At 71.1% G+C, this 52,183-nt stretch carries 42 protein-coding genes and 1 pseudogene; 17 read left to right on the forward strand and 26 right to left on the reverse strand.

The annotated features are described in order from the left end of the window. Positions 1–249: 249 nt before the first annotated feature. Entirely contained in the window at positions 250–2,703 is a 2,454-nt protein-coding gene (locus tag AADR41_RS18365; protein ID WP_342282493.1) for a hypothetical protein, read from the forward strand. An 80-nt stretch (positions 2,704–2,783) separates the two neighbouring features. Here the strand turns inward: AADR41_RS18365 and AADR41_RS18370 are convergent, their stop codons facing one another. The 3 genes from AADR41_RS18370 to AADR41_RS18380 all read right to left on the reverse strand — a co-directional run bounded on the left by AADR41_RS18370 (position 2,784) and on the right by AADR41_RS18380 (position 7,310). Next, a complete protein-coding gene (locus AADR41_RS18370; protein WP_342282494.1) occupies positions 2,784–3,989 on the reverse strand; it encodes a serine hydrolase domain-containing protein in 1,206 nt (401 codons plus the stop codon). Between the two features lie 104 nt (positions 3,990–4,093). Beyond that, on the reverse strand, positions 4,094–6,652 hold the full coding sequence (locus AADR41_RS18375; protein ID WP_342282495.1) for an MDR family MFS transporter: 2,559 nt from the start codon (positions 6,650–6,652) through the stop codon (positions 4,094–4,096). 112 nt (positions 6,653–6,764) lie between these two features. Then, positions 6,765–7,310, reverse strand: a complete 546-nt coding sequence (locus tag AADR41_RS18380) for a MarR family winged helix-turn-helix transcriptional regulator (protein ID WP_342282496.1) — start codon at positions 7,308–7,310, stop codon at positions 6,765–6,767. 218 nt (positions 7,311–7,528) lie between these two features. Here AADR41_RS18380 and AADR41_RS18385 point away from each other — a divergent pair, with 218 nt between their 5' ends. Beyond that, positions 7,529–8,398: an LLM class F420-dependent oxidoreductase gene (locus AADR41_RS18385; RefSeq protein ID WP_342282497.1), complete on the forward strand. Its 870-nt coding sequence runs from the start codon at positions 7,529–7,531 to the stop codon at positions 8,396–8,398. A 46-nt stretch (positions 8,399–8,444) separates the two neighbouring features. On the opposite strand, the gene AADR41_RS18390 is transcribed toward AADR41_RS18385, so the two are convergent. Further along, positions 8,445–8,948 carry a DinB family protein gene (locus AADR41_RS18390; protein ID WP_342282498.1) on the reverse strand — a complete coding sequence of 168 codons (504 nt, stop codon included), beginning with the start codon at positions 8,946–8,948 and terminating at the stop codon, positions 8,445–8,447. Between the two features lie 222 nt (positions 8,949–9,170). On the opposite strand from AADR41_RS18390, the gene AADR41_RS18395 reads away from it, so the two are divergent. The 3 genes from AADR41_RS18395 to AADR41_RS18405 all read left to right on the forward strand — a co-directional run bounded on the left by AADR41_RS18395 (position 9,171) and on the right by AADR41_RS18405 (position 13,104). Then, the gene (locus AADR41_RS18395; protein ID WP_342282499.1) at positions 9,171–9,764 is read left to right on the forward strand and encodes a hypothetical protein; all 594 of its coding nucleotides are present in this window, start codon (positions 9,171–9,173) and stop codon (positions 9,762–9,764) included. A 156-nt stretch (positions 9,765–9,920) separates the two neighbouring features. Next, positions 9,921–12,326, forward strand: a complete 2,406-nt coding sequence (locus AADR41_RS18400) for a Tox-REase-5 domain-containing protein (RefSeq protein WP_342282500.1) — start codon at positions 9,921–9,923, stop codon at positions 12,324–12,326. 49 nt (positions 12,327–12,375) lie between these two features. After that, complete coding sequence (locus AADR41_RS18405) at positions 12,376–13,104, forward strand: Imm52 family immunity protein (protein ID WP_342282501.1); 729 nt, start codon at positions 12,376–12,378, stop codon at positions 13,102–13,104. Between the two features lie 104 nt (positions 13,105–13,208). On the opposite strand, the gene AADR41_RS18410 is transcribed toward AADR41_RS18405, so the two are convergent. From AADR41_RS18410 to AADR41_RS18430, 5 genes are all read right to left on the reverse strand, one after another. Then, positions 13,209–13,658: a DUF3592 domain-containing protein gene (locus tag AADR41_RS18410; RefSeq protein WP_342282502.1), complete on the reverse strand. Its 450-nt coding sequence runs from the start codon at positions 13,656–13,658 to the stop codon at positions 13,209–13,211. 20 nt (positions 13,659–13,678) lie between these two features. Continuing rightward, entirely contained in the window at positions 13,679–14,260 is a 582-nt protein-coding gene (locus tag AADR41_RS18415) for a hypothetical protein (RefSeq protein WP_342282503.1), read from the reverse strand. A gap of 45 nt (positions 14,261–14,305) precedes the next feature. Then, positions 14,306–16,303, reverse strand: coding sequence for a hypothetical protein (locus AADR41_RS18420; RefSeq protein ID WP_342282504.1), 1,998 nt, complete (start codon positions 16,301–16,303; stop codon positions 14,306–14,308). Between the two features lie 191 nt (positions 16,304–16,494). Beyond that, positions 16,495–17,925, reverse strand: a complete 1,431-nt coding sequence (locus tag AADR41_RS18425; RefSeq protein ID WP_342282505.1) for an APC family permease — start codon at positions 17,923–17,925, stop codon at positions 16,495–16,497. Next, positions 17,922–19,070 (reverse strand): Zn-dependent alcohol dehydrogenase, encoded by a 1,149-nt coding sequence (locus AADR41_RS18430; RefSeq protein ID WP_342282506.1) that lies wholly within the window; start codon positions 19,068–19,070, stop codon positions 17,922–17,924. Before AADR41_RS18430 ends, AADR41_RS18425 begins: the two co-directional genes overlap by 4 nt. 217 nt (positions 19,071–19,287) lie before the next feature. On the opposite strand from AADR41_RS18430, the gene AADR41_RS18435 reads away from it, so the two are divergent. Then, positions 19,288–19,872 (forward strand): helix-turn-helix domain-containing protein, encoded by a 585-nt coding sequence (locus tag AADR41_RS18435; protein WP_342282507.1) that lies wholly within the window; start codon positions 19,288–19,290, stop codon positions 19,870–19,872. 38 nt (positions 19,873–19,910) lie between these two features. Here AADR41_RS18435 and AADR41_RS18440 read toward each other — a convergent pair whose 3' ends face one another. Both AADR41_RS18440 and AADR41_RS18445 read right to left on the reverse strand, forming a co-directional pair. After that, positions 19,911–21,002 carry a DnaJ C-terminal domain-containing protein gene (locus AADR41_RS18440; RefSeq protein WP_342282508.1) on the reverse strand — a complete coding sequence of 364 codons (1,092 nt, stop codon included), beginning with the start codon at positions 21,000–21,002 and terminating at the stop codon, positions 19,911–19,913. Further along, positions 21,002–21,382: a DUF192 domain-containing protein gene (locus AADR41_RS18445; protein WP_342282509.1), complete on the reverse strand. Its 381-nt coding sequence runs from the start codon at positions 21,380–21,382 to the stop codon at positions 21,002–21,004. The genes AADR41_RS18440 and AADR41_RS18445 overlap by 1 nt, the downstream gene beginning before the upstream one ends. A gap of 102 nt (positions 21,383–21,484) precedes the next feature. On the opposite strand from AADR41_RS18445, the gene AADR41_RS18450 reads away from it, so the two are divergent. The 3 genes from AADR41_RS18450 (at position 21,485) to AADR41_RS18460 (ending at position 23,697) form a co-directional block, all read left to right on the forward strand. After that, on the forward strand, positions 21,485–22,291 hold the full coding sequence (locus tag AADR41_RS18450; protein WP_342282510.1) for a prepilin peptidase: 807 nt from the start codon (positions 21,485–21,487) through the stop codon (positions 22,289–22,291). A gap of 69 nt (positions 22,292–22,360) precedes the next feature. Further along, on the forward strand, positions 22,361–23,167 hold the full coding sequence (locus AADR41_RS18455; RefSeq protein WP_342282511.1) for a class I SAM-dependent methyltransferase: 807 nt from the start codon (positions 22,361–22,363) through the stop codon (positions 23,165–23,167). A gap of 68 nt (positions 23,168–23,235) precedes the next feature. After that, positions 23,236–23,697 (forward strand): hypothetical protein, encoded by a 462-nt coding sequence (locus AADR41_RS18460; RefSeq protein WP_342282512.1) that lies wholly within the window; start codon positions 23,236–23,238, stop codon positions 23,695–23,697. Between the two features lie 52 nt (positions 23,698–23,749). Here the strand turns inward: AADR41_RS18460 and AADR41_RS18465 are convergent, their stop codons facing one another. Then, a complete protein-coding gene (locus tag AADR41_RS18465; protein ID WP_342282513.1) occupies positions 23,750–24,901 on the reverse strand; it encodes a winged helix DNA-binding domain-containing protein in 1,152 nt (383 codons plus the stop codon). 51 nt (positions 24,902–24,952) lie between these two features. Here AADR41_RS18465 and AADR41_RS18470 point away from each other — a divergent pair, with 51 nt between their 5' ends. Further along, entirely contained in the window at positions 24,953–25,480 is a 528-nt protein-coding gene (locus tag AADR41_RS18470) for a hypothetical protein (RefSeq protein ID WP_342282514.1), read from the forward strand. A 215-nt stretch (positions 25,481–25,695) separates the two neighbouring features. Here the strand turns inward: AADR41_RS18470 and mgrA are convergent, their stop codons facing one another. Then, entirely contained in the window at positions 25,696–26,736 is a 1,041-nt protein-coding gene (mgrA, locus tag AADR41_RS18475) for an L-glyceraldehyde 3-phosphate reductase (protein WP_342282515.1), read from the reverse strand. A gap of 200 nt (positions 26,737–26,936) precedes the next feature. Here mgrA and AADR41_RS18480 point away from each other — a divergent pair, with 200 nt between their 5' ends. The 4 genes from AADR41_RS18480 (at position 26,937) to AADR41_RS18495 (ending at position 32,186) form a co-directional block, all read left to right on the forward strand. Beyond that, complete coding sequence (locus tag AADR41_RS18480) at positions 26,937–27,698, forward strand: isoprenyl transferase (RefSeq protein ID WP_342282529.1); 762 nt, start codon at positions 26,937–26,939, stop codon at positions 27,696–27,698. 453 nt (positions 27,699–28,151) lie between these two features. Further along, positions 28,152–29,474 carry a PhoH family protein gene (locus AADR41_RS18485; protein WP_342282516.1) on the forward strand — a complete coding sequence of 441 codons (1,323 nt, stop codon included), beginning with the start codon at positions 28,152–28,154 and terminating at the stop codon, positions 29,472–29,474. 390 nt (positions 29,475–29,864) lie between these two features. Beyond that, a complete protein-coding gene (locus tag AADR41_RS18490; RefSeq protein ID WP_342282517.1) occupies positions 29,865–30,578 on the forward strand; it encodes an aggregation-promoting factor C-terminal-like domain-containing protein in 714 nt (237 codons plus the stop codon). Between the two features lie 144 nt (positions 30,579–30,722). Further along, the gene (locus AADR41_RS18495; RefSeq protein WP_342282518.1) at positions 30,723–32,186 is read left to right on the forward strand and encodes an AI-2E family transporter; all 1,464 of its coding nucleotides are present in this window, start codon (positions 30,723–30,725) and stop codon (positions 32,184–32,186) included. Between the two features lie 82 nt (positions 32,187–32,268). Here AADR41_RS18495 and AADR41_RS18500 read toward each other — a convergent pair whose 3' ends face one another. Next, positions 32,269–32,802 (reverse strand): alkyl hydroperoxide reductase, encoded by a 534-nt coding sequence (locus AADR41_RS18500; protein ID WP_072483998.1) that lies wholly within the window; start codon positions 32,800–32,802, stop codon positions 32,269–32,271. Positions 32,803–32,814: 12 nt separating this feature from the next. Then, positions 32,815–33,369: a peroxiredoxin gene (locus AADR41_RS18505; protein ID WP_259934020.1), complete on the reverse strand. Its 555-nt coding sequence runs from the start codon at positions 33,367–33,369 to the stop codon at positions 32,815–32,817. A 131-nt stretch (positions 33,370–33,500) separates the two neighbouring features. Here AADR41_RS18505 and AADR41_RS18510 point away from each other — a divergent pair, with 131 nt between their 5' ends. Beyond that, positions 33,501–34,469, forward strand: a complete 969-nt coding sequence (locus AADR41_RS18510; protein ID WP_342282519.1) for a hydrogen peroxide-inducible genes activator — start codon at positions 33,501–33,503, stop codon at positions 34,467–34,469. A gap of 46 nt (positions 34,470–34,515) precedes the next feature. Here AADR41_RS18510 and AADR41_RS18515 read toward each other — a convergent pair whose 3' ends face one another. The 5 genes from AADR41_RS18515 to AADR41_RS18535 all read right to left on the reverse strand — a co-directional run bounded on the left by AADR41_RS18515 (position 34,516) and on the right by AADR41_RS18535 (position 39,419). Beyond that, a complete protein-coding gene (locus AADR41_RS18515; RefSeq protein ID WP_342282520.1) occupies positions 34,516–36,915 on the reverse strand; it encodes an FtsX-like permease family protein in 2,400 nt (799 codons plus the stop codon). Beyond that, positions 36,912–37,598, reverse strand: coding sequence for an ABC transporter ATP-binding protein (locus AADR41_RS18520; protein WP_342282521.1), 687 nt, complete (start codon positions 37,596–37,598; stop codon positions 36,912–36,914). Before AADR41_RS18520 ends, AADR41_RS18515 begins: the two co-directional genes overlap by 4 nt. After that, positions 37,595–38,119: a PadR family transcriptional regulator gene (locus tag AADR41_RS18525; RefSeq protein WP_124716644.1), complete on the reverse strand. Its 525-nt coding sequence runs from the start codon at positions 38,117–38,119 to the stop codon at positions 37,595–37,597. The genes AADR41_RS18520 and AADR41_RS18525 overlap by 4 nt, the downstream gene beginning before the upstream one ends. 83 nt (positions 38,120–38,202) lie before the next feature. Next, positions 38,203–38,451 (reverse strand): hypothetical protein, encoded by a 249-nt coding sequence (locus AADR41_RS18530; RefSeq protein WP_384755176.1) that lies wholly within the window; start codon positions 38,449–38,451, stop codon positions 38,203–38,205. Then, positions 38,448–39,419 (reverse strand): SPFH domain-containing protein, encoded by a 972-nt coding sequence (locus tag AADR41_RS18535; RefSeq protein ID WP_124716642.1) that lies wholly within the window; start codon positions 39,417–39,419, stop codon positions 38,448–38,450. The genes AADR41_RS18530 and AADR41_RS18535 overlap by 4 nt, the downstream gene beginning before the upstream one ends. Positions 39,420–39,640: 221 nt before the next feature. On the opposite strand from AADR41_RS18535, the gene AADR41_RS18540 reads away from it, so the two are divergent. Further along, positions 39,641–41,890 carry a transglycosylase domain-containing protein gene (locus AADR41_RS18540; RefSeq protein ID WP_342282522.1) on the forward strand — a complete coding sequence of 750 codons (2,250 nt, stop codon included), beginning with the start codon at positions 39,641–39,643 and terminating at the stop codon, positions 41,888–41,890. A gap of 87 nt (positions 41,891–41,977) precedes the next feature. Here AADR41_RS18540 and AADR41_RS18545 read toward each other — a convergent pair whose 3' ends face one another. From AADR41_RS18545 to AADR41_RS18560, 4 genes are all read right to left on the reverse strand, one after another. Further along, complete coding sequence (locus AADR41_RS18545; RefSeq protein WP_342282523.1) at positions 41,978–43,447, reverse strand: catalase; 1,470 nt, start codon at positions 43,445–43,447, stop codon at positions 41,978–41,980. Positions 43,448–43,606: 159 nt separating this feature from the next. Continuing rightward, positions 43,607–45,511: an ATP-binding SpoIIE family protein phosphatase gene (locus AADR41_RS18550; protein WP_342282524.1), complete on the reverse strand. Its 1,905-nt coding sequence runs from the start codon at positions 45,509–45,511 to the stop codon at positions 43,607–43,609. Positions 45,512–45,882: 371 nt separating this feature from the next. Next, complete coding sequence (gene fomD / locus AADR41_RS18555; protein ID WP_342282525.1) at positions 45,883–46,581, reverse strand: cytidylyl-2-hydroxypropylphosphonate hydrolase; 699 nt, start codon at positions 46,579–46,581, stop codon at positions 45,883–45,885. 58 nt (positions 46,582–46,639) lie between these two features. Next, a complete protein-coding gene (locus AADR41_RS18560) occupies positions 46,640–48,064 on the reverse strand; it encodes a class II fumarate hydratase (RefSeq protein WP_342282526.1) in 1,425 nt (474 codons plus the stop codon). A 106-nt stretch (positions 48,065–48,170) separates the two neighbouring features. Between AADR41_RS18560 and AADR41_RS18565 the strand changes: the two genes are divergently transcribed. After that, entirely contained in the window at positions 48,171–49,700 is a 1,530-nt protein-coding gene (locus AADR41_RS18565; protein ID WP_342282527.1) for a ricin-type beta-trefoil lectin domain protein, read from the forward strand. 66 nt (positions 49,701–49,766) lie between these two features. On the opposite strand, the gene AADR41_RS18570 is transcribed toward AADR41_RS18565, so the two are convergent. Together AADR41_RS18570 and AADR41_RS18575 are read right to left on the reverse strand one after the other, a co-directional pair. Further along, a complete protein-coding gene (locus tag AADR41_RS18570; RefSeq protein ID WP_342282528.1) occupies positions 49,767–51,068 on the reverse strand; it encodes a M18 family aminopeptidase in 1,302 nt (433 codons plus the stop codon). Between the two features lie 423 nt (positions 51,069–51,491). Continuing rightward, positions 51,492–52,183, reverse strand: a pseudogene (locus tag AADR41_RS18575) (MFS transporter); the annotation flags it as partial.

Consider the following 52,183-nt stretch of genomic DNA (forward strand, 5'->3'; position numbering starts at 1 on the left):
CCCCCGGCCCCGCACGGACCCCGCCGCCCATCAACGCGCGAACGCACGTCTGTCCGCGCAACCTCCAAGGCGCGGGGAGCCGGCGACCGAGGTGTGAAGGGGGCGGGGAGCTGCGGTGCCGACACGCCATTAACTCCTCTTTGCCAAGGCGCAGTTGTGGCTATGGTGTCCGGGCGGCGCGTACACGTCACGGGGGCCCAACGTGCCGCCCACAACCCCTCAGGCCCCATCCGAGGGAAAGACGAGCTCTTGAACAAACTGCTCCGCATACCGTCCCGGTGGCGGTTCGCGGCCCGTTTCACGGCCGCCTTCGGCCTGACCGCGGCCGTCACCATGACCGGACTGCCGGCCGTCCAGGCCGCGCCACCGAAGCTGCCGCCGGTCTCGGCGAAGCTGAAAAAGAACTCCGGTGAGCGCTGCGACACCCGCAACAATCTCCCGCCTGCCGCGAAGACCCCGGCGAACTCCGGGTTCCCCAACGACCTCACCGGCAACCTCCACAAGGACACCGCCCTCCCGCGGAAGTTCGAGTACGACCTTCCGGGCCAGGCGTACGACGGCCTGAAGACACCGACGGCCGCCGAGAAGACGCAGGCACTGTCCAAGGTCCCCGGCGACCTGGAGAAGAACGTGGCGGCCTGGAAGAAGGCCGCCGACCTCTCCAAGAAGCCCGAGGACCGGGCCATGGAGATCTACGCCCGGTACTTCGCGAACAAGGAGGGCCTGGGGTTCAAGCACTGGTTCGACAAGCGGTACATCCGCAACCAGGTCAACAACCACAAGGGCTCCGGCTTCGAGCGTCAGCTCGTCAAGGACTACCGCCTGATCGGCCCGGACTGGCTGTGCGAGGTCACCGTCGAGCTGTTCGACAAGAACGGCGACAAGGTCGGTGAGCGCCGCTACGACGCCTACAACAAGAAGACCAAAGAGTTCAACGAGTTCAAGTCCAACAGCAAGCTGACCGCCAAGCAGCTCGCGAAGGACCGGGTCGTCGCCAAGTCGCTGCCCAAGCACACCTTCCGCTTCACCGGCGCGAAGAAGTTCACCCAGGGCCAGGTCAAGCACATCAACGACCTGGAACGCGACGTCCGCGCCATGCGGGGCGGCAAGTCCGGCCAGGTCCGCGGCAACCAGCGGTTCTACAACCCGGTGCCCAAGACCACCCCGATCCGCGGATTCTCCGACCATCAGCGGTGGTTCGCCCCCGCCTGCCAGACCGGCGGCACACAGACGCAGCTCATGGCGGCCGGTGCCAACAACTGCGGCACCCGCGGTCCCGCCAACCAGCGCGCCATCTCCTCCGGGAAGACCCTGGAGGAGGCCAAGCGCTTCCAGCGGGACGCCAACCGCCTCGACCCGAGGGGCACCCTCCCCAGGGGCGGCCCCGGCGGCGTCGACTTCACCACCATGGAGCTCCGCTACGTCGGTGGCCTCGGCAAGGGCAAGGGCATGCAGTACTCCATGCGTGCCGACCAGATGCCCGACCCGGACAACAACCCCGGCTTCGGCGGTGAGAGGAGGATGCAGCTCTCCTCCGACGCCCTGTTCACCTGGCTCGCGCTGACCCCCGACAAGTTCTGGGTCAACCTGAACCCGGACCAGCCGGGCAAGGTCATGGACACGAAGTTCGGCAAGACCGACGCCGGCCGGGTTCTTCTCGACGCGGACCTGCTCATGAAGTACGACTTCTCCGAGGCGCTGAACCCGGACAAGCACGCCGAGGGCAAGCGCTACTGGGACACCGCGCCGCGCCGCAACGGCATACCGTGCTTCCCCGGCACCCGGTTCTGGATCGAGCCCGACGAGGCGAAGGTCCGCGAGCAGGACGGCGGGATCTACATCCTCGACTCGCCGATGGACGTGTCCGCCCAGTGGCTGGACGTCGACTACACCGTCCCCGGCTCCACCGAGTGCACCGACCTCTCGGACGCCGAGAAGAAGCAGATCGAGGTGTCGGTCAACGCCAACATCGTCCCGGTCATCCAGGAGCGGGTGAACAAGGACCCCAAGTACGCAGATCTGCGCGCCGTCTACAACGCCCGCGTCGCCGCCGAGTACATCCGCCAGACCGACGCCAAGTCCCCGACGGACTTCCACCGGATCATCAACTCCAACGACGTCTCCGCGTGGCCGATCCGGGCCCCGCACCAGGACTGGACCCGCGAAATGGTCTGGGACAAGTACATGAAGACGATCAAGGAGGGCATCGAGTGGTTCGAGCTGAAGTACGGCGGCAAGATCTACAAGCAGGGGGTCGGCGGCGTCGACTTCTCCAAGCAGCCCAAGCGCAACATCAGTAAGGCGCGCTTCGACCTGGAGAACCGGGACCTGGACAACACCACCCGCAACTCCCGCGAATCCGACGACACCTCCTACCGGGACACCGACACTCTCTACCTCGGTGCCGGGCCCAGCGGTGACGAGAGCGGCGAGGACCCGGGCGGCGACCCCACTCCCACCCCGTCGCACATCGGCAAGCCGACCCCGACCGGCAAGCCCTCCACGCCGGGCACGCCGGACCCGACCCGCAGCAACGGCGGACAGCCCCCGGCCACGTCCGGGCCGGGCGGCCCCGGCGGCGATCTCGCCCGCACCGGCAGCGACACCCCCGTCGGCCTGATCGCGGGCGTCGCCGCGGTGCTCGCGGCGGCCGGCGGCGGCCTCATGTGGTGGATGCGCCGACGGCGCACCGCCCAGCACTAGTCCGGGCGGCAGCACACCCGGCAGGAAGGGCTCCACCCGCGACCCGGGTGGAGCCCTTCCGTCTCTCCGGTCCCGGGCTCTCAGGACACCGGCGCCAGTCCGGCGCGGGACCTGCGCGCCGGGGCCTTGCCGCAGAACTCGGCCTCGATCACATCGACGTAGACCGCCCCGCTCAGCAGCCAGTCACCGTTGATGTTGAACGTCAGCCGGTGCTTCCCGTCCTGTGTGCCGACCATCGCCGAGAGGGAACCGTTCGTACGGCCGCTCTTGCCCACCACCTTCACACCGCAGGACAACCGCGCGAACTCCACACCGAGTCCGTACCCGGTCCCGTCGCCCAGCGGCACCTCGTCGAGCATTTCGGCCATCTGCGCGGGCGGCAGCAACCGGCCTGCCATCAGGGCGCGTTGGAAGCGGTTGAGGTCGCCTGCGGTGGAGATGATGTCGCCGGACGCGCCCAGCCAGGTCATGTTCTGCTCGGTGGCGTCATGGATCTCGGCGCCGGGGGCCTCCTGGTGGAGGCGGGAGTAGCCGACGGGGTGCGGGTCGGGCAGCTGCGGCGCCGTGCCGGGGAACGACGTCCCGCGCAGCTTCAGCGGCCGGATGATGCGGCGGGTGGTCTCCTGGGCGTACGAACGGCCCGTCGCCCGCTCGATGACCATCCCGGCCACGACGTAGTTGGTGTTCGAGTACAGCGGTGTCTTCTCCGGGTCGGGGACCGGCGGGTGCTTCAGCGCCACCGCCACCAGCTCCTCGGGCGTATGGGTGTCGTACCGGTGCTCGGGGAAACCGGGGCCGGCGGCGTCGTGCACGAACGCGGGGTCCGAGGTGTGGTCGGCGATGCCGCTGGTGTGGTTGAGGAGTGCGCGCAGGGTGATCCGGTTCCCGTCGTACCCGTTGCCCCGCACCAGGCCGGGCAGCCAGTGCTCGACCGAGTCGTCGAGGCTCAGCCTCCCCTCCGCCTCCAGCTGGAGCAGGACGGTCGCGATGAACGTCTTGGTGATGCTGGCCCCGCGGAAGTGGTCGTCGGGGGAGCGCTCGCGACCGGTGGCGGTGTCGGCGTGACCGGCCGCCCCGTACCAGCTGCCCCTGCCGTCCCGTGCCATGGCGGCCACGCCGGGCAGCCCGCCCTTCTCCACCACGGCCCGCAACGCCGCCCGGGTCGCCTCGTGCCCGGGTGCGGTGAACGCGGGGGCCGCTTGTGCGGAAGGAGCGGATGCGGACGCCCCCACGGTCGCGGCCACCGCCAGGGCGAGCGAGGAGATACGTGCGGTCCGTTGCCTCATACGTCTTGCCTCCGGGTCACCGAGGGGGCGCGGTGTCGCCCCCCTCGGTGCCTGTGACGCCCAACTCGGCCCTCAGGGTTGATCGTTGGGGCAGCTCCCCGTGGTCACCGCTGCGGAGCCCTGGCCGTGACCAGCAGTCCGGCGAGCACGCTCGCGAGCAGGGTGAGACCGACCGTCCACCAGAGGACCGCGGTGTATCCGCTCTCCACCGCGTTGCCGATCCCGTCGTTCGGGCTGAGCGAGAAGCCGGCCTTGGCCGCTTCGATCACCGAGGGGGAGGCGTCCGGCAGGCCGCTGAGCCGATCGGAGGTCGTCGAGGCGAGGACGCCGGCGAACAGGGGCCAGGCGGCCCACACGCCCATGTTCTGGGCCGCGAGAACCATCGCCGAGGTCCCGCCGGAACCCTGCGCGGCGACTGGGCCGGTCACGGTGGTGAGCAGCGGCGTGAGGGCCAGTCCGGCACCGAAGCCGATGAGCAGTGTGCCCGGCAGCACCTGGGCGGTGTACGAGCTGCCCGCATCGATCTCGATGGAGGTCAAAAGCGCCAGGCCGACCGCCGTCAGGAGCAGGCCCGGCACGATCAGGTTGCGGGGTGCCAGCCGGTGGCACAGACGGGCGGAGACCTGGGTGGCGGCGAGGACGGTCGCACCGGCCATGGGCAGCAGGGCCTTGCCGCTGTGGGCCGGGGAGTATTCGAGGATGGCCTGGAGGTACCTGTCCGCGACCAGGAACGTGACGAACAGGCTCAGGCCGAGGAAGAGCAGGGCGAGGAGAGAACCCGCGCGGTTACGGTCCCCGAGCACGTGCGCCGGGACGAGCGGGCCGGGCGAAACGGCCTGCTGCCACACGAAGGCCGGCAGCAGGAGGGCGCCACTCGTGAGGAGGATCAGGGTCAGGGGGGCGGTCCAGCCCGTCGCCTGGGCCCGGTCGAAGCCGAAGGCGAGGGCGATGAGCGCTACGGAGCCGATGGCCAGGCCCGGTACGTCCGGACGGGCGGGGCTGCGGACCGGCTGGGGGTCGTGCACCAGGGGGGCCGCGCAGACCGCGAGGACCAGGGCGAGCGCGGCAATGACGTACATGCACATGCGCCATGCCAGGCCGTCGACCAGCGTGGCGCTCGCGAACACGCCGAACACCAGGCCACCGCCGGCGACCGCGGCGTAGACGCCGAAAGCCCTGCCGCGTTCCCTCGGGTCGCTGAATCCGGCGGAGACCAGGGCCAGCGCGGACGACGAGAGCAGCGCGGCGGACGCGCCCTGGAGCACGCCGGCGAGGATGAGCAGGCCGGCGGAGGAGGCCAGGCCGCCGACCGCGAACGCCACGGCGAAACCGGTCGCGCCGATGACGAACACCCGTTTGCGGCCCAGGAGATCGCAGAGGTGCCCGCCGAGCAGCAACAGCAGGCCGAAGGTCAGCGTGTAAGCGGTGTAGATCAGGCCCATGTCGTCGATGGAGGCGCCCAGATCGGCCTGGACGGCCGGTAGCGCGGTGCTCGTGATCGATGTGCCGATCAGCACCAGCAGCTGAGCCGACGCGGCCATCCCCAGACCCCACCACCGCATCGGGTGCGGAGCCGGCGCGTCGGCCGGGACGGGGGCCGTCGGCAGGCCGCCGGGTGCCTTGCTCAGGGACGGCCCGGACCCCGGTGGCGGCCGGCGGTCCGCCGGTGCCGTCGGGGTGTACGCGGGCTGTGCCGGAACGGGCTGTGCCGGAACGGGCCGGGCCTGGGCCGGCACGCGCGGATCCGGACGCGCGGCCCGCGTCTGCGGAGCGAAGTCCAGCAACTGCGCTGCATGCCTTCCGAGTTGGGCCAGCACCGCACCGGGCAGCCACTCGCCGTCCTGCTCACCGGCCGTACGGGCGGCCACGTCGGCGGGCGTGGGCCGCTGGGCCGGGTCCTTGTGCAGACAGGCGCGTACGAGGTCGACGAGCGACTCCGGTACCCCGGTCAGGTCCGCCTCCTCCTCCGCGATCCGGAAGAGGTGCGCGTTCAGACCGGTCTGCGTGGCGCCGAAGAGAAGGCGGCCGGTGGCGGCGTACACGAGGACCGCACCCAGGCAGAACACATCGCTGGCGGGGGTGAGTTCGAGGCCGCGCACCTGTTCGGGGGACATGAAGCCGGGGGAGCCGATCAGCATTCCGGTGCGGGTGTGCAGGCTGTCCCCGGCGATGCCGTCCACGGCCCGCGCGATCCCGAAGTCGATCACCCGTGGTCCGTCCACCGTCACCAGCACGTTCGAGGGCTTCAGATCGCGGTGGATCAGACCCGCGCCGTGCACCGACTCCAGGGCCGTGGCCAGGCGGTTGGCGAGGGTGCGGACCGAGTGCTCGGGCAGCGGCCCGAAGTCCTTGGCGACCACGGTGGTCAGGTCGGGCCCGGGGATGTACTGGGTCGCGACCCACGGCACCTGTGCCTCGGTGTCGGCGTCGAGCACGTCCGCCGTCCAGGTCCCGCCCACCCGGCGGGCGGCCGCCACCTCACGCGTGAACCGCTTGCGGAATTCGGGGTGCTGGGCGTGCTCGGCCTGCACCACTTTCACGGCCACGGTCCGTCCGGCTTCGGAACGGCCGAGATACACCAGACCCATGCCGCCCGCGCCCAGCCGGGCCATCAGACGGTAGGGGCCGATGTGCGTCGGATCTTCGGCGGTCAACTGGTCCACGGCAGCAAGATAGTTGAGGTGTCCAACCCGTGGTGCCGAGTCGCGGTGAACCGTGGCCGCACGCGGGCGATTCCTCTCGGCATCGGCCCTTTCGCCGTCGCGGCGTGCCCGCTCAGCCGGGGGACGGCATGAGCGGCGGGCCGTCGGACTCCGCCGCCGAGGCGATCTTGCGCAGCAGGACGACGAGTTGTTCCCGCTCCGCCTCGTCCAGCGGGGCCAGGAGCGCGCGTTCGGTCGCCATCTGATCGCCGATCGTGGACGCCCAGGCGTCGCGCCCCTTCTCGGTCAGTACGACGAGCAGGCTCCGGCGGTCCCCCGGCGCGGGCTCCCTGGTCACGTAGCCGGACTTCGCCAGGCGGTCCAGCCGGTTCGTCAGCGTCGCCGGATGGGTGCCCAGGCCCTCGGCCAGCTGGGTCGGTGTCATCCGGTACGGCTCACCGGCGGAGCGCAGCCGCCAGAGGATCTCGTACTCCCACATCTTCAGCCTGCGCTGCGCGAGCCCGGCTTCCTTGCGGCCCTGGAGGTACTGGACCAGCATCTGCATCCGGGTGACGGCGCCCTCGACCACCGGGTCCAGGTCGGGGACCTCCCGCCGCCATCGGGAGATGTGCCGGTCGATCGAGTCGCCGCCGGGGGCCGGCTCGCGCGTGGTCTCCATGGCTCCAGCATAGGAGCATTACTTCCGATTCGGATATTTTGAAACCGTAGCGAGTTCGACGGTGTCCGCCCGGTTCGCCGGACGGTGCCCGCCCGGCCTGCCGTACGCCCGCGCCCGCCCGACATGCCGATGGATGCCGCCGCGCGTAGCGTGAGACCACCGGCCGCGACGGCGCCGAAGTCCCGCGCCCGAGCCCCCTCGGCCTTCGGAGGGCGGACATGAAGCTCGGCCTGCACTACTGGAACTACTCCACACCCGCCGACCCGGCGCTCATCGCGCCCACCCTCGCGGAATCGGTGCGGGTCGCCGAACAGGCCGGGATCGCGTCCTTCAGCGTGATGGACCACTACTTCCAGATGGAGACCGGGCAGAGCGTCGCCGACGAACCGATGCTGGAGGGGTACACCACCCTCGGCTACGTGGCGGCGGTGAGCGAGCGGATGACGCTCGGGCTGATGGTCACCGGTGTGACGTACCGGCACCCCGGACTGCTGGCGAAGATCGTCACCAGCCTCGATGTGCTGTCCGGCGGCAGGGCCAGGCTGGGCATCGGAGCCTCCTGGTACGAGCGCGAGCAGTACGGGCTCGGCGTACCGGTGGTCCCGGTCGCCGAGCGGTTCGAGCGGCTGGAGGAGGCCATCCGCATCTGTCTCCAGATGTGGAGCGACGACAACGGCCCGTTCCGGGGCCGGCACTACCGGCTCGCGGAGACGCTGTGTGTCCCCGAGCCGATCGGCGGGCACCCGCCGATCATGATCGGCGGCGGGGGCGAGAGGAAGACACTGCTCCTGGTCGCCCGCTACGCGGACGCGTGCAATCTCTTCGCCACCGGCCAGGAGGAAGTGGCCCACAAGCTCGACGTGCTGCGGGCGCACTGCGAGGCGGAGGGCCGTGACTACGACGCCATCACGAAGACCGTGATGTACGGCGGCCCGGTCCTGGACAGGCCGGCCGCGTTCCTCGCCGACGCGGAGGCGTACGCGGGCCTGGGCATCGGCGAGATCCAGGTGCTGCCCGACCGGCACCCGGTCAGTTTCACCCACCAGATCGCCGAGCACATCGCCCCCGCCGTCGCCGGGATCGGATAGCCGACGGTGGTGGGTGCGCCGCGCACCCACCAGCGAACGGACGGGTCTACACGCCGGTGGTGCCGTCCACGATCTCCCGGATCATGTCGAGGTGCCCGTTGTGCCGGGCGGTCTCCTCGATCAGATGCAGGACGATCCAGCGCAGATCGGGGTGGGTGCCGTCGCGGCGCGGCTGTGCGGCCCGGGTGTCCAGGTCGGTGGCGGCGACCAACTCGCTGTAGCGAGCGGTCCGTTCCTCGTAGAGCGAAAGCACATCGGCGAGCGGCATGTCCACCGCGATACGCATCTCGCGGTCGGGGTCCTCGTCGGTCCACGGGCCCTCGTCCGGGCCACCGAGGAAGGCCACCTCGAACCAGTGGTACTCCACCCAGCTCAGGTGGTTGATCAGCCCGGCGATCGTCATCAGGGGCGAGCCGGGAAGCGGAGCCCTGCGGGCGTCCTCCGGCGAGACGCCCTCGCACTTGGCGCGTGCGGTGTCGCGTACGTAGTCGAGGAAGGTGGCCAGCTGAGTGCGCTCGTCCCAGGCGGGAGGCGAATCGGTGCGTGTCATCGCCGTACACGATGTGCGACGGACCGTCCGCTGTCCACCGCATTGTCCAATGGGGCCCGCTCCTGGGTCCGTGGGCCCACGCCCCGGCGATCCGGCCTCATTACGCTCGTGTACGACCGACTGTGAGCCACCCGACCGGCGCTTGCCACGAGCGCCTGTCCGGCGTGCCCGCAGATATCTGGAACTGCACGCTCCACCTGTCTCGCATGGGGTGATGTGTCGATGAGTGACGGTTTCTTCTACTCGTACCACCTCGGCTGGAGCCGACCGGACTCCGAGTCGCTCTTCAATGATCTCGACGCCGCGGGGCTGCGGCTCAGCCACCCGGTGACCAGGCGGGTCACGCTGCTCGGCCCGGGGCCGGGACCGCACGGCACCCCGTCGTGGGTGACCAGGGAGCAGCTCGTGCTCCTCGCCGGACTCCAGCGGCTCGACAGCGTCGACTTCGTGCTGTGGATGACCAGCGGAACCGAAGTACCCGCCCGCATCCGCCGGATGCGGGACGGAGTCGTCGCGCTCGAATTCGGCTTCGGCCGGCTGACCCGGGACGAGCAGGAGGTCGCCGCGCGGGCGATCAGGGAGGCGATAGGGCGGGCATCGGTGCTCTGCATCGGATTCGTCGTCGACCGCGAGGGCGCCTCGGTGGCGACGGACTGGAGCGGCGTCGTCATCAACGGCACCACGTTCTTCGACAGCTGGCCGGACACCCTGGCCGTGCGGCACGAGATAGCCGCGATGCAGCCGCAGTTGGCCGGGGTGGCCTCGTACGACCAGTCGCCCTGGATGCTCTTCGGGAGCGAGGTCCCCGTCCGGTAGCCGGATCTCCGCTCCGGCAGTCGGATTCCCGTCCGGTAGCGCCGACTTTGAGCCTTGCATTGGGTCCTGAGGCCCATGCCCCGATGGGTGCCGGTGTGGTCCGATGCGTGGAGTGGCTGAACTGTGGCCGTACACCGGCAAGGTGGGGGACTCGTCGTGTCTGGCATAGGCGGATTTGCGGTTTCGGGTGGCGCGGGCGGGGGCGTCGCCGTGGGTGGACAGGGCAGACGGTCCCTGCCGCGCCCGTTGCAGGCGGTGCTGATCCTCGTACGGCTCCTCTTCGCCGCCGCGGTCGTGGGCGGCATCGGTGTGATGACCGTGGCCTCGGCGGTCGACGAGGTCGACGGCCAGTTGTTCGGGCTGCTGCTGTACGCGGCGCTGCCGAGCGTGATCGGGTTCGTGCTCTCGCTGTATCTGCGCACCGGCGGTGTCTGGGTCTGGCGCGGACTGCTGGCCGTACACGTCTGGCTCACCCTGGGCGCGCTGGCGACCCTCGGCCAGGACGGCGGCGGGCGCGGCGTCACCCAGCTGGTGATGCCGGTCGCCGTCGTCGTACTGCTGTTCCGGGCGAGCTCCCGCGAATGGTTCGACCTGCCGCTCGCACAGCGCCTGCCGCACCGGCGGTTCAGCATCGCGCGCATGATCAGGTGGCGCCGGGACGACGCGGGTCAGACCGCGATGGAATACCTGGGCATGGTCCTGGTCGTCGTGGCCCTCATCGGCGGACTCGTCGTCACGGGGATCGGCGCCCAGCTGACCGGCGGGCTCCAGGACGCGATCTGCCGGCTCACCGGGAGCGCCTGCCCCGCGCCCGGCAGCAATGTGGAGGCCGGTCCCGGCAAGGGCTCCGGCGGATCGACCACGAGCGGTGGATCGACCACGGCCGGCGGCAAGGACGCCGGTGGTACGGACACGGGCGGATCGGTGGCCACGGGCGGCACGGACTCCGGGGGCTCGGGCCCGGCCGGCTCCGGCTCCGGCGGGTCCGACGTGGCCGGAGGCTCCAACGCGTCCGGCGGTACCGATGCCACCGGCGGATCCGGTTCGGCGGGCAGCGCGGGCAACGGCTCCGGCGCCGCCGGAAGTTCCGCGGGCTCCAACGGGGGTGACCCCGCCGTCCAGGTCGACGACGGCGGCGACGACGTGGACACCTCCGGGGAGCCGAACGGCGGCGACGACGACCAGGACGGCTCCGGCGACGGCGACGACGGGAAGTCCGAGGAGAGCTGCACCTCGGGCGTCGGCGCGTTCTTCTCCTGCGCCGCGCACCAGACCGGGGGCTTCTTCAAGGGCCTGATCGGCGACGGGCTCTGGGGCGACGTCACCGGCACGATCGACACGATCCTCCACCCCATCAAGGCCTGGGACGGCCTGATGGACTACGGCAAGAGCCTCGGCGACAAGTGGAGCCAGGACTCCAAGGGCGCCGGGGACAAGTGGGCCGACGGCGACTACCTCGGCGCGGTCTGGGACTGGACCAAGGCGTCCGGCGGCACCGGCATCAAGGTCCTCGACGACATGTTCATCGGCGACGAGGTCCGGGACATGTGGAAGGAAGGCAACGAGGGCCAGGCGATCGGCACCGGTCTCTGGAACATCGGCTCGCTGTTCATCCCGGGCTACGGCGAGGCCAAGCTCGTCGGCAAGTTCGGAAAGCTGGGCAAGTTCGGGAAGCTCGGCAAGCTCGGCGAGGTCGCCGAGAAGGCGGGCGAGGCCGCGAACAAGGCCAAGAAGGCCGCCAAGGCCGGCGACATCACAGCCGCGGAGAAGGCCGCCAAGGAAGCGCAGCAGCACGCCGACGACGCTGCCGAGCAGGCCGGCCTCAAGGGCTGCACCGTCGGCATGGGCGGCCGGGTACGCGTCCCGTACGGCAGCGGCGCGGGCGTCTCACTGTCCGGCTCCGGCACCGGCGTCGTCGCCGGGGCGCGCACGTCCGTGCCCGTCGGATTCCTCGCCGGGAAGTGCGACGAGGTCGACCCGGACAAGAAGGCCGCCGCCGACGAGGCCCAGCGCCTGGCCGACGAGGCGAAGAAGGCCGCGGACGCGGCCAAGCGCCGCAAGGCCCTGGAGGACGCCAAGAACCAGCCGAAGCCGGCCTGGTACAAGGACCTCAAGGACCCGCCGGCCGGGGCCAAGGATGGCGGCGAGGGCAACTGGCAGGAGATCAAGCCCGGCGTCTGGAACTACCCGACCGAGATGGGTGCCCGCTACCAGGAGCAGATCTCCAAGGTGGGCCGCGGCAAGGAGTACCGGGTTCCGCTCGACAAGCTCACCGGAAAGCCGGTCGACTTCGACGGCTGGGACGCCTCGCGGGGCACCTACCTGGAGGCGAAGTACGGGTACAAGGGCAAGGACTTCTACAACGCCGACACCGGGACGCTCACCCCGAAGGTGGCCGACCGGTGGGCGGACCAGGCGAGCCGGCAGGTCGACGCGGCACGCGGCAAGCCGGTCGAGTGGCACCTGTCCGACCCGGACGTCGCCGAGGCGGCGCGAGAGATGTTCGAGGACCGGGGCATCCCGGTTAAGGTGATCCACACCCCGGGGGACGTGACCGGCTGACCGCCGGACGGGGTGTGGAACCGCAGACCGGAGCCGAGGAGAACGTGCCGTGCTGAACGTCGTGGTCAATGGCTTCTGGGGCCCTCGCGGGGAATCCGTGGCCGCCGTCGCCGAACGCTGGGCCGGCACGCTCACCGCGCTGGGGGACATCGACGGCCGGACGTTCGACGTGTGGCACGAGGCCGGTGACGGCGAGCCGTCCGACCCCGTGCAGGAGCCCTCGGCCCCGGCGCTGGCGGAGTACATCGAGCGGACGAACACCGGCCCCGATCTCGATGTGGCGGGGTACACGACGTCGCTGTGGGCACGCAACCCCGCAGCGGCGCACGTGTCCCTGGCGATCCACGTGGGCAGCACCTCGCAGTACGCGGTGAACTCCGTCTCGCTCGCCTTCCGGTCGCGCGAGGTGGACGAGACGGCGGAGGTGATCCGGCGCGCGCCGGAGATCCTGCGCCTCCTCGCGGAGCACTGGGAGTTCGACACCGGGCAGGTGTACGACAGGCCCCTGTACCGTGCGGTGGCCGAACGGTTCGGCCTGGAGAACTCCGACCCCCGGTGCGGCCGGGCGGTCTTCCTCTCCGCGGGCCGTGCCGCCCTCGCCCCCGAGGACCTGCCCGCGACCTACGTCCGCACCGCTCACGGCGGACTGGTCGTCGACCTCACCCGTGGCGGTACGCAGTCCCCTGCCGTCGAGACCGTCATCGAGGCGAACACCCTGCTGCGGGCCGCCGGTGCGCTGGAAAGGCTCCCGGCGCCGTTCGACCGCGCCACATTCTGACCCCGCGCCCCGCGAGCGGGGTGCGTTCCACGAAGCAGGCCCCCGCCTCGCGACGAACCCGCGCCACGTTCTGGCCCCGCGCCCCCGTCAGCGGGGCAGGTCCCTCAGAGCCATCCCCGCATCGCCACGAAGCCCAGCAGCAGCCCCGCCGCGAACACCCCGAGCACGAGCGCGAACACCGCGGGCATCAGCACCGGACCCCACGCCCCCGGCCCGGCCACCGTCGCGTTCCGCTCCGGGGCGGCCGGGTCGTAGCTGACCCGGACCGGCGCCCCGACCTCGAAGCCGAACGGACCCGGGGCGTGGTCGGTGAACTCGACGTCGCGGCCGTCGCGGGTGCGGAACGCGAAGACGTACTCGGTGGCGTGACCGCGCTCCGAGCCCGGCCCCCGGTCGACCGTCCGGCGGTCCGAACACCACCCCTCGGTGTGTTCGCCGTGCCGCACCAGCCGCAGCACCCGGTACAGCCGGAGCGCGGAACGGACCGCGAACGCACCGAGGAGCAGGCCGAGCAGCAGCAGGAACGTGGCCGTGCCGCCGGGCAGGATCTGCATGAACGAGCGCTCCCGGTCCGCTACTTGACGGTGATCGAATCGACGAACGCGTCCAGGTCCTTCGAGCTCAGCGAGCCCTTCACCGCATTGAGCCGGACCGCGAACGGCACATCCTTCGAATCGACGCCCGCCACCACGACCCCCGTCATCCGGGTGCCCTGCGCCGGCGTCCGGTCCTCGCCGCTCGACGTGAACTCGTAGTCGATCCGGCGCGCCTCACGGGCGCTCTCCGCGCCCGCGAGCCGCACCTCCTCGGTCCCCTTGCGGGTCGCCCCGAGACCGATGCCGGCGCCCGCCGCGGACGCCGCCTCGTCGGCATCGTCCACACCCGTGGCGAAGTCCAGCTGCACCGAGACCATGCCGGTGCGCAGCCCGCTCTCCTCCTTGAGCGCGACGGCCGCGTTGGCCTTCGCCCGGTCGGCCGCGGGCTGCTCCTTGTAGCCCCTCTCCCCGGGGTAGCCGACGGAGAGGCTCTTGGTGTCGAGCTTTTCCCAGCCCTGCGGGAGCGTGGCACTCTCCCCGCCGCATCCGGTGAGCAGCGCGAGGCCGAGGGCGGCGGCAGCGGTCGCGCCGATCGTCCGGTACGTCTTCTTCGTCGTCATCGCCTGTCGCCTCTTCGTCGTGCCCGGTCGGTGCTTTCCGTACGGCTACTTCGCGCAGTAGCTGTACGGCAGGTACGAGCGCTTGTCGCCCTGCGGAGCCCCGAGGAACTGCGCGTCCGTCAGTGTCTCCTTCTTGTGCTCGTCGGAGATGGAGAATCCCAGACTCATCCCGAGCGAGACCTCGAAGCCGAACTCCTGGGCGTCCGTCTGACCGTTGTAGTTCATTCTGCTCGACAGGCCGTCCTCGTACATGAGCCGGTCGAAGGGGTCGGTCCCGGTGGGCTTCTCCTGCAGCGAGTGGTCGCCGAACATGTACTCGAACGGGGCGGTGTTGTTGCCGGAGCCGTCCAGCCACTGCTCGGCGACGGCGCGCTTGTCCTCGGTGGCCTTGTCGGTGTCCTTGCCGAAGACGATCGAGTTGGTCAGGACCTCGATGCCGGTCTCGCCGGAGGAGTCGGAGCCGCTGACCTTGCCGCCCCGCTTGTCCTTGCCCTTCTCGCCGTTGTCACCGCTGATGTCGCCCTTGTTCGACGTCGAACCGTTCTCGACGGTCTGGGTCATGTCGATCCGGACGATCTTGCCGGTCTTCTGGTCGCGGGTGACGGTGACCGCCCCGGTCCGGTTGTCCTTCGCGGAGGCCGCGCCGCCCAGCGGACCGGCCGAACCGCTGACCTTGCCCTCCAGCTCCAGCTTGGCGGTGTAGGTGTACGACTCGTTGCCGTTGACGTCGTCCTTGGTGATGGTCACCTCGGGGGAGAACTTCGCCTTGCCGCCGAGCTTCGCGCCGAGCTTGGTCTCGTCGCCCGCGCTGATGGAGAGGCCGCCGTCCGCGTACGCGTTGAGGCCGATGGTCGAGTACGAGATCTTCTTGTCGCCGATCTTGCTCTCGACGTCCTTCTTCTTGTCGGCCCACTTCATCCCGGAGTACCAGCCGCCGCCGTAGCCGCCGCTGTACTTCGTGGAGGTCTCCCACATCTTCATTTCTTCGATGTCGTCCCGCATCTTCTGGGCCTCTTCCTCGCTCTTGAAGACCCAGGTGTCACCGTTGGTGATCTTGATGCCGCCGCCGACGTCCACGTCGGCCTTGCCCAGCTTGCCGAGCTTCACCCCGGGGGTGCTGGCGGTGGCGCCGGCCGAGGCGGCGTCGGTGAACGTCATGTAGACCAGCTTGTCGTTCTCGTCGACCTTGCCGTCCGCGTTCACATCGGTCTTGGCCTGGCTGACCTTCTGCTGGAAGCCGTACTCGTTGCCCCACTCGAACCAGCCGATCTTGACCTTGTCGCCGACGGTGTCGGAGATGCTGGAGACCTGGCACATCTTGGGTTCGTAGTCGGCGTCCGTCTTCGGCTGCGCGGTGGTTTCCCCGCCGCCGGTGGAGCAGCCGCCACCGCCGCCGCCCATGGCGCTGATCGCGCAGCGGATGCGCTCGCCGATCTGGCCGCCGACACCCGCCATCGACATCGCACCGATCAGCGTCACGACGAGGACGACCACCCCGAGGTACTCCATGGCGGTGGCACCGCCGTCGCGCCAGGAGTACGGCCGGTACGGGGCGGGCTCCGGTTCGTCCGCGCGGTCGTCCAGCAGCCGGTCGACGGCGAGTCCCGCGGTCGCTCCGGTCACCAGCGAGACGATCGGCATCAACGTGCCCTCGAAGCCCACGAGATGCCAGGACACCGCCAGTCCGTACACCATCGCGGCCACCGGGACACCGAGGGAGGCGAGCAGCGTCAGCAGACGGGACTCGCGGTACTCGTCGGGCAGTACGCGGGCGGCGGCCAGCACCGTGAGGACGGTCGTGATGACGTTGGGGATGTGCAGCAGGGCCAGCCGCCAGCCGAAGCTCATGAGCCGCTCGTCGGTGGCCAGCAGCTCGACGAGTCCGCGCGAGACCAGGTACCCGGAGGCGATGTAGACCAGGGCGCCGGCGGCCCAGCTGCGGGTCAGGGCGAAGAACACGCCGCCGCTCGCGTCGGATCTGCCCCCGTTCCCCGGCGGTATGTGGCCCGCGCCTCCACTTCCCCAGCCCCCGCCACCAGTCACGGTTCTTCCTCTCCGACGCCCACTTGCCATGCCTGTGCCCGTAGTTCCGCATTCGGGTGTGGAGTTGAGCGTACGGACGTGCGAGCCGGGTGACCTGGGCCCTTGGCCCCAAACCCGGGCCCAACGGGCGATGCCCCGCCCCGCCGCGAGGTGCGCGGGGGGCAGGGCATCGGCAGGGGGACGCGGCCGGGTCAGTCCAGGTCGTCCGCGAACGTTCCGGCGCGCTCGGCGACCTCCGGTCTGCGGACCCGCAGGACGGCGAAGCCGACGATGCCGACGACCAGCGCGCCGACGAAGACGTACGGCAGCACGTTCAGCGGCCAGGCCGGGGCGGGCCACAGGTTGCGGTAGAAGACATAGACCATCGCGGCGGCGCCGATCAGCCCCAGGCCCCAGGTGAGCAGCAGGCCGCGGGCCCCGATCCGGCGTACGAACAGCGGCGCGGCCAGACACACCAGGGTGTAGCTGAGCATGTAGCCGAAGACACCGATGGTGTCGATGTACGTCGTCGCGTTCAGCGGTTCGGTCCCGGCGCCGACCACGAGCACCGCGGGCAGGGCGACGAACGGGGCGACGGCCCAGATGGCCGCGGACGGGGTCCGGTGGCGGGGGTGGGCGACGCCGAGCCGGGCCGGCATCACGCCCTCCTTCGCCATGCCGAACAGCAGCCGGGCGGCGACCGTGATGCAAGCCATCACCACGGCGACGAACGAGGCCGCGAAGCCCGCGTGCAGGAAGAACTTGAGGAAGCCGAGTCCGGACAGCTCCGCCAGTTCGTCCATCGGGTCGGTGCTCCTGGCCAGGGCGTCCGCCCCGCCGAACCCGGCGACCTGTGCGTAGGTGGCGAACATGTACAGCACACCTGCCAGCACCGCGCTGCCCATCACCGAGCGGGGGATCGCCTTGTACGGGTCGGTGGCCTCGGCGCCCAGCGACGCGGCGCCCTCGAAGCCGACGAAGCCGAGCACGCCCAGCACCACGGCGAAGACGACACCGTCGAGGGTGGAGCCGCTGAGGCTCAGCTGCTCGGTGTCGATGATGTTCCCGCTCTTGAAGAAGGCGGGGACCAGCACGACGACGATGAGGACGATCGACACGACCTCCAGTACGGAGGCGACCCGGGCCGCCGTCCGCACACTGGCGATGGTCAGCCGGATCGCGACGGCGGCCAGCAGCACATCGAGCAGGATCTGGCCGGGGATGCCGGTGAAGAGCCCGATGCCGATCTGGTCCAGGGCGCGCGCCGTGTAGTAGCCGGCCCCGGCGAGCGAGCCCGAGCCGATGCAGACCGCACCGATGAGCAGCGCCCAGCCGGTCACGAACGAGCCCGGGGCCCCGAGCGAGAGCCGGGAGAAGGCGTACAGCGAACCGACCCCGGCGCGCCTGCGGGCGAAGACGCAGATGCAGTACGCGATGGCGAGGACGGCGGCCATGGCCAGGAAGAACGAGAACCAGGCGCCGTTGCCCGCGGACGCCGCCATGCTGGCGGGGGCGAACGCGATGACGGCGCTGGGTGCGACGTTCGCGACGCTCTGCGCGCCGACCTCGAACGTGGAGACGGAGCGATGGGCCAGGCCGTCGGCCGGCTTCTCGGCGGTGGACTGCTTTCCGGCGGTGCTCATGTCCGGTCCTCCATCATCAGCAGCTGGCGCAGGGCGTGGCCGGCGGCGAGGTCGGCCAGTGCGTCGCCCGCCTCGTCCAGCGGACGCCGTGCCGAGATCATCGACTCCACGTCGAGTTCGCCCGACACCACGAGGTCCACGAGTGCCGGGATGTCCCGGGCGGCGTCGACCGAGCCGTAGTTGGAGCCGAGGATGCGCTGGTCGGCCTCGGCGAGGGCGAGGGGGTCGAAGCGCGCGGTGCGGCCGGCCGGCGGGAGGCCGACGATGACGGCGGCGCCGCCCTGGCCGAGGGCCGCGATGGACTGCTCGGTGGTCTCGATCTTGCCGATGGCGTCGAACACGTAGTCCAGGCCCTCCGGGACCAGGGCCCGCAGCGCCTCGACGACATCGCCGTCCCGGGCGTCGACCGCGTCCGTCGCGCCGAGCCGGCGGGCCAGCTCCAGCTTCTGCGGGACGACGTCCACGGCGACGATGCGGCCGGCCTTCGCCAGCCGGGCGCCCTGTACGCAGGACAGGCCCACGCCGCCGCAGCCGATGACGGCGACGGTGGCCCCGGCCTCCACACCGGCCGTGTTGCGGACCGCGCCGACCCCGGTGGCGATGGCGCAGCCGACCAGGGCGATGACGTCGAGGGGCGCGTCCTCGCGGACCTTGATCGCGCCGGAGGCGGGGACCACGACGCGCTCGGCGAACGAGGAGACGCCCAGGTAGTGGTGGGCCGGCTCGCCGTCGACCGAGAGCCGGCTGGTGCCGTCGTACAGCACCCCGCCGGGCGCCACGACCTCGGCGACCAGGCTGCACGCGGCGGGCCGGCCGGCCAGGCAGAAGCGGCAGGTGCCGCAGGAGGGAACCCAGGACAGCACGACGTGGTCGCCGATCTCCAGCCCGGTGACGCCCGCGCCGAGCGCGGTGACCACGCCGGAGCCCTCGTGCCCCATCACGACCGGGGTGGGGTGGTCCCACTCGCCGCGGATGACATGGAGGTCGGAGTGGCAGACCCCGGCCGCCGTCACGGCGACCTCGACCTCACCGGGGCCGGGCGGGGCCAGGGTGATGTCGGCGACGGTCACCTCCTGGCCCGGGGCGCGGAAGACGACGCCGCGCACGGTGCGCGCAGTGCTCTCTTGGAAGGACGGGGAGCTCATCGGCTTCCTCCTCGGGTGGTGCGGAAGGGGTGGGGAGCGCGGCACGGCCGCGGGGCGGCACAGCGGTCCGCCAGGGGCGCCTTGTTTAGTGCCATTAAACTTTCGTCAAGTTTTACAGCACTAAACTCGGTGGGTAAAGACCCTTCTGGTAACCCTTCCGACCTGCGTCTTCCCCCGGCCACCGCCCGTGAGCCCGCCGACAGGTAGCGTGTCCGCCATGCCCGAAGCTCCTGACAGCCACATGTCCACGATCGGCCCGAGGCTGCGTGAGCTCCGTCTGGCGCAGGGGCTGACGCTCGCCCAGGTGGCCGAGACGGCGGGCGTGACCAAGGGGTTCCTCAGCCTCGCCGAGCGCGGCAAGACCTCGGTCTCCGTCCCGACCCTGATCCGTATCTGCGAGGCCCTGGGCACCGGCATCGCCACCCTCTTCGACTACCCGGACCAGGACGTCGTCCGGGGCGGCGTGGGCGCCAAGCTGGAGATGGGCGGCCACGGCATCGAGGAGTTCCTGCTGACGCCCGCCGAGGAACGGCACGTCCAGGTCATGCGGACGATCCTGCGGCCCGGCGGCGGGTCCGGCGGCGCCTACAGCCTGGAGGCCGAGACGGTCTTCGCGTACCTGGTCCGCGGCACGCTGCGGCTGAGCGTGGACGGCGAGCCACGCCTCCTGGAGGCCGGCGACTCCACGACGTTCTCGGCGCGGGCCGCGCACGCCTGGGACAACCCCGGCGAGGACGAGGCCGAGGTCCTCTGGTCGATCGCCCCGGCGCTGCCGCTGTCCCGCACGAAGCTCCGGCCGTAGCCCGGCCCGCGCCGCAGCCCTCGACGGCCGGCTGTACGTCAGGAGTCGCGCGGGCCGCGCGTGTCCCCGCGCCGGGAGAGGTCGAGGACGAGCCGCCCCCGGCTCAGCCGCTCGACGGCGCCGGCCAGGATCTCCCAGTCGCCGGACGCGAACGTCCGCGAGTCCGCCAGATGCTGACGGCCGCTCCCGGGCCGGGCCGGAACCGCGTACAGCGCGACGACCGGATCGTGCCGGTCGCTGTCGAACTCCAGCAGGGCGATCTCCGGCCAGCGCAGCGAACGCGTGATCACCCAGGTACCGCGCCGGGTGCGGGAGCCCCGCTCCTCGTGCACGGTCACGCACTCCCGGTCCACGGTGATCCGGACGCCGTCGCCGGTGACGGTGACGGGGCCGGTGGCGCCGCTCCGGCCCGGCCGGGCCTCATCGGCACGGGGGGTGGCCACCCGTTCCCGCGCCGGGGGCGGTTCCGTGCGCGGCCGGGGCGGCGACGGGTGCGATCCCGGCCGCTGCCGGGCCACGATCCGCACGGTCAGCATCAGATCCCCGTCGGGCTCCGTCCTGCCGCCGGGCGCACCCCTGCCGCGGACCCGCAAGGTGCTGCCGTCCCGGACACCGCCGGGAATCCGTACGGTGACGGAGTGCCGGCCCGGCAGGCCCCGCCCGCTGCCCAGACACCGGACGCACCGCGCACGGGCGGTGCCGACGCGCACCCCCGACCCGCCGCAGCGCGTGCACAGGGTCCTGGCCCGGAACCCGACCGGCTTCGTGGCGCCGGCCCGCGCCTCCTCGGCGGTGAGCGCCAGCCGCGCGCGGACCGGACGGCCTCTCCGGCTGTCCCGGGTGGCCACATGACAGGCACCCAGGAAGAGAGCCGCGCCGAAGAGCACGCCCGCCCCGCCCATGACGCGCTCCCGCGTCATCGCCGCGTCGATGTCGCGCTGCGCGTACGTATGCGCGTCGGACGAGACGTCGCCGCCGCGGACCGTCCGGGTGACGCAGGTGTCTCCCGAGTGGATGCCCCGGCCGCCGCAGCGCACATGAGGATCGAGCAGCGAGGTCAGCCCCCAGCCGAAGGCCAGGACACCTACCACGACGGCCAGTACGGCTCCTGATCGCGTCCGGTTGCCCACTACCGGTCGGTCTCCTTCTGGTCGATCGCCACCCGCACCCCCGGACGGATCCCCCACTTCTCCATCGCCCCGGCCTCCGCCTCGATCACATGCCGGGCCCGCAGCCGGGGCATCCCCAGCCGGCCGGGCTTCATCGTGTGGACCGCCACCACCCTGAACTTCCGGTCCAGGTAAGCCACATCGATGGTGAACCGCATCCGGAAGCTGTGCACACTCCCGCACGGGGTGATCATCAGGGCGCCGTCGATCCCGTCCTGCCCCAGCAGCCCGCGACTCCGGGCCCGGTAGGAGGCCGCGATCCGCAGCGGTATCACCTCCTCCGGCCCGCCCTGTGCGTCGGTGACCGTCAACGTGCCTGTGCCATTGCGCCATTGAGCCATGGCCACGAAGGTAGCGGCAGGTGACCGCTCATGGGCCCCCAACGGCGGGCAGTGGGCCCCAGGACCCATGACCCGGGCCCGGCGCCCGCCTAGGGTCGGGCCGTGGACGCCATGCTGACAGTGCTCGCCGCACTCTGGGGCGCAGCGGCCGGACTGCTGGTCCCGCGCGCCGCCTACCGGTTCTCCGTCGAACCGGAGGACCCCTGGCGGGACACCTGCCCCGGGGGACACGCCCTGACCGGCGCCGCCCGCGGCTGGCTCGGCTCCACCCGGTGCGCGCGCTGCGCGGCCGTCCCGGTGCCCGCGACCGCGGGCGCCGAGCCGGAGGACCGGGGCGAAGACGCGGACCGTCCGCGAGCCGGCGCGCGCTACGCCCCCGGCGTCCTCGTCCCCGTCGTCACCGCGCTCGCCTGCGCCGTCCTCGCGGCGGCCACCGGGCTCCGCCCCGAACTGGCCGTCTGGCTGCTGATGGCCCCCGTCGCCGTACTCCTGGCGACCATCGACCGCCGGGTCCACCGGCTGCCCGACCGGCTGACCCTGCCCGCCGCCGGGGCCGTCGCCGTACTCCTCGGCGCCGCCGCGCTCCTCCCCGAGCACGGCGGATCCTGGACGTCCGCCCTGCTCGGCGGAGCCGCGCTCGGGGGCTTCTACTTCCTGCTCTTCCTCATCAACCCGAACGGAATGGGCTTCGGGGACGTCAAGCTCGCCCTGTCACTGGGCGCGGCCCTGGGCTGGTACGGCTGGGCCGTGGTGTTCGCCGGGGGCTTCGCCGGGTTCCTGCTCGGCGCGGTGTACGGGTTCGGGCTGATGGTCCTCAAGCGGGCCGGACGCAAGACCGGCATCCCGTTCGGCCCGTTCATGATCACGGGCGCGCTGCTCGGCATGCTGCTCGGCGCACTGGCCGCCTGACCCCGCCCCACCCGCGGCCCCGCCGTATTGAAGTCGCGCCGGCCGGCACCCGGCTGACACCATTCCCGTATGTCCGGAACCACCGAAGAAGCAGCAGCCGAAGCAGAGCGCGCACGATTCGAGGCCCTCGTCGCGGAGGCGGCCGCCGTCTCCGTCGACGGCTGGGACTTCTCCTGGCTCGACGGCCGGGCCACCGAGGAACGCCCCTCCTGGGGGTACGCCCGCGCCATGGCGGACCGGATGGGGCGGGCCCGGGCCGCGCTCGACATCCAGACGGGCGGCGGCGAGGTCCTCGCCTCCGTACCGAAGCTGCCGCCGCTCGCCGTCGCCACCGAGTCCTGGCCGCCGAACGTCGCCCGCGCCACCGCGCTCCTGCACCCGCTCGGCGCGGCCGTGGTCGCCGACCCGGACGAGCCGCCGCTGCCGTTCGGCGACAACGCCTTCGACCTGGTGGTCAGCCGGCATCCGGTGACCACCTGGTGGGAGGAGATCGCGCGGGTGCTCACCCCCGGCGGCAGCTACTTCTCCCAACAGGTCGGCCCGGCCAGCGTCTTCGAACTCGTCGAGTACTTCCTCGGCCCGCAGCCCCCGGCCGTCCGCACCGCGCGCGACCCCGGGGCGGCCCGGTCGGCGGCCGAGGCGGCCGGGCTGGAGGTCGTCGATCTGCGGGCGGAGCGGCTGCGCACCGAATTCCGCGACATCGGCGCCGTCGTCTACTTCCTGCGCAAGGTGATCTGGATGGTGCCGGGCTTCACCGTCGAGGAGTACCGGCCGCGACTGGCCGAACTGCACCACCGGATCGAGACCGAGGGGCCGTTCGTCGCCCACACCACCCGATTCCTGATCGAGGCCCGCAAGCCGGATGCCAAGGCCTGAGACGCACCCGCCGCTTCCGGCCCCGGGATGCGACCCTGGACGGTGAGCGCCTGGGGAAGGACTTGGCCATGAGGGTGGGGAACGAAGAGGACGCGCCGCGGGTCCCGCGGCAGGGAAGGGCCGACTGGCTCAGGGGGGCGCGGATCATCGGGGTGGTCGGGGTCTTCTACCGCCCGGAGGGACGGCTGGGGGAGCCGGAGGCCGTCGAATTCCTGCTGGCCGACGACCAGTCGGTGCTCCTGACCTGCGCGTCCGACGGGGCCCTGCGGGTCGGCCCCGGTGCCTGGCCACGGCTGCCCGACTGGTGCGTACCGTCGGGGCAGTGGGAGTTCACCACCGTGTCGAACCTGCCGGAGCCGCCGGACGGCGGCTGGACGGTCACCCGCACCGAGGAACGCGGGGACGAGAACGGGCAGGTCCGCGAGGCCGTCATCCGCTGCGAGGGGGGCAGCTTCGTGGTCGTCGGCGGCGACACCGTCGCGATCCGCTTCACCCGCGGCCACCGCGGCGCCCCGGCGGCCACCCAGTGACCTGAGCCGGAGACCTGCCGGACAGGCCCCGGACGTCCCGGGCGCATCCGCCCTACGCGTGCGCCCCCACCGTCACCTTGCCCACCGTCAGCTCCGCGTTCCCCTCCAGCACCGCCCCGACCCGCGCCACCTCCGCCTCCAGCTCCCGCAGCTGTCCGGCCGTCAGCGGGGCCAGCGGTTCCACGGTCACCGCGATCCGGCGGCCCGAACGCCGCTGGTGCCACACCCCGGCGGCCGTGCCGTCGACCAGCAGCACCGGGAAGTTCCCCGCCTGGCCGCCCGCCAGCGCCCGCGTGTACGCCGCGCCCGGGAAGAGCCGCTCGCGCGGCCGGGACGCGATGAGAAAGGCGTCGAAATAGGGGAGCAGCCGCACCCCGCGTACCGGCTCCGACGGGAAGTCGGTGTCGCCCGCCACCACCCAGGCCGGGCCGCCCTCGTACGTCACCTGCTCGATCTCCCCGCGCGCCGCCGTCCCCGCGAACAGCTCCCCGGCCCAACCGGAGGGCGCCGCGAGCCACTTCGCGAAGTGCGCGGGAGTCGCGGGTCCGTACGCGTGCAGATAGCGGCGTACGAGACCGGCGAGCGCCCCGGGACCGTCGAGCGGCACGACACCGGGGCGGGTGTAGGTGACCTTGCGGCCGCGATCCGGCCCGAAGCACAGCACCCCCCGGTGACCCGCCAGATGCAGCACCTGCCGCCAGCGCGGCCACATGCCCTGGAACGCGGGCATCACCGGATCGCCCGCCCACGCCCCGGCCCGCTCCACCACCGCCTCGGACAGCTCGTCGACGGTCAGCTCGGGCCCGGTCAGCGCGTCCCCGATCGCGGCGAGCACCGTCTCGACCTGCTCCGGCGTCATCCGGGCGTCCTTGGCGGACTGGGTGCGCCCGGCCGGCAGCGCGGACAACGCCCCCGTCCACAGCGGGAGCTCGTCCGTCGGCAGCAGATGGACGGTGCCCCGCGGCCCGAAGGTCTTGACCAGGGTGCGGTCCTTCCACAGCGCGTCGCGCACATCGGCACGGGTCAGGTCCGTGGCCCGCAGCCCGACGGACAACTCGGCGGCCGACAGGACCTGGGCGTGCGCGGCCGGCAGCGTGGCGACCACTTCGGCGGGGGTGCGGCTGCCGGGGCACACGAGCCCCTGGCGTGCCGTCCGGCGGGCGTTCGCGGCGGTCCAGGTCACGGTTGTGGTTCGGCTCGTCATGACGGGGAAACTACCGGCCCATCAGGTCAGGTCCTGTCCCATACTCGGCGCATGACCTCTGCGAGACGCACGGCCCGGACACTCGCCGCAGCGGCGGCACTCGCCCTCGCCCCCGTACTGGCCGGCTGCGGCACCGAGCACGCCGGTACCGGCGCCGCGGACGCGGCTCCCGGCACGGACGGCGGCCCGCCGGTCCGGGGCGACTCCTCGGTCGACGGCAGCGACGCCTCGAAGTACCGGGAGAACCACGCCTTCCAGTCCACCGCCGAACTCTCCCCGGCCGACCGGGCCGAGGCGGACGCCGAGGTGGCGAGGGTCAAGGCGGGTCTGGCCGGGATCGCGGAGAGCCGCAGGGCCACCGAGCCCCGGATCCGGGCGGCCCTCACCGGACTGGGCTACAGCTCCGGCGCCGTCACCACCGGCACCTTCGGTCCGCACCGCAACACCTTCGTGCTCGACCTCGGCGCCATCTGCGTCGAGGGCTCGCTGGACGGCGTGGTCAACGGCCTGGTCACGGCCGAGGCGCACGGCAAATACCTCGAAGGAACCGGCTGTGTGAAGCCGGTCGGCGGGCACTGAGACGTCAACCCGGTGATGCGCGCAACGGAGTCCGGTGAATCCGGAGAGTGATTGTGGAGTGGCGTGGCGCCCAGCATCACTTACGAAGGGTTATGGTGGAAACCCCCCCTCGGGCCGGTCCGTATCCCCCCCCACGGACCGGCCCGTTTTTTGTCCGGACCACGGCGCCGGACCGCGGTGCCGGACCGCGGCGCCCCGCGGGGCCGCCCGTCCCGTCAGCTCCGTCCGGCCCAGATGTTGGTGCCCGCGGTGTCCACGGCGAAGGCGTCGATCTCCGTCAACTCCTCGGCGGACAGCGGCTGTCCGGCCAGCGCAGCGACATTCTCCTCCAGCTGCTTCACGCTCGACGCACCGATCAGCGCGGAGGTCATCCGGCTGTCGCGCAGCACCCAGGAGAGCGCCAGCTGGGCGAGCGACTGACCGCGTCGTCGGGCGATGTCGTTCAGCCCGTTCAGCCGGCGCACCACCTCGTCCGAGAGCAGACCGGGATCCAGCGACTTGCCCTGGGTGGCGCGGGACCCCTCCGGGATGCCCGTCAGGTACTTGCCGGTGAGCAGCCCCTGTGCGAGCGGCACGAAGGAGATGCAGCCCATGCCGGCCGTCTCCAGGGTGTCGAGCAGGTCGTCGTCCTCGATCCAGCGGTTGATCATCGAGTAGGACGGCTGGTGGATCAGCGCCGGCACACCCATCTCCTTGAGCAGCCCGGCCGCCTCGGCGGTCTGCTCCGCGTTGTACGAGGACACCCCCGCGTACAGCGCCTTGCCCTGCCGGACGGCGGAGGCCAGCGCCCCCATCGTCTCCTCCAGCGGGGTCTCCGGGTCGAAGCGGTGGGAGTAGAAGATGTCGACGTACTCCAGCCCCATCCGCTTCAGCGAGGCGTCCAGCGACGACAGCAGGTACTTGCGGGAACCCCACTCGCCGTACGGGCCGGGGTGCATCTCGTACCCGGCCTTGGTGGAGATGATCAGCTCGTCCCGGTACGGGGCGAAGTCCTGGCGGAAGAGCTTGCCGAAATTGAGCTCGGCGGAGCCGGGCGGCGGCCCGTAGTTGTTGGCCAGGTCGAAGTGGGTCACGCCGAGATCGAAGGCGCGGCGCAGGATCGCCCGCTGGGAGTCCAGCGTGCGGTCGTCACCGAAGTTGTGCCAGAGGCCGAGGGAGACGGCGGGGAGCTTGAGGCCGCTGCGGCCGGTGCGGCGGTACTCCATCGAGTCGTAGCGCGATGGGGCGGCCTGGTAGGAGAGAGGAGAATCAGTCACGTTTCTCTCCTTATCACGGACTTGTGACAGGCCGGGTTGGGCCGGTACGCCGCCCGAGCAGTAATGTGGCGGCTTCGGGGACTGCCACGGCACGGCGGGGCAACGGACTCTGCGGACCCGTGCGGCGATCCCCAGGGGGACGACCCCGGACCCCGGGAAAAGGGGCGGGCGGGCCCGCACGGAACCGAGAGGTGAACTCAGTGAACTTGCGCGACCTGGTGTACGGGCTCTACGCGCGCCGGGTGGACGCCCGCCTCGACCACACCCAGGTGCCCAAGCACATCGGTGTCATCCTCGACGGCAACCGGCGCTGGGCGAAGGCGTCCGGCGGCACGGCCGCGCAGGGCCACCAGGCCGGCGCGGACAAGATCAAGGAACTTCTCGGCTGGTGCAGCGAGACGGATGTGGAAGTCGTCACGCTCTGGCTGCTCTCCACGGACAACTTCGACCGGCCCGCGTCCGAGCTGACACCCCTGCTCGGGATCATCGAGAACACCGTGCGCGACCTCGCGGCCGACGGCCGCTGGCGGGTCCACCACGTCGGCACCCTCGACCTGCTGCCCGCCCACACCCAGACGGTGCTCAAGGAGGCCGAGCAGGCCACGGTCGACGTGGACGGAATACTGGTCAATGTCGCCGTCGGCTACGGCGGCCGGCAGGAGATCGCCGACGCGGTCCGCTCGCTGCTGCTGGACCACTCCGCCAAGGGGACCTCGTTCGAGGACCTGGCGGAGATCGTCTCCACCGACCTGATCTCCGAGCACCTCTACACCCGGGGCCAGCCCGACCCGGACCTCGTCATCCGCACCAGCGGCGAGCAGCGGCTGTCCGGCTTCATGCTCTGGCAGACCGCGCACTCCGAGTACTACTTCTGCGAGGTCTTCTGGCCGGCCTTCCGCAAGGTCGACTTCCTCCGCGCACTGCGCGACTACGCGGCCCGCGGCCGCCGCTACGGCGGCTGACCCTCCGCCGGACGGCCGTCCCCGGCCCGGCCGGCATCTCCGGCACCGGCATTTCCGGCCCCCTGGCACCTCCGGCCCGTCCGGCATTTCCGGCCCGTCCGGCGCTCCAGGACGGAACCGCGCGGGCGATGCGCCCGACCCCACGTGTCCGGGGCACAACTCCCAGCTCACCCCGCACGCCCAGGTCGGCATGGCTTCGCGTGTTCGAGGGAATACCCCTGACAGGTCGACGTCCGGTCAAAAACCAGGCGGACGTCGTGTCCAAGTGAGCGGCATGGAGTCCGCTCGCCCGGGAGGCCCTTTGCACACGAAGGACCGTACGAACAACGCGGCCGACGCGGAGGGCCGGTACCCGGCCCGTGCTTCGGGGCCCGAACCCGGCCCGTCCTCTCCCATTGGGATGCTCCGCGACACCGTCGCACCCCAACCTCGTCCGAGGGGGTACGTCCTTCCGTGGTGACCAGCACAAAGCGCCGCATGTCCGACAGGCGCACCTACGTTCTCGACACCAGCGTCCTGCTGGCCGATCCCAACGCCATGGCCCGGTTCGACGAGCACGAAGTGGTGCTCCCGATCGTCGTGGTCACGGAACTGGAGGCCAAACGGCACCATCCGGAGCTCGGCTACTTCGCCCGGCAGGCCCTGCGCCTGCTGGACGACTTCCGGGTCCGCCACGGCCGGCTGGACGCCCCGATCCCGCTGGGGGATCTGGGCGGGACGCTGCGCGTCGAACTCAACCACTCCGACCCCGGCGTACTGCCGGCCGGCTACCGGTTGGGGGACAACGACTCACGGATTCTCGCGGTCGCGCGCAATCTCCAGGCCGAGGGGTACGACGTCACCGTCGTCTCCAAGGACCTGCCCCTGCGTATCAAGGCGTCCTCGGTCGGCCTCCTCGCCGAGGAGTACCGCGCCGAACTCGCCATCACCGACTCCGGCTGGACCGGCATGTCGGAGGTCCCGCTCTCCGGCGAGCAGGTCGATCTGCTCTACGGAGAGGAGACGCTGTACGTACCCGAGGCCGCCGAACTGCCCGTGCACACCGGACTGGTCCTCCAGTCCGAGCGCGGCAAGGCGCTCGGCCGGGTCACCGCCGAGGGCAACGTGCGTCTGGTCCGCGGCGACCGGGAGGCCTTCGGCATCCACGGCCGCAGCGCCGAACAGCGCATCGCCCTCGATCTGCTCCTCGACCAGGACGTCGGCATCGTGTCGCTGGGCGGCCGGGCCGGCACCGGCAAGTCGGCGCTGGCGCTCTGCGCCGGCCTCGAAGCCGTCCTGGAGCGCAGGCAGCACCAGAAGGTGATGGTCTTCCGCCCGCTGTACGCGGTCGGCGGGCAGGAACTGGGCTATCTCCCCGGCACCGAGGCCGAGAAGATGAGCCCCTGGGCGCAGGCCGTCTTCGACACGCTCTCGGCGGTGGCCGGGCGCGAGATCATCGAAGAGGTGCTGGGGCGCGGGATGCTGGAGATCCTGCCGCTCACCCACATCCGGGGCCGCTCGCTGCACGACGCCTTCGTGATCGTCGACGAGGCGCAGTCGCTCGAACGGAACGTACTGCTGACCGTGCTGTCCCGGATCGGGGCGAATTCCCGGGTGGTGCTCACGCATGACGTGGCCCAGCGGGACAACCTCAGGGTCGGCCGGTACGACGGAGTCGTCGCCGTGGTCGAGAAGCTGAAGGGCCATCCGCTCTTCGCGCACGTCACCCTCGCCCGCTCCGAACGCTCGCAGATCGCCGCGCTGGTGACCGAAATGCTGGAGGAAGGCCAGATCTGATACGGGATACGACAGTTGGTGCCGCCCGGCGAGCGAAGCAGCTTAGCCGGGCGGCACCGTGCTGCGGCACCATTTCCGTAAATCACTTGCTCCAAACGAGGTGTGAGCTTTCACACGCAACGGAGAATTGCTTACCGGTGTGCCGTTCCGGCAGAGTCTTGCTTCCGTCAGGCCCCGCATACGGCACACCCGCACCTCCACAGGTGCCACGCACCACACAACTCAACAATCGCCGTCCGTATGCCGCCCGCGAGCACCACGCGGCGCTCCTTCCGGGGAGTCGCCCACCGGGCCCGTGCCTCCCGTGACCCAGGCAGTAGGGAGGCCAGCGTCAGGGGCACGATTGCGTCCGCGAGGTCACCTAAGCGGGCGATGCTGGAAGGACACCGTGTGAGCCGGATCTCGGTCCGGGGGTTCGCCGTGGCATCTGCCACTGCCGTGACCACCGTTGGCGCCGTCGTAGGCGTTGCATCGGGCAGCACCCCTGCTGTCGACGACAACAACTTCGAGGCGACCGCAGCCGACACCACGCTGCTCGCAGACATCCCCGCGGGCCAGCAGGCCCAGGTGCAGACCGCCTCGCTGACGCAGCAGGCCGACGCCCAGGCCTCCGCGGCCGATGCCGCCGCGAAGAAGTCCGTGGAGGAAGCGGCCCGTATCCAGGCTGCCAAGGACGCCAAGTCGAAGAAGGCGGCGGCCGAGGACAAGCTGGAGAAGGAGCGCCTGGAGAAGAAGAAGAAGGACGAGGCCGAGCGCGCCAGCCGTTCTTCGGTCCGCAGCGCCTCCTCCTTCGCGGCGAAGGGCTCGTACACCGTCGCCGAGATCCAGGCGATGGCGCGTCAGATCGTGCCCGCCGACCAGTTCCAGTGCTTCAGCAACATCGTGAACGTCGAGTCGAGCTGGAACTACCGGGCGAGCAACCCGTCCTCCGGTGCCTACGGTCTCGTCCAGGCGCTCCCCGGCTCGAAGATGGCCTCGGCCGGGGCCGACTGGATGACCAACCCGGCCACGCAGATCAAGTGGGGCCTCAACTACATGAACAGCGGCCGCTACGGCAGCCCGTGCGCCGCCTGGTCCTTCTGGCAGGCCAACCACTGGTACTAGAACCCGGAATCTCCCGAGGTTCGCGTTCCTCTCGCGCGGAGCCCCCCACCGTCCTACGGTGGGGGGCTCCGCGCGTGTACGGTCGGTCCGAACCGTCCAGTGGGGGAGCGGTGGGGAGAGAAGACTGGGGGAAGAGGAACGATCATGTCGAAACTTCCGGGGTGGCTCGGCCGGCTGGGTGCCGAACTGACCGAGCTGGGCGACCGGCTGGAGCAGCGCAGGGACGAGGCCGCCGGGCACAACGCCGGGCGGACCGGGCTGCCCGGGGCCGGTGACGCCTCGTCGGCCGGGGACGTGCCCGCACCCGCCGCGGACGTTCCGGCCCCGGCGGTGCGCGACGCGGGCGAGCAGCGCGGTGCCGCGGCCGAACACGTGCCGCCGCCGCCCTCGTACGCCCCCTCCGTCGCCGCCCGGCCCGATCCGGTCGCGGCGATTCCCTGGGGGATGCGCGTCGCGGCCGAGGCGGGCTGGCGGCTGCTGGTCCTGGCGGGCACCCTCTGGGTGCTGATGCGGGTCATCAGCGCCGTACAGCTGGTGGTGCTGGCGTTCGTCGCCGCGCTGCTCGTCACCGCGATGCTCCAGCCGACCGTCGCCCGGCTGCGCGGCTACGGGCTGCCGCGCGGCCTGGCCACCGCCGTCACGGCGGTCCTGGGCTTCGTCATCATGGGCCTGGTCGGCTGGTTCGTGGTCTGGCAGGTCATGGACAACATCGACACCCTCTCCGACAAGGTGCGGGACGGTATCGAGGAGTTGAAGCACTGGCTGCTCGACAGCCCCTTCCATGTCACCGAGCAGCAGATCAACGACATCGCGAAGAACCTCAGCGACACCATCGGCACCAACACCGAGCAGATCACCTCCGCGGGACTGGAGGGCGTCACCGTGATGGTGGAGGTCCTCACCGGGATACTGCTGGCGATGTTCTCGACGCTCTTCCTGCTGTACGACGGAAGGCGCATCTGGCACTGGGTGCTGAAGCTGGTGCCGGCCCAGGCCCGGCCGGGGGTCGCGGGCGCCGGTCCGCGCGCCTGGCGGACGCTGACCGCCTATGTGCGGGGCACCGTCATAGTGGCGCTGATCGACGCGATCTTCATCGGGCTCGGGATCTTCTTCCTCGATGTGCCGATGGCGGTGCCGCTGGCCGTCTTCATCTTCCTCTTCGCCTTCATCCCGCTGGTCGGCGCCGTGATCTCCGGGGCGCTGGCGGTGGTCGTGGCGCTGGTCACCGAGGGGGTGTTCACCGCCCTGATGGTGCTGGCGGTGGTCCTGGCCGTGCAGCAGATCGAGGGCCATGTGCTCCAGCCCTTCATCCTGGGGCGCGCGGTGCGGGTGCATCCGCTCGCCGTCGTCCTCTCGGTCGCCGCGGGCGGCATGATCGCGGGCATCGGCGGCGCGGTCGTCGCGGTGCCGCTGGTCGCGGTCACCAACACGGTGGTCGGCTATCTGCGGACGTACGGGCAGGAACAGGCGCTGAGATACGCGCCGTCCCCGCGCGGGGCGACCGCGGTCGATGTCGCTCCGACCCCCGCGCCGGGCTCACCGCCCGAGGACGGCGGCCGGGGCGACGGCGAGGACGGCGCCGGCGGCGGTACGAAGGGCAGTTCCTAGGCCCACGGGCGCAAAGGGAGAAGGGCCCCGGGGACGGTCGGTCGTCCACGGGGCCCTTCTCGTACAGGGGGTACCGCTGGTCCTACTCGGCGAGCACGGCCTCGGCATCGAGGGTCACGCCGACCGCCTGGATCACCGAGGCGATCTTGACGGCTTCCTGAATGGTCTCACGGTCCACGCCGGCCTTGCGCAGCACCTGCTCGTGGGAGTCCAGGCACTGGCCGCAGCCGTTGATCGCGGAGACGGCGAGCGACCACAGCTCGAAGTCGATCTTCTCCACGCCGGGCTTGCCGATGACGTTCATCCGCAGACCCGCGCGGAGCGTCCCGTACTCGGGGTCCGACAGCAGGTGCCGGGTCCGGTAGAAGACGTTGTTCATCGCCATGATGGCGGCGGCCGACTTCGCGGCGGTGTACGCCTCCGCGGAGAGGTTGGCCTTCGCCTCCGGCTCCAGCTCGCGCAGCACCTTCGGCGAGCGCGAGGCGATCGCGCAGGCCAGGACGGTGCCCCACAGCTGCTGCTGCGGGAGCTCGCTGTTGCCGATGACCGAGCCGAGGTTCAGCTTCAGGTCCTTGGCGAAGTCCGGAACGGCGGCCTTCAGTTCGTCGAGTGCCATGTCGCTGTCAGCTCACTCGCCCGAGAGGAGCGCGACCGGGTCGAGGGTGTTCTCGCCCTTGGTCCAGTTGCACGGGCACAGCTCGTCGGTCTGCAGGGCGTCCAGGACCCGCAGGACCTCCTTGGGGTTACGGCCCACGGAACCGGCGGTCACCATCGTGAACTGGATCTCGTTGTTCTGGTCGACGATGAAGACGGCGCGCTGGGCGAAGCCGTCCTCGCCCTCGATGCCGAGGTCACGCATGAGCTCGTGCTTCGAGTCGGCCATCATCGGGAACGGCAGGTCGGTCAGGTCCGGGTGGTCCTTGCGCCAGGCGTGGTGCACGAACTCGGAGTCGCCGGAGAAGCCGAGGATCTGGGCGTCACGGTCGGCGAACTCTTCGTTCAGCTTGCCGAAGGCGGCGATCTCGGTGGGGCACACGAAGGTGAAGTCCTTCGGCCACGCGAAGACGATCTTCCACTTGCCCTCGTAGGTCTTGTGGTTGATCTGCTCGAACTCCTTGCCGCTCTCCAGCGAGACACAAGCAGTCAGGTCGAACTCGGGGAACTTGTCACCGACAGTGAGCACGCGCTCTCCTTGTAGCGTTGGAATTCCCTTTTGGGGGATTTCCTGAGGGTTGGACGGAGTCCACCTTGGCACAGAGTGCATTGATCACGGAAATAGCTACACTCGGTCGTGATGATCGGAGGTGCCTATCAGTGGCCCAGGGCAATCAGGGCGGTCGGCCCAAACAACCCAGCTTGTCGCAGCTTCGCGCCTTCGTGGCCGTCGCCGAACATCTGCACTTCAGGGACGCCGCGGCAGCAATCGGGATGAGTCAGCCGGCGCTGTCCGGGGCCGTCTCGGCGCTGGAGGAGGCACTGGGTGTCCAGCTCATCGAGCGTACGACGCGCAAGGTGCTGCTCTCGCCGGCCGGGGAGCGGCTCGCGGTGCGGGCGCGGGCGGTGCTGGAGGCCGTCGGTGAGCTGATGGAGGAGGCCGAGGCGGTCCGGGCGCCGTTCACCGGGGTGCTCAGGCTCGGCGTGATCCCGACCGTCGCCCCGTATCTGCTGCCGACGGTGCTGCGGCTGGTCCACGAGCGCTACCCGGAGCTCGACCTCCAGGTGCACGAGGAGCAGACCTCCTCACTGCTGGAGGGGCTGGCCGCGGGGCGGCTGGACCTGCTGCTGCTCGCCGTGCCGCTCGGCGTGCCGGGGGTCACCGAACTCCCGCTCTTCGACGAGGACTTCGTGCTGGTGATGGAGCAGGACCACTGGCTGGGCGGGCGCGCCGACATCCCGCGCGAGGCGCTGCGCGAGCTGCCGCTGCTGCTGCTCGACGAGGGGCACTGCCTGCGCGACCAGGCCCTGGACATCTGCCGGGAGGCGGGACGCACGGAGGGCGCGCCGGTCACCACGACCGCGGCCGGGCTCTCCACCCTGGTTCAGCTCGTCGCCGGCGGGCTCGGCGTGACGCTGCTGCCGCGCACCGCGGTGACGGTGGAGACCGGCCGCAACGAGGCGCTGGCCACCGGGTACTTCGCGGAGCCGGCCCCGTCGAGGCGGGTGGCGCTGGGGATGCGGACCGGGGCGGCGCGGCACGAGGAGTTCGAGGAGTTCGCGGCGGCGCTGCGGGAGGCGATGCGGGTGCTGCCGGTACGGGTGGCGGACGGCCGGCAGAACGACTGAGGGGGTGCGCTCCCGCAGGACCGCACCCCCTCGCCCCCTCGCTCCGTCACTCCGTGCGCAGGCCGTCCGGGCGCATCATGCGCCACAGCGGTGGCAGCGACACCAGGGTGACCAGCAGGATCAGTGCCGCGCCCGCGCCGGTCATCGGCAGGAACAGCCACCAGTCGGTGACCTCCTTGTCGAGCATGGCGATCAGTGCCGCACCCAGACCGAGTCCGCCCGCCACGGCCACCACCAGCCCGATGACCACCGGTACGGCGGTCTGCCAGAGCACCGACCAGGCGAGGGTGGAGCGCCGGGTGCCGAAGGCGACCAGCACCGACAGCAGGCGCTTGCGTTCGCGCAGCTGCTCCAGCTGCGAGACCAGCATCGCGGCGGCGATCAGCAGCAGCGTCGCCGTCGCGCCGACCTGGAGGCCGCGCTGCACGCTGGCGTACTTCTCGTCACGGGCCACCGACTTGAGGGTCGCCACCCGCATCCCGGGATCGATCCGGGCCGCGGTGTTCCGTACGTACTCCGCGACGTCCGTGACGCTCTCGTCGACCCGGATCTGCGTCTGGGTCATCGCGCCCGGCAGCTTGCTCGGGTCGACCGCGCCGGTGGTGGCCATGATTCCCCAGGAGTCCTCGCCCAGCGGATCGTGGCGGGCGACGACCGTCCGGGAGTCGGCGGGCAGCGTCCACCGCATCGGCTTCCGGCCGGCGCCCGGGTCGATCTCGACCTCCTTGCCCTTGCGTGCCGTCTTGTCCACCCAGCGGGACAACTCCTTGTCGTTCCTGGGGTGGACCACAAAGGTGTCGCCGTCGGTGCAGGAGTCGATCCGGGCCAGTTCGCGCAGGGTTCCGCAGTCGCCGACGATGAGGCTGGTGGTCGGCTGGACCTCGTCCTCGGTGTACTTGCCGGGCCGGGTGACGTACACCTCGACCTTGCCGATGACGGCCGTCACTCCCTTGGTGGCCTTGAACTCCTTGATGCTCCGGGTGGCCGCATCCGGGTCGACCTTCTCGGAGAACGTGTAGAACTGGGCCCGCGAGGGGTCCTGCCCGGTCAGCCGGTTGAACTCGTCGCCCACCGCGGCGAACAGCATCTGCAGCGCCACCGCGCCCGCGACCGCGACGGTGATTCCGCTGACCGCGCGGGAGGCAGCGCTGCTGCTCAGCTGGAGCCTGCGGGTGGCCAGCTGCCAGGGCACCGGACCGCCGTGCAGCCGGTTGACGCACGCCTCGACCAGCCACGGCAGCAGCAGCGCGAGCCCGACCAGGACCAGCACGGCACCGCCCGCGATCGGGTACGGGTTGACCGTGGCGTACGGCTCGACCTTGTCGCTCAGCAGGAGCACCACCAGGCCCGCGACCGGCATCAGCAGCCGCCACCAGAACCGGCGCCTGCGGCTGCGGCCGCCCCGCACGACGCCGAGCGGTTCGATCACCACCGAGCGCATGGCGGCCAGCGTGACCAGCACCGCCGCCGCCGGGACGGAGAGGGCGACCAGCGCCGTCAGCGCGGCGGAGGGCACCAGGTCGGACGGGAAGACGCTGACGTCCCAGATCTCGATGTGACCGACGAAGCCACGCCCCACCAGGAAGAGCGCCCCACCGATCAGCAGGCCGAGGATCGCCCCGAACAGCGCCTCGCCCGCCGCGATCCGGCGGGTCATCCGGGTGTCAGTGCCGACCAGGCGCAGCGCGGCGAGCCTGCGGTCGCGACGGTCGCCGCCGAACCGCACCGCCGTCGCGATGAAGATCGCGACCGGCACCAGCAGCACCACGCAGATCATGATGATCAGCACGATCAGGATGGGCGGCATCTCCTTGCCGCCTTCCGGGTTGCCGTAGCCGGCGATCCGGTGACCGCCCTCGGCGGACGTCAGGGTGTCGCTGCCCGCGTAGAAGAGCAGGTCCCCGGGCGAGACCAGGCCGGAGTCGGCGATCGTGCCGGTGATCCGGTACGGCACCCGCTCCTTGAGGAGGCGGCCCTCCGGGGAGTCCAGCAGCTTCTTCAGCGCGGGGGAGACCGTCATCTCGTCCGCGCCGGGGAAGCGCGCGACGCCCGGCGGGAGGACCGGGTGCGTACCGTCCGCGCGCATCAGATAGCCGTCGACGACGCGGCCGCGGTACTCGGTCTCCCTGCTGATCCGGAGCACCGAGGTGTCGGACTTCTTGGCCTGTGCGTCGGGCCCGCCGGGGACGCGGCCCTCGACACGGGCCTGTTCGCGCGCGGAACGCTCCTCCAGCAGATGCGGTACGGAGGCGGCGGTCAGCAGCAGCGCCACCCCGAGGCCGACGCCGACGGCGGTCAGCGTGGTGCGGATCCAGCCCTCGCGTCCGCCGCCCGCGGCGAGCCGGATGCCGAGGCCGAGGTCGCGGCACCAGGCAGCGAGACCGGTGGGTCCGGCGGGCCGGAGCGGGGCCGGGGCCGGCGCCTTCTTGCGGTCGAGCAGGGTCATGCGGTGTGCTCCAGGTCGCGGGTCCGGCCGTCGCGCACGGTGACGTCACGGTCGGAGTATGCGGCGACCCGGGCCTCGTGGGTCACCAGGACCACGGCGACGTTGGTGGACCGGGCCGCCTCGGTCAGCAGCTCCATGACCCGTTCGCCGTTGAGGGAGTCCAGGGCGCCGGTCGGCTCGTCGGCGAAGATCACCTTGGGCGAGGCGGCCAGCGCGCGGGCCACGGCGACGCGCTGTCCCTGCCCGCCGGAGACCTCGCCGGGACGCTTGGCACCGACGTCCTCGACCTCCAGGCGCTCCAGCCAGTGGCGGGCGGTGCGCTCGGCGTCCTTGCGCTTGGCGCCGTTGAGCCGGATCGGCAGGGCGACGTTCTCCACACAGGTCAGCTCCGGGACGAGCTGGCCGAACTGGAAGACGAAGCCGAACTCGGTACGGCGCAGGGCGCTGCGCTCGGCGTCCGACATCGCGGAGAGCTCGCGGCCCGCGTAGGTGATCGTGCCCCGGTCGGGGGTGACGATGCCGGCGAGGCAGTGCAGCAGGGTCGACTTGCCGGAGCCGGAGGGGCCCATCACGGCGACGACCTCGCCGGGGTGGATGGAGAAGGACGCGCCGTCGAGCGCGGGCGTCCGGCCGTACGCCTTGTGCAGGCCGTCGGCGCTGAGCAGGGAGCCGGCGGGGATCATGCGCCCACCTCCGCGGCGAGCCGGTCGAGCCGCGCGGCGGTCAGTTCCAGCCAGCGGAGATCGGCTTCGAGGTGGAAGAGGGCGTGGTCGCAGATCAGCTGATCGGCGAGGTCGCCCTTGCGCTTGCGGTCGGTGAGAATGCGCATCAGGCGCAGGTGCTCGGTGCGCTGGGTGTCCAGCAGGGCCTCGGCGCTGCGGCCGGTGAGCAGGGCCAGTACGACCTTGGTGTAGAGCGTCGACTGGAGGTACGGCTCGGGCTTCTCCGGCTGCGCGAGCCAGGCGCCGACATCGGTGATCCCGGCCTCGGTGATGGCGTACCGCTTGCGCTCCGGTCCGCCGCCGCTCTCGACGCCGTCGACCTCGACGAGGCCGTTCTTGAGCAGCCGGGACATGGTCGAGTAGACCTGTCCGTAGTGCAGCGGGCGGTCGTGGCCGAACTTCTCGTCGAACGCGCGCTTGAGGTCGTAGCCGTGGCGGGGGCCGGACTCCAGGAGTCCGAGCAGGGTGTGACCGATTGACATGCCGAGCACTGTACACGGCGTGTATACCTGCGGTGTATACCGGGGCTCCGTCCCCGGAGCCCCGGCCTCCGCAACCCTGGACCTCAGGCGCCGGGCGGGCCCGGCGCGTTCTTCGGGGGCCGTCCCCGGCGGGGGATCGGACCCGCCGAGCCGGGCAGGCGACCCGCCTCCGCCAGCGCCCTGCGCAGCAGGAACTCGATCTGGGCGTTCGCGCTGCGCAGCTCGTCGGAGGCCCAGCGGGCCAGCGCGTCGTGCACCGCGGGATCCAGCCGCAGCAGCATCTGCTTGCGCTGCGGCGGGGTCCTGCGGGCCGGCGGAGTCTGTTCGGTCACTGGTAAAGAGTGCCCGTGTTCAGGACCGGCTGCGCCGCTCGGTCACCGCACAGCACCACCATCAGATTGCTGACCATGGACGCCTTGCGCTCCGCGTCGAGCTCGACGATGTCCTGCTCGGCGATCCGGGTGAGCGCCATCTCGACCATGCCGACCGCGCCCTCGACGATCTGCTGCCGGGCCGCGACCACCGCGCCGGCCTGCTGGCGCTGGAGCATCGCGGAGGCGATCTCGGGGGCGTACGCGAGGTGGCTGAAGCGGGACTCGATGATCCGCACACCGGCGGCCTGCACCCGGGCGGTGAGCTCCACGGCCAGCTTCTCGGTGATCTCCTCGGCGTTGCCGCGCAGCGAGAGGCCGCCCTCGTCGTGGGCGTCGTACGGGTACTCGATCGCGATGTGCCGGACGGCCGCCTCGGTCTGGGTGGCGACGAACTCCAGGAAGTCGTCGACCTCGAAGAGCGCCTGCGCGGTGTCCTCGACCTTCCAGACCACGATCGCGGCCAGCTCGATCGGGTTGCCGTAGGCGTCGTTGACCTTGAGGACCGCGGTCTCGTGGTTGCGGACCCGGGTGGAGATCTTCCGGCTGCTGGTGAGCGGGTTGATCCAGCGGAGCCCGTCGGTGCGGATCGTGCCGACGTACCGGCCGAAGAGCTGGATCACCCGGGCCTCGCCCGGTGCGACCATCTTCACACCCGTCATGCAGAAGAACGAGACGATGACGAGCAGCACCCCGAAGATGCAGACCGGGATACCCAGTCCGTTGTTGCCGTTCGAGCCGACGACGCCCCCGATGATCGCGAGGCCGATGCCGGCGATCACGCCGACCACGGTCAGCAGCAGGCCGAGACCGCCGGGAATGCTGTGCGCCGTCACCTCTCTCACCTGCGGTTCGGGCATCTGTGGTGCGTCGGGCGTGAGGTCTGCGGCAAGGGTGGTCGCGGCGCGCGGATTGTCATGGTCGGACATGGGATCCCCCGTTTCGAAAGACTGACTCGGTGCTATCAATGTGATTACACATTACCTGTGTTCGCAACCTTGGGCACCCTTCATGAGTCGGTTCCCTTGAGAGCGGGTGCTGATTGTCACGTCCGTAAAAGACCGCAACGCTCGCTTTTTGTCCTTGCCGAAGGTGTTAGCTGGCTGGGCTGAGCTGTCTGGTCGAGCAGAGAAACGGGAGCAACACAGCGATGGGTCGAGCGGATGCGCGACGAGCGCAGCGGCGCGGAGCGCGGCGGGCCGCGAAGAGCGGCGGCATACGCAGACTCTTCACCTGGAAGAAGATGCTGGGCGCCTTCTTCGGACTCTGCCTGCTGATCATGGGCGCCTTCGTCGCGCTCTACATGTACGTGGACATCCCGAAGGCCAACGCCCTGGCCGAGCGGCAGAGCAACGTCTACCAGTACAGCGACGGGACACTGCTGACCCGGACCGGCCAGGGGGTCAACCGCCAGATCGTGGATCTGGCAGAGGTGCCCAAGGAGGTGCAGCACACCTTCGTCGCCGCCGAGAACAAGTCGTTCTACGACGACAAGGGCGTCGACCTGAAGGGCACCGCGCGCGGCCTGATCAACACCCTCAGCGGCAAGGGCAAGCAGGGTGGCTCGACCATCACCCAGCAGTACGTCAAGAACTACTACCTGACGCAGGACCCGACGATCAGCCGGAAGCTCAAAGAGCTGGTGATCTCGCTCAAGATCGAGAACAAGAAGGGCAAGGACTACATCCTCGCCGGGTACATCAACACCAGCTACTACGGGCGGGGCGCGAGCGGCATCCAGGCCGCCGCACAGGCCTACTACGGGGTCGACGCCAAGGACCTCAGCGTCAACCAGGGCGCCTACCTGGCCTCCGTGCTCCAGGCCCCCAGCCAGTACGACTGGGCGACCGCAAGCGAAACCGGCAAGAAGCTGGTCAAGGACCGCTGGGCCTACACGCTGGACAACATGGTCGAGATGCACTGGCTCGACAAGTCCGAGCGCGACAAGCTCACCTTCCCGTACCCGGACAAGCCCAAGCCCGCCAAGGGCATGGAGGGCCAGACCGGATACCTCGTCGAGGCGGCCAACCAGGAGCTGGAGAAGCAGGGCATCACCGCGGAGATGCGACAGGCCGGCGGCTGGACCTTCACGCTCAACATCGACAAGAAGCGGCAGAAGCAGCTGGAGCAGTCCGTCGACCGCCAGCTGGAGTCCAAGCTGGACCGCAAGAACAACAAGGTCGACGCGACCGTCCAGGCGGGCGCCACCTCCGTCGACCCGAAGACCGGAGCCGTCGTCGCGATGTACGGCGGGGTGGGCTACACCCAGCACTACTTCTCCAACGCCACCCGCCGGGACTACCAGCCGGCCTCCACCTTCAAGCCGCTGGTGCTCGCCTCCGCGCTGGAGAACGAGTCGAAGACCCAGAACGGCGACCTGATCGGCGTCAACACCCGCTACGACGGCACCAGCAAGCGGCCCGTGGTGGGCAGCGACACCCCGTTCGCCCCGGAGAACGAGGACAACCAGAGCTACGGCAGCGTCACCGTGCAGAAGGCGATGAACGCGTCGATCAACTCGGCCTTCGCGCAGATGGTCGTCGACGTCGGTCCGCCCGCGGTGAAGAAGACCGCCCTGGCTCTCGGCGTACCGGACAAGAACTTCCCCGAGCGCCCCGCCATCACGCTCGGCACCATGAACGCCTCGACCTGGGACATGGCGGGCGCGTACGCCACGCTCGACAACCACGGCAAGAAGGTCACCCCCTTCATCGTGAAGTCGGCCAAGCACCGTGAGCGGACGGTCGAGCCGGTCGAGGGCATCGGCAGCCAGGTGATCAGCCGCAAGTCCGCCGACACCGTGACCTCCGTCCTGACCGGTGTGGTGGACGCGGGCTCCGGCCGGGCGGCCAACACCTCGGCGTACGAGGCGGCCGGCAAGACGGGTACGTCGGAGAACAACAAGTCGGCCTGGTTCGCGGCCTACACCCCGGAGCTCACCACCGTCGTCGCGCTCTTCGGCGAATCGCCCAAGGAGGGCGGCGGCCAGGTCAGCCTGACCGGCACCGCCAACTCCGGCCGGGCCAACGGTGGCGGCTTCCCGGCGGAGATCTGGGCGGACTACACCCTCGGCGCGCTGGGCGGCGGGTCCACCGCGCAGTTCGACCTGGAGGACGTCGAGCGCGGCGAGGTCACCGTGCCGTCCTCGCCGTCGACGACCCCCTCGCAGTCGGCGAGCAGCGACACCACCCCGTCCAAGTCGCCGGACAAGCCCTCGCAGAGCGCGACCCGGTCGCCCGACGTGCCGTCGACCTCCCAGTCGCCGGACGTGCCGTCGACGTCCCAGTCGCCGGACGTGCCGACGAGCCAGTCCCCGGAGCCGCCGGGCGGCGGGGTTCCCGGCAAGCCGGGGGACGGCAACGAGAACAACATCGCCGACAACGCCCCTCCCGCGCGCTGAGCGCCTGAGCGGGCGGTGTGCACAAGGGCTCAGGGGCGGTGCCGGCCGGCACCGCCCCTGAGCCCTTTCCCGTATCTGCCGGCGGTGTCAGCCGCCGTTGACCTTCTTGGCGATCCGGTCGCCGAGGTCCTTGTCCACGTTGCGCCAGTACTGCAGCGCGCGCTCCAGGACCGGGGCGCTCACCCCGTCGAGGAGATGGCCGGAAATGTTCGACACCAGCCGGTCGCGGGCCGCGTCGTCCAGGACCTTGCGCACCATCGTGCCGGCCTGGCCCCAGTCGTCGTCCTCGCTGTGCAGCTTGTACGCCTCGTGGACCATCTCGCCGGCCGTCGCCCAGCCCGCCGGGTCGCCGTAGCGCGCGGTGTCGGCGGCCGGACCGCCGTACGAGTTCGGCGCGTAGACCGCTCCGGTACGGGACGGCTCGTACCGCATGGGCCCGTCCTTCGCGTACGAGTTGCGGCCGAACCGCGGGCGGTTCGGGGGCAGCTGCGCGTAGTTCGGGCCGATCCGGTACCGGTGGGTGTCGGGGTACGAGAAGAGCCGGCCGAGCAGCATCTTGTCGGGCGACGGACCGATGCCGGGCACCAGGTTCGACGGCTCGAAGGACGCCTGCTCGATGTGGACGAAGAAGTCCTCCGGGTTCTCGTTCAGCGTCATCCGGCCGACCTCGATCTCCGGGTAGTCGCCGTGCGGCCACACCTTCGTCAGGTCGAACGGGTTGAACCGGTAGTCCGGTGCGTCCTCGAACGGCATGATCTGGACGTACAGCGTCCAGCTCGGGTGGTCGCCGCGCCTGATCGCCTCGAACAGGTCGCGGCGGTGGACGTCGCCGTCCACACCGGCCATCCGGTCGGCCTCGTCCTGCGTGTAGTAGTCGATGCCCTGGTCGGTCTTGAAGCGGTACTTCACCCAGAACCGCTCGCCGCCCGCGTTCACCCACATATAGGTGTGCGAGCTGTAGCCGTTCATGTGGCGGTACGTCTTCGGGATGCCCCGGTCGCCCATCAGCCACGTCACCATGTGCGCGGACTCGGGGGACAGGGTCCAGAAGTCCCACTGCATGTCGTGGTCGCGCACCGCGCTGTCCGGGCGCCGCTTCTGCGAGCGGATGAAGTCCTGGAACTTCATCGGGTCACGCACGAAGAAGACCGGCGTGTTGTTGCCGACCATGTCGTAGTTGCCGTGCTCGGTGTAGAACTTCAGGGCGAATCCGCGGGGGTCCCGCCAGGTGTCGGGGGAGCCCTGCTCACCGGCGACGGTGGAGAAGCGGGCCAGCATGGCGGTCTGCTTTCCCGGCTGGAACAGGTCGGCCTTGGTGAACTGACTGACGTCATTGGTCACCTTGAAGGTGCCGTACGCGCCGGATCCCTTGGCGTGAACCACTCGTTCGGGGACCCGTTCACGGTTGAACTGGGCCATCTTCTCAATGAGGTAGTGGTCCTGGAGCAGGATCGGTCCGTCGGCTCCGACAGTGAGCGAATGTTCGTCGCTCTCCACCGGGATTCCGGCGTTGTTCGTGGTGTACGGGGTGTTCTTGGTCTTCGATTCCTCGGACACGAGCGTCCTCCCGTCGGTGGGGGTTTTCGGTCAGGCCGTCTCGTTCACGACTGAAGTCAAACCCGCCGACAGGAGGTCGGCAACATTTCGCTACCGTGCGTACAGGGCTCTGCCCCGCGCCCGTTCCGTACCCTCTCGCCGCGCCTTTCGCCGGCCCGGCTACTGGCCCCTGGACGGCATCTCGAACCAGACCACCTTGCCGGTCGAAAGGCGCGTCGCCCCCCACCGCCTGGCCAGCCGGTTCACCAGGAACAGGCCACGCCCGCCCTCGTCCATGTCACGGGCCCGGCGCTGCCGGGGCAGCTGCGGGGAGTCGTCGCCGACCTCGCAGCGCAGGATGTCGGTGCGCAGCAGCCGCAGCGTCACCGGACGCTCCGCGTAACGCACCGCATTGGTCACCACCTCGCTGACCAGCAGCTCGACCGAGTCGGAGAGATCGTCGAGCCCCCAGCGGCTGAGCGCTCTGCGGGCCAGCCTGCGGGCCCGGCCCGGCGCGGTCTCCTCCGGTTCCAGGTGCCAGTACGCGACATCGCTCGGCGCGATCCCGTCGAACCGGGCGGCGAGCAGCGCGATGTCGTCGTCGCGGTCGCCGGGACCGAGCATGTCCAGCACGTCGTCGCAGAGCGCTTCCAGTGGCGGCGAGTGGTCCGGGCCGGTCAGCCGGGCGGTGGCGGCGAGCCGTTCGCGCAGCTGCTCGATCCCGGTCCACACGTCCCGGAGCCGGGATTCGACCAGGCCGTCGGTGTACAGCAGCAGCGTGGCTCCCGCGGGCGCGTCCAGCTCGACGGCCTCGAAGTCCACCCCGCCGACCCCGATCGGGGCTCCGGGCGGCACCCGCAGCACCTCGGCGCGGCCGCCCAGATGGAGAAGGACGGGCGGCGGATGCCCGGCGTTGGCGATGGTGATCCGGTGCGCGACCGGGTCGTAGACCGCGTACAGGCAGGTCGCCATGCGGTCGCTGCCGAGCCGCTGGGCCTGCTCGTCGAGGTGGTGCAGCACCTCCTGCGGCGGCAGGTCGAGCTGGGCCAGGGTCTGCGCCGTGGTGCGCAGCTGGCCCATGATCGCCGCGGAGGTCATGGAGTGGCCCATGACGTCGCCGACGACCAGGGCGACCCGGCTGCCGGGCAGCGGGATCGCGTCGTACCAGTCGCCGCCGACCCGGGCCGTCTCGGCGGCCGGCAGATAGCGGGAGGCGAGCCGGACACCGGTCGGCTGCGGCAGCGAGTCGGGCAGCATGGTGCGCTGGAGCTCGTCGGCGATGTACGCCTCGCGCCCGTACAGCACGGCCTTGTCGATGCCGAGCGCGGTGTGCGTCGCCAGCTGGGCCGCGACCAGCAGGTCGTTGGACTCGAACGGCGGCCGCTCCGTCCCGCGCAGGAAGACGGCGGCGCCGATCACCCGCCGCCGTCCGCGCAGCGGGGCGAGGATCGCGCGGTGTCCGGTGGGGACGGTCCGGCCGGCGCCGAGCAGCTCGGGCAGCGCGGCGCGGGCCGCCGCGGAGTCCCCGAAGACCGGCCGCACCCCGCGCAGCACCTCGGCCAGCGCGCCGCCGGAGCGGACCTCGCACAGCTCGGCCGCGGGCGTCAGATCGCCGTGCGGATCGATGACGGGCAGCCGCAGCCGCTCGGTCTCCGACGAGCTGTCCGTCTCCTCCTCGCTCAGCCGCAGCCGGTCGGACCGGCGCAGCCGCAGCACGAAGGGGGAGACCGGCCGCTCGTCACCGACCGGGAGCGGGTCGCGGAGGTAGACCAGTATGGCGTCGGAGAACGTCGGCACACTGGCCCGGCACAGGCCCAGCACGATCTCGTCCAGGTCTATGCCGCGGGCGATCCGCCGGGTGGCGGCCCCGACGAAACGCAGCCGGTCGCCCTCGCGACGGGCCGCGGCCTGTGGGTCGAGTCCTGCGGGACCGGCTGCCGGCCCCGGAGCCGCGGCAGGGCCGGGGATCGCGGCGGTGGCAGGGGAAACAGCCGGCGCGGCGTCCTGCTGCCGCGGCCGGGTGCGTTCCTGCGACCGGGCGGCGAGAGGCTGCCGGCCTTCGTGGGAGGTGGGGTGCTCCGTCACGCGTGGGGTTCCGTCCGTCCGGGCCGGTTGTATGAGGCAATCACCTCGTGGGGCGTTACTGTGCCCCGGCAAGAGCGGCGATAACAACGGCTGTCACCGGATGCCCCGGAACGAGGGGCTGAAACCGGATGCCTGTGGGGTTGGCCGGTGACAACGTTTCCGGCGACGGGGCGGGCAACAGCGAGCACGTCTCCACCCCCTCGTAGTGGTTCATACGATTCATACGACTGATGTGGCTCGTACAGCTCATGCAGTGCGCGGTGCTCGTGCGATGACTTGTGGTCAGGTCGGGTGCCGAGCCTCCCGGTTGGGGCGGCGCGGCACTCCGGAGGACGATCCTACGTTTGTCCCCCTGGGGTGCATCAAGGGTCTCACGACGGCGTATACGAGGGGGTGCGGTCCCAGTCATCCGGAAGCGCGGGAACTCGCCATTGTGGATCGGGCCGCCAGTTCTCCCAGCCGTCCCGGAACGGAGCGCCCCACTCCTCGATCAGCCCGACGGCCGCCCGGCCCGCCTCCCGCACCCGCCGAGCGGTCTTTGGGGTCATCAGACCGGCCCGCTGCGCCATGGCGAACTCGTCCTCGTCGCGCCAGACCCAGCTGCGGTCCGGGTACACGGAGATGTCGAGAAAGTGATCCTCGGAGTCGACGCCGCCCTGCCAGCGGGTGTGCGGTTCCTCCAGATTCACGTACCAGTTGTGGAACTGCCAGTCCGGCTCCCAGAACAGCCAGACCGACCACGGCTCACCGGGCCGGGCGAGCTTCAGCACACCGTTTCCCAGCCAGGTGGAGCGGGCGGTGGTGCGCGGGGCGGTGTAGCGGGTGGCGAGCGGCTCGGCATGCACGTCCCGGCCGCCCGTCAGCACCGGCTTCACACACTCGGTGCCGGGCGCCACCCACACCGCGAGCAGTTCGGCGGTGTCCTGGACGACGGTGACGGGACGACAGATGTGGAACGGATCCGGCCCGCCCCCGGGCGCCCCGGCCCCGGTGGGCGTGCCGTTGCGGCGGTAGCGCCACAGGATCTGATCGCCCGGCGCCCAGTGCTCGATGTCTCCGGTACCTGCCATGGACGGATCTTAGGGCCTCCGGTCCCGCGTACCGGAGGCCCCAGGACCGCGGGGCAGGTCAGGGGCGGGTCATGCGCAGTACGTCGAGTGCTTCGTCGAGCTGTTCCACGGTGAGGTCGCCCCGTTCGACGTATCCCGAGTCCAGTACCACCTCGCGGATGGTCCGGCGTTCCGCGAGGGACTTCTTGGCGACCTTCGCGGCCTCCTCGTAGCCGATGTACTTGTTCAGCGGGGTGACGACGGACGGCGAGGACTCGGCGTACTCCCTGGCCCGTTCGGCGTTGGCCGTGATCCCGTCGACCGTGCGGTCCGCGAGCAGGCGGGAGACGTTGGCCAGCAGCCGGACCGACTCCAGCAGGTTCTTCGCGATGACCGGAAGCATCACGTTCAGCTCGAAGTTGCCCGCCGCGCCCGCCGTGGCGACCGTCGTGTCGTTGCCCGTCACCTGGGCGGCGACCATCAGCACGGCCTCGGGGACGACCGGATTCACCTTTCCGGGCATGATCGACGAGCCCGGCTGGAGGTCGGGGAGGTTGATCTCGGCGAGGCCGGTGCGCGGGCCGGACGCCATCCAGCGCAGGTCGTTGGAGATCTTGGTGAGCGAGACGGCGATGGTACGGAGCTGGCCCGAGGTCTCCACCAGTCCGTCCCGCGCGCCCTGCGCCTCGAAGTGGTCGCGGGCCTCCGCCAGCGGCAGCCCGGTGGCGGAGGCGACCTCGGCGATGACGGCGGCGGAGAAGCCGGGCGGCGTGTTGATGCCGGTTCCGACGGCCGTGCCGCCCAGGGGGAGCTCGGCGAGGCGGGGGAGTGAGGCGCGCAGCCGTTCGATGCCGTACCTGATCTGTGCCGCGTAGCCGCCGAACTCCTGGCCGAGGGTGACGGGCGTGGCGTCCATCAGATGCGTGCGCCCCGACTTCACCACCGTCGCGAACTCGGCGGACTTGCGCTCCAGGGCGGTCGCCAGCCGGTCCAGCGCCGGGATCAGATCGCCGGTGACGGCGGCCGTCGCGGCGATGTGGATGGAGGACGGGAAGACGTCGTTGGAGGACTGCGAGGCGTTGACATGGTCGTTCGGATGGACCTCGCGGCCCAGCCGTTCGGTGGCGAGGGTGGCCAGCACCTCATTGGTGTTCATGTTGGACGAGGTGCCCGACCCGGTCTGGAAGACGTCCACCGGGAACTGGTCGTCCCAGCGGCCGTCGGCCACCTCGGCGGCGGCCTCCTGGATGGCCGCGGCGATGTCCGGGTCGAGCACCTTCAGCTCTGCGTTCACCTTGGCCGCGGCCGCCTTGATCCGGGCCAGGGCCTCGATGTGGGACCGCTCCAGGCGCTGGCCGGAGACCGGGAAGTTCTCCACCGCGCGCTGCGTCTGGGCCCGCCACTTGGCCTTCGCGGGCACCCTCACCTCGCCCATCGAATCGTGCTCGATACGGAAATCTCCACCGTTCACGGGGGACCTGCTGCCGGTCCGGGACTCGTCCATCTCGTTCAACCTCCTGAAAAAGTTGAGCACTTGTCTTGTTCTGTCTATTCCCAAGTCGCCTACCGACCAGTAAATACCGGGGGTAACAACAACCCGGGGAGGCGCAATGAGGCGCACCAGGCACAGACTTCGCTGTACGGTCGCGGCCGCCGCGGCCATGGCGGCGGCGATCGGCGGCATGACCGTGGCCGCCGGACCGGCCGGCGCGACGGACCGGTCCGGTACCAGCACTACCGCATCCACCCCCCTGTCGCCGGAACTGGAGGCCATCCGCGCGGCGGAGGCCACCAAGCTGTACGGCGACCCGGCCGAGCGGCCGCTCGCCGACCGCAAGACCGGGCTGATCTCGCTCGGCGACAGCGAGATCTCCGGCGAGGGCGTCGGCACGTACGAGGCCGGCACCAACGGCCCCGACAACTGGTGCCACCGCTCGCCCGACTCCGCCATCCACCGCACCGGCATCCCGGCGGACGTCACGTACAACGTCTCCTGCTCCGGCGCGTACACCGGCAACATCGTGATCGGCGGATCCAAGCAGTACTCCGACGAACTGGTGCAGAGCGACAACCTCGCCATCAAGGCCCGCAACACCCGCATCAAGATGATCGTGCTGGTGGCGGGTGCCAACGACGACCTCCAGTTCGGTCCGGTCATGACGGACTGCGTCACGCGCTGGGTACTCTCCCAGGGCACCTGTGAGCCCAAGTACGACGGCGGCTGGCAGGCGCGCGTCGACGGACTCGTCCCCAAGGTCGAGAAGACGGTGCGCGACCTGAAGTCCGTCATGTCCGGTGCCGGGTACGGCGCGGGCGACTACAAACTCGTGGTCATGGGCTATCCGAGCCCCATCGGCCCGGACTTCTACGACAACCCGAACTTCCCCGGGAAGCTTCCCGGCGGCTGCGCCGGGTACGACTCGGACGCCGCCTGGGGCCGCAACGTGGCCGTCCCCGCCTTCGAGCGCGGCATGCGCAGGGCCGCCGCGGACACCGGAGCCGTCTACCTCGACAACTCCCGGCTCTTCCACGGCCACGAGGTGTGCAGCGAGTCCACCTGGGCCCGCGGTCTCTACATCGACCTCGGACACTTCCCGCCGGACTCCAACTCCCTGCGGCAGTCCTTCCACCCGAACGCGAGCGGCCACGGCGCCTTCGCGTCCTGCCTGACCCAGATCTACAACTCGAACCTGCGCGAGGCGAGCTGCGCCGACCCGGCGAGCACCGGGAAGCCGGTTCTGCAGTCCGGGGCGTGGGACGACTCGTTCAAGCCCCTGAAGAACGAGGCGACGGGCACCTGTGTGGACGCCCCCGGCTCGGTGACCCGCAATGACACGAAGATCGGCGGCTGGGACTGCCACGGCGGCCGCAACCAGGGCTGGTGGTACGACTCCGGTACGAAGACCCTGCGTACCGAGCTGAGCCACGACCGGTGCCTGGACGTGCCGGGCGCCGACTACAGGGCCGGCGCCACGGCCATCCTGTACAACTGCTCGGGCGCGGCCAACCAGCAGTTCGTGAAGCAGTCGGGCACCTTGCGCCCGGCCGCCGCGACCGGCCTGTGCCTGACGCTGGCGGCGGCGAAGGACCCGCTGAAGCTCCAGAGCTGCGACGGCAGCGCACAGCAGCGGTTCGTGTAGCGATGCTCGCAGGTGTGGGGCGGCCCCGGCCGCCCCACACCTCCCGGGCCGTTCGGCGCCGGCCGGTCAGCCGGAGGCCACGAACGCGCCGAGCGCGGCGGCCAGATGGCCGGGGTCGTCCACCCCGCACAGCTCGCGCGCCGAGTGCATGGACAGCCCCGGCACCCCCACGTCGACCGTCTCCACACCCAGCCGGGCCGCGGTGAGCGGGCCGATCGACGTACCGCACGGCATCGCGTTGTTGGAGACGAACGGCTGCCACGGCACGCCCGCCCGCTCGCACGCCGACGCGAACACCGCCATTCCGGTGCTGTCGGTGGCGTACCGCTGATTGACGTTGACCTTGAGCGTGGGGCCACCGTTGGGCAGCGGACGGTGGTCCGGATCGTGCCGCTCCGCGTAGTTGGGGTGCACCGCGTGGGCCATGTCGGCGGAGACGCAGAAGGCCCCGGCCAGCGCGCGCGACCAGTCCTCCGGGGCGCCGCGGCGTGCCGTGACCGAGCGGCTCAGGACCCGCTCCAGCAGCGGCCCCTGCGCACCCGTAGCCGAACCGCTGCCGACCTCCTCGTGGTCGAAGGCGGCCAGCACCGGGATGTACGCCGGCTCGTCGGCCGCGGTCGCCGCACCCGTCAGGGCCGTGACCCCCGCGTGCACCGAGACCAGGTTGTCCAGCCGCGCCGACACCACGAACTCCCGGTCCGCGCCCAGATACCCGGGCGGCTGGACGTCGTGCAGCATCAGGTCCCAGCCCAGCACCTCGTCCGGCTCCACCTCGGCGGCCGCCGTGACCCGGCGCAGCAGCGCCCCGTCGGCACGGGGGCCGAGCGCCCAGACCGGGGCGAGGTGGAGCTGCCGGTCGAGCGTCAGCGCCTCGTTGACCGTACGGTCCAGATGGATGGCCAACTGGGGTACCCGGAACAGCGGTTCGTCGATCTGGACCAGCCGCGACGAGACCGCGCCGCCCGGCGCGCGCACCGCGAGCCGCCCGGAGACGCCCAGGTCGCGGTCGAGCCAGGTGTTCAGCGGAACGCCGCCGTAGATCTCCACACCGATCTGCCGCCAGCCCGCCGACGAGGTGTCGGGAGCGGGTTTGACCCGCAGGTTCGGGGAATCGGTGTGGGCGCCGATGATCCGGAAGGGGGTGTGTGCCGGGGCCCCCTCGGGGACGTACCAGGCGATCAGCGCACCACTTCGGGCGACGAAGCTGCCGCCGGTCGTGCCCGTCCAGTCGTCCGTGTCCCGCAGTTCACGGAATCCGGCCTTCTCCAGGCGCTGGGCGGCACTGGCCACCGCGTGGTACGGGGAGGGGCTGGTGCTGATGAAGGACAGCAGGTCGTCGGTGTGGCTGCGGTGGGGAAGCGGCGACATCGGGCGTCCGCCTTTCCGGTGTTCGACGTTGAGGGTGGAGGAGCCCGCGCCGGACCGCCGCACGCGGTGCGGGCGGTGTGCGGCACGGTGTGGCTGCCGGTCCCGGGCCACCCGGGCGATCCGGTGGGACCGCCCGGGGCCCGCGACTGTCCGCCGGTCCTCGGGGCGGGTATCCCGGGGCCGGCACGGCCGAGTGGTTCAGGAACGTCCGACAACCCACCAAAGCGGGCCGGTACGGCGCAAGTCCGCGGCGCGGCCCGCTGCGTGAAAGCGGCGGTGCCGGACCCGCCGCCGCGACGGCGGCCCCCCGGGCGGGCGGGGGCGTGCCGGGGCCGGCACCGGGAGCGTGCGGGACGGCACGGCGGGCGCCCGGCCCCTCTCCCGTCCCTCCGAGATTGGCTGAATAATGCCGTACGGGAATCCTCACCGTTTTGGCCCGACGTGGTCGGCGCCGGAGCGGGGAGCGGGTACGGCGGCCCGCCCGCGCGCCCCGGACACCCTGATCAGGAACACCACGGCGACCACGACGGCCGCCCCGTGCGACCAGCCCACGACGGCCAGCGGGCTGTACCTGTCGAGGGCCGCGGCGACCAGGATCATGCCGACGCCGAACCCGAGGTTCTCCAGCGTTGCCGAGAGCCCGAAGGCATGGGCGCGCAGCTCGGCCGGGAGCGTCTGCAGATGAGAGGTGTACGAGACCTCCGTGAGCCCGTCGGCCGCCCCCGCCGCCAGCGCGATCACGGCGGTCGCCGCCCAGGGGAACCCGGCGAACGCCAGGATGAACGCCCCGGACATCAGACAGGTGCCGTACCCGAAGCCCGGCGCCCCCACCGTCCGCCCGGTGCGTTTGACGTACCGCTGGATCACCTGCTGCGCGGCGACGTTCCCCAGCGCCCACAGACACCAGAACGCGCTGACGAACACGGCGGGGTGATCCGCGTCGAGCGCGGCGGAGTGGACCGGCAGCGCGGCGTTGTGGGAGGAGGAGCCGAAGGCGTCCACACTCCGCAGCAGCACCATCAGACCGAGACCCGGCGCGGCCGCCGACGCGAGGAACGCGCCCGGCCACCGCCACCGGCCCGGCTTCCCCCGGCCGCCGGTCCGCCCCTTCCCCC

Origin of the sequence: Streptomyces sp. CLV115, from assembly GCF_038448545.1 — a bacterium.
In the GTDB taxonomy this organism is placed as follows: Bacteria; Actinomycetota; Actinomycetes; order Streptomycetales; family Streptomycetaceae; genus Streptomyces; species Streptomyces sanglieri.

Bases quoted from the DNA above. Each gene is read 5' to 3' on its own strand.
- AADR41_RS18370 (WP_342282494.1), bottom strand. From the start codon at position 3,989: ATGAGGCAACGGACCGCACGTATCTCCTCGCTCGCCCTGGCGGTGGCC.
- AADR41_RS18380 (WP_342282496.1), bottom strand. From the start codon at position 7,310: ATGGAGACCACGCGCGAGCCGGCCCCCGGCGGCGACTCGATCGACCGG.
- AADR41_RS18385 (WP_342282497.1), top strand. From the start codon at position 7,529: ATGAAGCTCGGCCTGCACTACTGGAACTACTCCACACCCGCCGACCCG.
- AADR41_RS18390 (WP_342282498.1), bottom strand. From the start codon at position 8,948: ATGACACGCACCGATTCGCCTCCCGCCTGGGACGAGCGCACTCAGCTG.
- AADR41_RS18395 (WP_342282499.1), top strand. From the start codon at position 9,171: ATGAGTGACGGTTTCTTCTACTCGTACCACCTCGGCTGGAGCCGACCG.
- AADR41_RS18410 (WP_342282502.1), bottom strand. From the start codon at position 13,658: ATGCAGATCCTGCCCGGCGGCACGGCCACGTTCCTGCTGCTGCTCGGC.
- AADR41_RS18415 (WP_342282503.1), bottom strand. From the start codon at position 14,260: ATGACGACGAAGAAGACGTACCGGACGATCGGCGCGACCGCTGCCGCC.
- AADR41_RS18425 (WP_342282505.1), bottom strand. From the start codon at position 17,925: ATGAGCACCGCCGGAAAGCAGTCCACCGCCGAGAAGCCGGCCGACGGC.
- AADR41_RS18430 (WP_342282506.1), bottom strand. From the start codon at position 19,070: ATGAGCTCCCCGTCCTTCCAAGAGAGCACTGCGCGCACCGTGCGCGGC.
- AADR41_RS18435 (WP_342282507.1), top strand. From the start codon at position 19,288: ATGCCCGAAGCTCCTGACAGCCACATGTCCACGATCGGCCCGAGGCTG.
- AADR41_RS18445 (WP_342282509.1), bottom strand. From the start codon at position 21,382: ATGGCTCAATGGCGCAATGGCACAGGCACGTTGACGGTCACCGACGCA.
- AADR41_RS18455 (WP_342282511.1), top strand. From the start codon at position 22,361: ATGTCCGGAACCACCGAAGAAGCAGCAGCCGAAGCAGAGCGCGCACGA.
- AADR41_RS18460 (WP_342282512.1), top strand. From the start codon at position 23,236: ATGAGGGTGGGGAACGAAGAGGACGCGCCGCGGGTCCCGCGGCAGGGA.
- AADR41_RS18465 (WP_342282513.1), bottom strand. From the start codon at position 24,901: ATGACGAGCCGAACCACAACCGTGACCTGGACCGCCGCGAACGCCCGC.
- AADR41_RS18470 (WP_342282514.1), top strand. From the start codon at position 24,953: ATGACCTCTGCGAGACGCACGGCCCGGACACTCGCCGCAGCGGCGGCA.
- AADR41_RS18495 (WP_342282518.1), top strand. From the start codon at position 30,723: ATGTCGAAACTTCCGGGGTGGCTCGGCCGGCTGGGTGCCGAACTGACC.
- AADR41_RS18500 (WP_072483998.1), bottom strand. From the start codon at position 32,802: ATGGCACTCGACGAACTGAAGGCCGCCGTTCCGGACTTCGCCAAGGAC.
- AADR41_RS18515 (WP_342282520.1), bottom strand. From the start codon at position 36,915: ATGACCCTGCTCGACCGCAAGAAGGCGCCGGCCCCGGCCCCGCTCCGG.
- AADR41_RS18520 (WP_342282521.1), bottom strand. From the start codon at position 37,598: ATGATCCCCGCCGGCTCCCTGCTCAGCGCCGACGGCCTGCACAAGGCG.
- AADR41_RS18525 (WP_124716644.1), bottom strand. From the start codon at position 38,119: ATGTCAATCGGTCACACCCTGCTCGGACTCCTGGAGTCCGGCCCCCGC.
- AADR41_RS18535 (WP_124716642.1), bottom strand. From the start codon at position 39,419: ATGTCCGACCATGACAATCCGCGCGCCGCGACCACCCTTGCCGCAGAC.
- AADR41_RS18540 (WP_342282522.1), top strand. From the start codon at position 39,641: ATGGGTCGAGCGGATGCGCGACGAGCGCAGCGGCGCGGAGCGCGGCGG.
- fomD (WP_342282525.1), bottom strand. From the start codon at position 46,581: ATGGCAGGTACCGGAGACATCGAGCACTGGGCGCCGGGCGATCAGATC.
- AADR41_RS18560 (WP_342282526.1), bottom strand. From the start codon at position 48,064: ATGGACGAGTCCCGGACCGGCAGCAGGTCCCCCGTGAACGGTGGAGAT.
- AADR41_RS18565 (WP_342282527.1), top strand. From the start codon at position 48,171: ATGAGGCGCACCAGGCACAGACTTCGCTGTACGGTCGCGGCCGCCGCG.
- AADR41_RS18570 (WP_342282528.1), bottom strand. From the start codon at position 51,068: ATGTCGCCGCTTCCCCACCGCAGCCACACCGACGACCTGCTGTCCTTC.